General features: G+C 70.7%; 55 protein-coding genes and 1 tRNA gene (1 of these 56 only partly in view). 29 read left to right on the top strand and 27 right to left on the bottom strand.

Annotated elements, in window-relative coordinates; all coding sequences use genetic code 11:
- The 4 genes from IQ210_RS26535 to IQ210_RS26520 all read left to right on the top strand — a co-directional run.
- Positions 1-1350, top strand: the 3' portion of a protein-coding gene (locus tag IQ210_RS26535; protein WP_194081645.1) for a Wzz/FepE/Etk N-terminal domain-containing protein. The gene continues 126 nt to the left of window position 1, outside the view; only the last 1350 of its 1476 coding nucleotides appear in the window; the start codon falls outside the window, past its left edge; it ends in the stop codon at positions 1348-1350.
- A gap of 213 nt (positions 1351-1563) precedes the next feature.
- Positions 1564-2865 carry an O-antigen ligase family protein gene (locus tag IQ210_RS26530; RefSeq protein ID WP_194081644.1) on the top strand — a complete coding sequence of 434 codons (1302 nt, stop codon included), beginning with the start codon at positions 1564-1566 and terminating at the stop codon, positions 2863-2865.
- 473 nt (positions 2866-3338) lie between these two features.
- The gene (locus IQ210_RS48270) at positions 3339-4007 is read left to right on the top strand and encodes a glycosyltransferase (RefSeq protein WP_194081643.1); all 669 of its coding nucleotides are present in this window, start codon (positions 3339-3341) and stop codon (positions 4005-4007) included.
- Positions 4004-4990: a glycosyltransferase family 2 protein gene (locus IQ210_RS26520; RefSeq protein ID WP_194081642.1), complete on the top strand. Its 987-nt coding sequence runs from the start codon at positions 4004-4006 to the stop codon at positions 4988-4990. Before IQ210_RS48270 ends, IQ210_RS26520 begins: the two co-directional genes overlap by 4 nt.
- On the opposite strand, the gene IQ210_RS26515 is transcribed toward IQ210_RS26520, so the two are convergent.
- Positions 4987-5799, bottom strand: coding sequence for a 2OG-Fe(II) oxygenase (locus IQ210_RS26515; protein WP_194081641.1), 813 nt, complete (start codon positions 5797-5799; stop codon positions 4987-4989). The genes IQ210_RS26520 and IQ210_RS26515 overlap by 4 nt on opposite strands.
- Before the next feature lie 134 nt (positions 5800-5933).
- Here IQ210_RS26515 and IQ210_RS26510 point away from each other — a divergent pair, with 134 nt between their 5' ends.
- Genes IQ210_RS26510 through IQ210_RS26500 form a run of 3 tightly spaced genes read left to right on the top strand, consistent with a single transcriptional unit; the run spans position 5934 to position 8295 of the window.
- Positions 5934-6608 (top strand): sugar transferase, encoded by a 675-nt coding sequence (locus IQ210_RS26510; RefSeq protein WP_194081640.1) that lies wholly within the window; start codon positions 5934-5936, stop codon positions 6606-6608.
- Entirely contained in the window at positions 6608-7570 is a 963-nt protein-coding gene (locus IQ210_RS26505; RefSeq protein WP_194081639.1) for an NAD-dependent epimerase/dehydratase family protein, read from the top strand. The genes IQ210_RS26510 and IQ210_RS26505 overlap by 1 nt, the downstream gene beginning before the upstream one ends.
- Positions 7571-7575: 5 nt before the next feature.
- Positions 7576-8295: a class I SAM-dependent methyltransferase gene (locus tag IQ210_RS26500; protein ID WP_194081638.1), complete on the top strand. Its 720-nt coding sequence runs from the start codon at positions 7576-7578 to the stop codon at positions 8293-8295.
- Positions 8296-8324: 29 nt separating this feature from the next.
- On the opposite strand, the gene IQ210_RS26495 is transcribed toward IQ210_RS26500, so the two are convergent.
- On the bottom strand, positions 8325-9095 hold the full coding sequence (locus tag IQ210_RS26495; protein ID WP_194081637.1) for a class I SAM-dependent methyltransferase: 771 nt from the start codon (positions 9093-9095) through the stop codon (positions 8325-8327).
- A gap of 266 nt (positions 9096-9361) precedes the next feature.
- Here IQ210_RS26495 and IQ210_RS26490 point away from each other — a divergent pair, with 266 nt between their 5' ends.
- The 5 genes from IQ210_RS26490 to IQ210_RS26470 all read left to right on the top strand — a co-directional run bounded on the left by IQ210_RS26490 (position 9362) and on the right by IQ210_RS26470 (position 16141).
- A complete protein-coding gene (locus tag IQ210_RS26490; protein WP_194081636.1) occupies positions 9362-10618 on the top strand; it encodes a glycosyltransferase in 1257 nt (418 codons plus the stop codon).
- A gap of 37 nt (positions 10619-10655) precedes the next feature.
- Complete coding sequence (locus IQ210_RS26485; protein WP_194081635.1) at positions 10656-11993, top strand: UDP-glucose dehydrogenase family protein; 1338 nt, start codon at positions 10656-10658, stop codon at positions 11991-11993.
- A gap of 183 nt (positions 11994-12176) precedes the next feature.
- A complete protein-coding gene (locus IQ210_RS26480; protein ID WP_194081634.1) occupies positions 12177-13268 on the top strand; it encodes a glucose-1-phosphate thymidylyltransferase in 1092 nt (363 codons plus the stop codon).
- 11 nt (positions 13269-13279) lie between these two features.
- Positions 13280-14275 carry a dTDP-glucose 4,6-dehydratase gene (rfbB, locus tag IQ210_RS26475; protein WP_194081633.1) on the top strand — a complete coding sequence of 332 codons (996 nt, stop codon included), beginning with the start codon at positions 13280-13282 and terminating at the stop codon, positions 14273-14275.
- An 18-nt stretch (positions 14276-14293) separates the two neighbouring features.
- Positions 14294-16141: a glycoside hydrolase family 15 protein gene (locus IQ210_RS26470; RefSeq protein ID WP_194081632.1), complete on the top strand. Its 1848-nt coding sequence runs from the start codon at positions 14294-14296 to the stop codon at positions 16139-16141.
- On the opposite strand, the gene galE is transcribed toward IQ210_RS26470, so the two are convergent.
- The 6 genes from galE to IQ210_RS26440 form a co-directional block, all read right to left on the bottom strand.
- Positions 16089-17159: a UDP-glucose 4-epimerase GalE gene (gene galE, locus IQ210_RS26465; RefSeq protein WP_194081631.1), complete on the bottom strand. Its 1071-nt coding sequence runs from the start codon at positions 17157-17159 to the stop codon at positions 16089-16091. The genes IQ210_RS26470 and galE overlap by 53 nt on opposite strands.
- Before the next feature lie 105 nt (positions 17160-17264).
- Positions 17265-17792, bottom strand: coding sequence for an NUDIX hydrolase family protein (locus tag IQ210_RS26460; protein ID WP_194081881.1), 528 nt, complete (start codon positions 17790-17792; stop codon positions 17265-17267).
- Positions 17793-17816: 24 nt separating this feature from the next.
- Positions 17817-18923, bottom strand: a complete 1107-nt coding sequence (locus IQ210_RS26455) for an amidohydrolase family protein (protein ID WP_194081630.1) — start codon at positions 18921-18923, stop codon at positions 17817-17819.
- A gap of 1 nt (position 18924) precedes the next feature.
- Complete coding sequence (locus IQ210_RS26450) at positions 18925-20328, bottom strand: glutamine synthetase family protein (protein WP_194081629.1); 1404 nt, start codon at positions 20326-20328, stop codon at positions 18925-18927.
- A 39-nt stretch (positions 20329-20367) separates the two neighbouring features.
- The gene (locus IQ210_RS26445; protein WP_256781465.1) at positions 20368-21174 is read right to left on the bottom strand and encodes an SAM-dependent methyltransferase; all 807 of its coding nucleotides are present in this window, start codon (positions 21172-21174) and stop codon (positions 20368-20370) included.
- A gap of 142 nt (positions 21175-21316) precedes the next feature.
- Positions 21317-21625 carry an FmdB family zinc ribbon protein gene (locus IQ210_RS26440; RefSeq protein WP_322656777.1) on the bottom strand — a complete coding sequence of 103 codons (309 nt, stop codon included), beginning with the start codon at positions 21623-21625 and terminating at the stop codon, positions 21317-21319.
- Between the two features lie 255 nt (positions 21626-21880).
- Here IQ210_RS26440 and IQ210_RS26435 point away from each other — a divergent pair, with 255 nt between their 5' ends.
- Positions 21881-22336 carry a potassium channel family protein gene (locus IQ210_RS26435; RefSeq protein ID WP_194081626.1) on the top strand — a complete coding sequence of 152 codons (456 nt, stop codon included), beginning with the start codon at positions 21881-21883 and terminating at the stop codon, positions 22334-22336.
- 108 nt (positions 22337-22444) lie between these two features.
- Positions 22445-23845 carry a cytochrome P450 gene (locus IQ210_RS26430; RefSeq protein ID WP_194081625.1) on the top strand — a complete coding sequence of 467 codons (1401 nt, stop codon included), beginning with the start codon at positions 22445-22447 and terminating at the stop codon, positions 23843-23845.
- A 7-nt stretch (positions 23846-23852) separates the two neighbouring features.
- On the opposite strand, the gene IQ210_RS26425 is transcribed toward IQ210_RS26430, so the two are convergent.
- From IQ210_RS26425 to IQ210_RS26410, 4 genes are all read right to left on the bottom strand, one after another.
- Positions 23853-24569, bottom strand: a complete 717-nt coding sequence (locus IQ210_RS26425) for a response regulator (RefSeq protein WP_407699727.1) — start codon at positions 24567-24569, stop codon at positions 23853-23855.
- A 76-nt stretch (positions 24570-24645) separates the two neighbouring features.
- Positions 24646-26664 carry an FtsX-like permease family protein gene (locus IQ210_RS26420; RefSeq protein ID WP_194081624.1) on the bottom strand — a complete coding sequence of 673 codons (2019 nt, stop codon included), beginning with the start codon at positions 26662-26664 and terminating at the stop codon, positions 24646-24648.
- 11 nt (positions 26665-26675) lie between these two features.
- Entirely contained in the window at positions 26676-27362 is a 687-nt protein-coding gene (locus IQ210_RS26415) for an ABC transporter ATP-binding protein (RefSeq protein ID WP_194081623.1), read from the bottom strand.
- Positions 27363-27367: 5 nt separating this feature from the next.
- On the bottom strand, positions 27368-27739 hold the full coding sequence (locus IQ210_RS26410; RefSeq protein WP_194081622.1) for a DUF4333 domain-containing protein: 372 nt from the start codon (positions 27737-27739) through the stop codon (positions 27368-27370).
- Positions 27740-27919: 180 nt separating this feature from the next.
- Here IQ210_RS26410 and IQ210_RS26405 point away from each other — a divergent pair, with 180 nt between their 5' ends.
- The 8 genes from IQ210_RS26405 to IQ210_RS26370 all read left to right on the top strand — a co-directional run bounded on the left by IQ210_RS26405 (position 27920) and on the right by IQ210_RS26370 (position 36131).
- Complete coding sequence (locus IQ210_RS26405) at positions 27920-28555, top strand: helix-turn-helix domain-containing protein (RefSeq protein ID WP_322656773.1); 636 nt, start codon at positions 27920-27922, stop codon at positions 28553-28555.
- A gap of 45 nt (positions 28556-28600) precedes the next feature.
- On the top strand, positions 28601-29938 hold the full coding sequence (locus IQ210_RS26400) for a M24 family metallopeptidase (RefSeq protein WP_194081620.1): 1338 nt from the start codon (positions 28601-28603) through the stop codon (positions 29936-29938).
- Complete coding sequence (locus IQ210_RS26395; RefSeq protein WP_194081619.1) at positions 29925-30923, top strand: thiamine pyrophosphate-dependent dehydrogenase E1 component subunit alpha; 999 nt, start codon at positions 29925-29927, stop codon at positions 30921-30923. Before IQ210_RS26400 ends, IQ210_RS26395 begins: the two co-directional genes overlap by 14 nt.
- Positions 30911-31891: an alpha-ketoacid dehydrogenase subunit beta gene (locus IQ210_RS26390; protein ID WP_194081618.1), complete on the top strand. Its 981-nt coding sequence runs from the start codon at positions 30911-30913 to the stop codon at positions 31889-31891. Before IQ210_RS26395 ends, IQ210_RS26390 begins: the two co-directional genes overlap by 13 nt.
- A 22-nt stretch (positions 31892-31913) precedes the next feature.
- Entirely contained in the window at positions 31914-33257 is a 1344-nt protein-coding gene (locus IQ210_RS26385; protein WP_194081617.1) for an amidohydrolase family protein, read from the top strand.
- Positions 33254-34123: a cupin domain-containing protein gene (locus IQ210_RS26380; RefSeq protein ID WP_194081616.1), complete on the top strand. Its 870-nt coding sequence runs from the start codon at positions 33254-33256 to the stop codon at positions 34121-34123. The genes IQ210_RS26385 and IQ210_RS26380 overlap by 4 nt, the downstream gene beginning before the upstream one ends.
- Entirely contained in the window at positions 34120-34809 is a 690-nt protein-coding gene (locus IQ210_RS26375) for an SDR family oxidoreductase (RefSeq protein WP_194081615.1), read from the top strand. The genes IQ210_RS26380 and IQ210_RS26375 overlap by 4 nt, the downstream gene beginning before the upstream one ends.
- A 77-nt stretch (positions 34810-34886) precedes the next feature.
- Positions 34887-36131, top strand: coding sequence for an amidohydrolase (locus tag IQ210_RS26370; protein ID WP_194081614.1), 1245 nt, complete (start codon positions 34887-34889; stop codon positions 36129-36131).
- Between the two features lie 35 nt (positions 36132-36166).
- Here IQ210_RS26370 and IQ210_RS26365 read toward each other — a convergent pair whose 3' ends face one another.
- The 5 genes from IQ210_RS26365 to IQ210_RS26345 all read right to left on the bottom strand — a co-directional run bounded on the left by IQ210_RS26365 (position 36167) and on the right by IQ210_RS26345 (position 39034).
- Positions 36167-36979, bottom strand: coding sequence for an SAM-dependent methyltransferase (locus tag IQ210_RS26365; protein ID WP_194081613.1), 813 nt, complete (start codon positions 36977-36979; stop codon positions 36167-36169).
- Between the two features lie 117 nt (positions 36980-37096).
- Entirely contained in the window at positions 37097-37429 is a 333-nt protein-coding gene (locus tag IQ210_RS26360; protein ID WP_194081612.1) for a DUF3140 domain-containing protein, read from the bottom strand.
- 28 nt (positions 37430-37457) lie between these two features.
- Positions 37458-37937: a Dps family protein gene (locus IQ210_RS26355; protein WP_194081611.1), complete on the bottom strand. Its 480-nt coding sequence runs from the start codon at positions 37935-37937 to the stop codon at positions 37458-37460.
- On the bottom strand, positions 37934-38191 hold the full coding sequence (locus IQ210_RS26350) for a WhiB family transcriptional regulator (protein ID WP_194081879.1): 258 nt from the start codon (positions 38189-38191) through the stop codon (positions 37934-37936). Before IQ210_RS26350 ends, IQ210_RS26355 begins: the two co-directional genes overlap by 4 nt.
- A 45-nt stretch (positions 38192-38236) precedes the next feature.
- Positions 38237-39034 (bottom strand): alpha/beta hydrolase, encoded by a 798-nt coding sequence (locus IQ210_RS26345; RefSeq protein ID WP_194081610.1) that lies wholly within the window; start codon positions 39032-39034, stop codon positions 38237-38239.
- 137 nt (positions 39035-39171) lie between these two features.
- On the opposite strand from IQ210_RS26345, the gene IQ210_RS26340 reads away from it, so the two are divergent.
- On the top strand, positions 39172-39945 hold the full coding sequence (locus IQ210_RS26340) for a sulfite exporter TauE/SafE family protein (RefSeq protein ID WP_194081609.1): 774 nt from the start codon (positions 39172-39174) through the stop codon (positions 39943-39945).
- A 3-nt stretch (positions 39946-39948) separates the two neighbouring features.
- On the opposite strand, the gene IQ210_RS26335 is transcribed toward IQ210_RS26340, so the two are convergent.
- Positions 39949-40737, bottom strand: a complete 789-nt coding sequence (locus IQ210_RS26335; RefSeq protein ID WP_194081608.1) for a TIGR01458 family HAD-type hydrolase — start codon at positions 40735-40737, stop codon at positions 39949-39951.
- A gap of 50 nt (positions 40738-40787) precedes the next feature.
- Between IQ210_RS26335 and IQ210_RS26330 the strand changes: the two genes are divergently transcribed.
- The gene (locus IQ210_RS26330) at positions 40788-41534 is read left to right on the top strand and encodes a cobalt-precorrin-6A reductase (protein WP_194081607.1); all 747 of its coding nucleotides are present in this window, start codon (positions 40788-40790) and stop codon (positions 41532-41534) included.
- Here IQ210_RS26330 and IQ210_RS26325 read toward each other — a convergent pair.
- From IQ210_RS26325 to IQ210_RS26310, 4 genes are all read right to left on the bottom strand, one after another.
- The gene (locus IQ210_RS26325) at positions 41521-41937 is read right to left on the bottom strand and encodes a hypothetical protein (RefSeq protein ID WP_194081606.1); all 417 of its coding nucleotides are present in this window, start codon (positions 41935-41937) and stop codon (positions 41521-41523) included. The two genes, IQ210_RS26330 and IQ210_RS26325, sit on opposite strands and share 14 nt — an antisense overlap.
- Before the next feature lie 43 nt (positions 41938-41980).
- Entirely contained in the window at positions 41981-44053 is a 2073-nt protein-coding gene (locus IQ210_RS26320; protein ID WP_194081605.1) for an MDR family MFS transporter, read from the bottom strand.
- 283 nt (positions 44054-44336) lie between these two features.
- On the bottom strand, positions 44337-45110 hold the full coding sequence (gene cobF, locus IQ210_RS26315; protein ID WP_194081604.1) for a precorrin-6A synthase (deacetylating): 774 nt from the start codon (positions 45108-45110) through the stop codon (positions 44337-44339).
- Positions 45111-45159: 49 nt separating this feature from the next.
- Complete coding sequence (locus tag IQ210_RS26310) at positions 45160-45675, bottom strand: DUF309 domain-containing protein (protein ID WP_194081603.1); 516 nt, start codon at positions 45673-45675, stop codon at positions 45160-45162.
- Between the two features lie 118 nt (positions 45676-45793).
- On the opposite strand from IQ210_RS26310, the gene IQ210_RS26305 reads away from it, so the two are divergent.
- A tRNA-Pro gene (locus IQ210_RS26305) sits at positions 45794-45867 on the top strand.
- A gap of 114 nt (positions 45868-45981) precedes the next feature.
- Here IQ210_RS26305 and IQ210_RS26300 read toward each other — a convergent pair.
- Positions 45982-47586: a DEAD/DEAH box helicase gene (locus IQ210_RS26300; protein ID WP_194081602.1), complete on the bottom strand. Its 1605-nt coding sequence runs from the start codon at positions 47584-47586 to the stop codon at positions 45982-45984.
- A gap of 88 nt (positions 47587-47674) precedes the next feature.
- Positions 47675-47878, bottom strand: a complete 204-nt coding sequence (locus tag IQ210_RS26295) for a cold-shock protein (protein ID WP_059194910.1) — start codon at positions 47876-47878, stop codon at positions 47675-47677.
- Positions 47879-48093: 215 nt separating this feature from the next.
- On the opposite strand from IQ210_RS26295, the gene IQ210_RS26290 reads away from it, so the two are divergent.
- Both IQ210_RS26290 and IQ210_RS26285 read left to right on the top strand, forming a co-directional pair.
- Positions 48094-48759: an NUDIX domain-containing protein gene (locus tag IQ210_RS26290; RefSeq protein ID WP_194081601.1), complete on the top strand. Its 666-nt coding sequence runs from the start codon at positions 48094-48096 to the stop codon at positions 48757-48759.
- A 93-nt stretch (positions 48760-48852) separates the two neighbouring features.
- Positions 48853-49836 carry an aldo/keto reductase gene (locus IQ210_RS26285; RefSeq protein WP_194081600.1) on the top strand — a complete coding sequence of 328 codons (984 nt, stop codon included), beginning with the start codon at positions 48853-48855 and terminating at the stop codon, positions 49834-49836.
- Positions 49837-49840: 4 nt separating this feature from the next.
- Here IQ210_RS26285 and IQ210_RS26280 read toward each other — a convergent pair whose 3' ends face one another.
- From IQ210_RS26280 to IQ210_RS26270, 3 genes are all read right to left on the bottom strand, one after another.
- Entirely contained in the window at positions 49841-50626 is a 786-nt protein-coding gene (locus IQ210_RS26280) for a GntR family transcriptional regulator (RefSeq protein ID WP_194081599.1), read from the bottom strand.
- A gap of 35 nt (positions 50627-50661) precedes the next feature.
- On the bottom strand, positions 50662-52539 hold the full coding sequence (gene iolD / locus IQ210_RS26275; RefSeq protein WP_194081598.1) for a 3D-(3,5/4)-trihydroxycyclohexane-1,2-dione acylhydrolase (decyclizing): 1878 nt from the start codon (positions 52537-52539) through the stop codon (positions 50662-50664).
- 69 nt (positions 52540-52608) lie between these two features.
- Complete coding sequence (locus IQ210_RS26270; protein WP_194081597.1) at positions 52609-53403, bottom strand: PfkB family carbohydrate kinase; 795 nt, start codon at positions 53401-53403, stop codon at positions 52609-52611.
- Positions 53404-53692: 289 nt separating this feature from the next.
- Here IQ210_RS26270 and IQ210_RS26265 point away from each other — a divergent pair, with 289 nt between their 5' ends.
- The gene (locus tag IQ210_RS26265; protein WP_194081596.1) at positions 53693-54712 is read left to right on the top strand and encodes a sugar ABC transporter substrate-binding protein; all 1020 of its coding nucleotides are present in this window, start codon (positions 53693-53695) and stop codon (positions 54710-54712) included.
- On the top strand, positions 54712-55569 hold an 858-nt coding region (locus IQ210_RS26260; RefSeq protein ID WP_194081878.1), incomplete at its 3' end, for an ABC transporter permease. The genes IQ210_RS26265 and IQ210_RS26260, both read left to right, overlap by 1 nt.

The raw sequence follows: 55569 nt of genomic DNA, 5'->3' as shown, positions 1-55569 counted from the left end.
GTCGAGATGCTCGTGACGTTCGTGGCCCCCCAGCAGGACTCGAGTGAGGCGTACGAAAGCGCGCTTCTTGCCCAGGAGCGGGCCAAGTCCTACACGACCCTGCTGACCAGCCAGTCCGTGCTCGGCCAGCTCGGCGACGAATTGGGCCTCCCCTACTCGGCCAAGGAACTGAACTCGCACGTCAGCGCGAGCAATCCGGCCGGTACCGCGATCATCGACCTCACCGTCAAGGATCATTCGGGCAGCCGTGCGCTGCAGATCGCCAACGGTGTGGCACCTGTGTTCGCAAGAGTCGTCACCTCTGCTGAAAACCCCGCGCAGTCGGACTCGCAGGATGTCGGCACTCCAAGCATCGGCGTGCGGACCCTGGACCGTGCGGAGCTCCTGCCCGGCCCCGTCTCCCCCCACAAGATGTTCGATGTCATGCTCGGTCTGGTCGTGGGCCTCGTGCTGGGTATCGGCTGGGCCGTGATCCGCGAACTGTCGGCCGGGCACATCCGCGACGTCGAAGACCTGGCACGCGCTACCGACGCCGACCTCCTGAGCGTCCTTCCGCGCGGCGAGCGGCCTCACCGCAAAGGACGCCGGCACCAGGACCAGCCGTCGGGGGCAGGTGCCGATGCGTACCGGTGGCTGGCGCTGGTTCTGGAGGCGGCAGGAGGGGGGCGGGTGCCGCACAGCTTCGTGCTGGCGACGGCGACTCGCGGGGAGGAAACGGCCAAGGTCGCGGTCGGGCTCGCGGAGGCTTTGGCCGAGAGCGGTACCAGAGTGATCGTCGTCGATGCCGGCGAATCTGGGACGGACGTGGCGCGGCTGCTCGGCCTCTCTACGCTTTGGGGCCTGCGCGATGTGCTGGAGCATCGGGCCACCGTGGAAAAGGCGCTGGTGTCGGAGCGCGGCGACCTGCCCGTGACTATTCTCAGCGGCGGCTCGGAGCAATCCGGACCGTCGCATCTGCGGAAGGCCGAGGTGGACTGGCTGTGCGGCGAGCTCGACCTGCGGGCCGACGTCGTCATCTTCGCCGGGCCCGCGGTACTGGAGGGGAGCACCGGCATGATGCTGTGCCGGGCCGTGGGGCGAGCGGTCCTGCTCGTCGAATCGAGGAGCACCCGTAGCGTTCAGGTCACCCAGTCCGTCCAGCGTCTGCGCTCGGTCAGTGTCACGGTCGTCGGAACCGTGCTCACCGGGGTCAAGTGGCACCCTAACCGCCCCTACCTACCGGCTGTGGCACCAATGACACGGCTGGATGGAAACGATTCCCACCGCCCGGCCGGAGCCACGTCCCGCACGAAGGCATGGACCTCGGCGAAGCGTGCGCCCTCCCCACTCGGGCCGAGGGAGGAGCCATGACGAGGGAATGTGCCCCGGCAATCGGGGAGTGGCAAAAGTTCGCCAACGGCGCCCGGGCCCGGCAGATATGCCGATTCCTTCCGGCGCACGGGCACGACGTGCGAGTGGGCGACACTACCGCGCTCAGCCTCACCTGGACTCGGGACGAGCTGAGGCGGGGAACAGATGCGGTGGAGTGCCTCCCCTCGGCGGAGATCAGCGAGGACGGATGCCATGGCTGAGATCCCGTACGGCTCTCTGCGGGCGGCGACACAGCCTCGGATTCTGCTCGGACTGGTCCTGATCGCCGCCGCGATGCCGGTGCGTTTCGCCGTGTCCGCACCTGGTTTCGACTCGCTCTCCCTCCTGGACATCATGCTGGGCATCGTGGCGGTGAGCCTCGTCCTCGGCTGCGTCACCAAGCCGTTGGATGTGGGCTACCCACAGCTGTTCGCGCTGCTGTGCATCCCTATGGCCATCTGCGGCTCATCGATGCTGTGGACACAGGATCGTGGGGCGACTTTCCGCGCCACGATCGTCTATGCCGAAGGCGTCATCGCCTACCTGTTCATCGTGCGGGAGCTGGCCGGGGCATCTCCGGATCGGGTCATCACATACATCAGGCGCTACAGCTACCTGCTCATCATCCCGGCCGCCCTGCTCTTGCTGCGGGTGCCCGGCTTCGCCCCCGAGGAGGTGTCGGCGCCAGTCGGCTCGGACCGATATCTGTCGTATTACACCAGACTGTCGCATCCGGTCCTCGGCCCCTCTAACAACCTCGCCAGCGTCCTCGCGGTCTTTGTGCCGATCCTGTTGTACTGGGGGCACACTCGTCACGACCGCAGATGCACGGTGGCCGGGTACGTTGCTCTCATCGCCGTCGTGTGCACGCTGTCGCGTGGGGTGATCGCCGCGTTGCTGACGGCTGCAGTGCTCGCGGGATTGGGGAATCTCGTCAGGAACCGGCGGATCGGAACCCAGGTGGTCGGCAAGGCCATAGCTGCAGTGGCCACAGTCTTGGCAGCCATTGTGACGCTGTATCAACTCAATCCGGACACACGAGAGTTCTTCGCCTCCCGGTTCAGCCTGACCAATGTCGTCATCCGCACGGAATTCGCCGTCGAGGCGGTGGACAAGATCGCCGATCGTCCGGTGCTCGGCTACGGCGCCGGGGCTGCGCCGGGCGGCATCCAGGATCTGGCACGTGTCCACAACACCTATCTCCAACAGGCGCTGAACTTCGGTCTTCTGCTGGGCGTGATCGTCTCACTGACTCTGGTCGGGATGGCGCTGTTCTTCTTCTCCCGCTGGCGTACAAGTCCGGCGGCCCGGGTCATCGGTTTCACCTTGATCGCACAACTCGTCGTCTTCGCGGTCGAGTCGAGCTTCGAGGGCAGCGTTCTTCGGGTTCTGTTCTATCTGTCGGTCGGGCTGCTCACCGGCATGGTCCGGGCCTGCGAAGTGCCGCAGGCGTCGACGCTGCAAACGTACGGAGATCTCGGACCGACCGTTGCCTGCGTCGAACATCCTGCTTAAGATGTACATATACATCGTAAACGCGATGCGATGCATCGAATGGCGCATCGGTGAAGATTCTTGCGCGGTGAGCTTGCGTGAATCATGGCCCGGAATTGTGTGCCGTCACTCCGTACGGGCGGAGCGGCGGGAGTTCGCGTGTCCGCGTGTTTGAGTGGTTGGATCGCCTCGGCGCAGAGGTCACCGTGGGCAGCTACCTGTCGTTGTCCGACGCTGCCCCCTCCCGCCTTGCCCGTCGTCCACTGTCCGTCGCCCGCGCGGAACTTGGACTGGGTGCGCTGGCGCGGGCTCACCCGCGGCGGCTGTTGCTCCACCGCGAGGCCTCCCCCCTCAGCCGCGGATGGTGGGAGCGGCGGCTGCTTGCTAGCGCCGAGTTCGCCGCGTATGACTTCGACGATGCTCTGCAGTGGGACCACGGAGAAGGTTCCCTCGTACGTTGGCTGGCTCCGAAGGCGGGCAAGGCGCGGGTGGCCGTGAGCCAGGCCGACCGGGTCATCGCCGGCAACCTGGTTCTGGCCGACTGGGCCTCGCATTTTCAGCGGGACGTGGTCGTCATCCCGAGCTGCGTGGCCGTCGAGGACTACATGCCCAAGGTGTCGTACGAGTTGCGCGACCCACCGCGGCTCGGCTGGATCGGTTCACCGCACAACGAGGCGTATCTGCTGGAGATCGCCGATGCGATTACAGAGGTGCATCGCAGAACCGGCGCGCGGTTGACCCTCGTCGGGACGACCGCGCGGACCCTCGGTGACCTGGAGTCCCTCATCGACCGCGTCCCGTGGAGCCCGGACAGTCAGGGCGTTGCCCTGGCCGCGATGGACATCGGCCTGATGCCTCTGCCTGCCACGCCGTACAGCCTCGGGAAGTGCGGCTACAAGCTCTTGCAGTACGCCGCCGCGGGGCTGCCGGCCGTGGCCAGCCCGCTGGGGGTCAACGCCGATCTGCTCGACCAGTTCGGCATGCCCCGTGCGCGAACTCAGGACGACTGGATCAGCGCCATCCTCGCCCTGATCGGAGGCTCCGCTGCCGCGCGGGAGCAACTCGGGCGGACCGCCCGGGAGATCACCGCTCGACGGTACGCGTTCGACGTGTGGCTGCCCCGGTGGGTGGCGGCCGTGGAACTCGAAGCGGTGTCGCTGTGATCGCCGCCGAGGGGACGCCTCCCACCGCCGATGTGGTGATCGTGAACTGGAATACGGGCGCGTGCTTGGGGGAGTGCCTGCGTTCGATAGTCGCAAGCGACCGATCGCAGTTCCGGGTGGCGCGGATCGTGGTCGTCGACAACGCCTCCACCGATGGCTCAGCCGACGGTCTGACCACGGCGGACATCCCCCACGAGGTCGTGCGCAACGGGCGCAACCGCGGGTTCGCCACAGCCTGCAACCAGGGAGCCGCCCGCGGTGGTAGCGACTTCGTGCTCTTCCTCAACCCGGACACACGGCTGCATCCCGATGCCTTGCGGGTCGTGGGCCGGATGCTGCGGGCGCCCGTCGCGGACGGCTTCGGGATCTTCGGCGCGCTCATGGTGGACCAGTACGACCGTCCTCAGGTGTCCTGCTCCAGGTTCCCCAGCCTGCGTACATATGTCGGCAAGATGACGGGACTCGACCAGCTCGTACCCGCACTCTTCCCGCCGCACCATCTCAGGCCCGATGATCTGACCCGCTCGGGCCCGGTGGATCAGGTCATCGGGGCGTTCTTTCTGGTGCGCCGGTCCCTGTTCGCCGATCTGGGCGGCTTCGACGAGGGCTATTTCCTGTATCTCGAAGAGGTCGACTTCTCCCTGCGGGCACGCCGGGCCGGTTGGCCCTCGTATCACGTGAACCAGGCCAGGGTCTGTCACATCGGCCAGGTGAGCTCCGCTCAACTCGGCCCGTGGCGACACTACTTGCTGTTGTGCAGCCGCAGCCGCTACGCATTCCGGCAGTGGAAGCCGCATCAGGCGTGGCTGCTCATGGTGCTGAGCCTGTCGGTGGAACCGTTCGCGCGGCTGGCGGTCGTGGCTCTGCGGCGGCGATGGGGGGACGTGGCACCCACTGTGGCCGCCTACTGGCGGTTCCTGGGATGGTTCCGCGAGGGTCACGGGATGGGGCCGCCCCCCGGACCGGCGCTGCGGCGACGCTAATGCGACACCATGCGCCGCTTCGCATGCCGCGCGGCGTCGAGCAAGACCGGTGGTGTCACACGCTCGACTGCCCTGCGGGCGCGAGCCCGGCGTTCGCCCGGCCGCGCCTGATAGAGGGTGCTGTGCCCGGAACTCTGTTCCTGTGTCGGGCGGCCGTTCGTGTAATAGTAGAGCGCCATCGAACGGCGGGTCCGGTCGGGTGGACAGGCCAGTGGCTCCGGATGGCCGTGGTAGGCGAAATCCGTGGTAGCGAAGACCATGAATCGGTTGAACACGGGAAAAATGCGCTTCTCCGCACGTGTCATCTCCCGATTCCAGAGTTCCAACGCGCCCCCGTAGGACTCCTCCCAGTCCTTGTTCAGATAGACGAGAACGTTCAGTCGGCGGTCAAGACGCAGCTTTTCGTGCCGGTTGAAGTCCGCATGCACTTTGAGGAAGCCGCCCCGCTCGATCTGATGCAGCCCTCCCCCCTCGAAATATGGATCTCCCACCAGGCCGTCGATGCCGGTCAGATCCTCGAGAAAGCCGAGGAACGTCGCGGAGTTGAACTGCGTGAGCACGTGGCGTGTGAACTCACCGAAGAAGGCGTCCCCCTCGCTCGCCAGCTTCTTCGAAGTCGCTTTGTCGAACCTTTTCCAGGGCGTCGAGCCCGGCTCGGGGAACTCCGCGACGACCTTGTCGAGCACACTGTTGGGCAGGAAGTCGTTCAGGACGACATGAGGGAACGGCCGTGCGTTGCGGAACGCGTCACGGTGTTGGTCGGCGAGGGCCGACAGGGGTTCGGACGAGAAGTAGAACGGCTCGAACATCCTTCGAACCTACGTCGCTCTCCGGCGGCTTGCCACCTGAACGTGAGGGGCGGGCAGACGCAGCGCTTGACCTCGCGGCGCATGCGGCGGTAAATTGCGTTTACGATGTAAATATACGGTACCAAGGGCATCCTATGAGCACCGTTGGCCATCCTCCCGAACAGGCTCTGCGCACCGCGAGCGCGGCATCGCCCGGTCTCGCGCGGCGGATCCTGGACGTCGCCGTCGCCACTGCCCTGCTGATTGCCCTCGCCCCGCTTCTGGTGCTGCTCGCTGTACTCGTCGGTACTACGAGCGGCAGGCCGGTGCTCTTCCGGCAGCGGAGGGTCGGGGCGGGCGGGACCGAGTTCACCCTCTACAAGTTCCGCAGCATGCGGAATGGCTGCGCGGGCCCCGGCGTCACTGCCAACACCGACGCACGGGTGACCGGAACCGGTCGGCTGCTGCGCTGGCTCAGCCTGGACGAACTGCCGCAGCTGTGGAACGTGCTGCGCGGCGACATGACCTTGGTCGGGCCGCGCCCCGAGGTCCCGCACCTTGCCGAGCGCTATCCGCTCGAACTCCGTTGGATTTTCCGGCACCGTCCGGGGCTCACTGGTCCGTGCCAGTTGAAGTCGCGTGCGTACGCCTCCGCTCTTGAGGGCCGCCCCGATCCCGAGCAGTTCTACCTGACCGTGCTCGTGCCGCAACGTGTCGCCCTGGACGCGGAGTTCCTTGCCCACGCCACCGTCGGTGACGTTCTGCGGTTCACCGTTCGCACCATCGTGTATGTGATATCTGCCCTTCGGGTCCGGGGAGGCCGATCCTGATGCATGCCGTGGTGACCGGAGCAGCCGGATTCATCGGCTCCCACCTGTGCGAATACTTGTTGTCCTGCGGGGACGAGGTCGTCGGAGTCGACGCGTTGACCGATTATTACGAACCTTGGCGCAAACAGCTCAACCTGGCCGGGCTGCTCTGCAATGACCGGTTCGCATTCCGCCGTGCCGATCTCCTGGACCTCCGTCTGGAGCCCCTGTTCGCGGACGCGGACGCCGTGTACCACCTGGCGGGCCAGCCCGGCGTCCGCGGTTCCTGGGGAGTCGAGTTCGCGGTGTACCTCGAACGGAACGTCCTGGTGACCCAGCGCGTGCTCGAGACGGCCAGGGACACGAGACTGCCCCGGCTTGTCTTCGCTTCCAGCTCGTCGGTGTACGGAGACGCGGAGGCATACCCGACCCCAGAGACGGTGCGGCCGAGTCCCGTCTCGCCATACGGCGTCACCAAACTCTCCGCCGAGCAACTTTGCGAGGCGTACCGCACCGCGTTCGGTGTCCCGGCCACCTCTCTACGGCTGTTCAGTGTGTACGGCCCCCGGCAGCGGCCCGACATGGCGTTCGCCCGGTTGGTGGCGGCCGCCTGCACACACCGACCGTTCCCCCTCTACGGAGACGGTGGCCAGAGCCGTGACTTCACCTACGTCGGGGACGTGGTGAGGGCCATGCGCGAGGCAGCCACCTCCTCCTGGATCGGTGTGGCCAACCTCGGCGGTGGCTGCGAGGTGACGATGCGCCAGGTCGTCGCGCTGCTCGGCAAGCTGACTGACCCCGTGAACGTGGTACCCGGCCCCGCTCGCCCCGGCGACGCCCGTCGCACCGCCGCCGACATCAGCGTGGCCCGGGACGCATTCGGTTACCGCCCGCGTACTGATCTGCGCACTGGTCTGGCGGCGATGGTGCGAGCTGAACTCGCCGGGCACCGCCGACGGTCCCCGGGCCCGGCAGCAGTGTGATCACCATGGCTACGACACTGGTTTGGGAGAGCGTCGGCTGGGACGCAGCGAACTGGTCCAGAGCCCTTGCCTTCTGGGAGCAGCGCACGGAGTTGAGGGCGACCGGGCTCAAAGCACTGGAGGTGGGCGCCGGCGGAGCACATGGGAACCTCTCCCTGTGGCTGGCCGCAAAAGGCTTCGCAGTGGTCTGCTCAGGCACCGAGGCCCCCTCCGACGCACTCCGTCGCTGCCATGCCGCCCACGGCGTCGAGGACCGCATCGCGTACGAGGCGATCGACGTACTCGATATTCCGTACACGGCGAGCTTCGATGTGATCGTGTTCAAGTCGCTGCTCGGCGTTTTCGGCATGCGGGGCGGGGACGCCGTGGGCTTGCAGCGAGCCGCGGTCGGGAACATCTGGCGGGCACTGCGCAACGGTGGGGAACTCTGGTTCGCCGAAGGGGCAAGGGGGAGTCGGCTGCACGCACACCTGCGCAGCCGCTTCGGGTGGGGCCGTCATGGATGGCGCTACGTCGGCCTCGACGAGATCGGCGCCCTGCTGTCTCCGTTCGACGGCACAGACATCAGGGCGTTCGGGGTCCTCGGACTGCTCGGACGCTCGGAGGTGCAGCGCCGGGCCCTCGGAACGATGGACCGCCTGGTCCTCGAGCGTCTCGTGGCCGAGCATTCGCGCTACATTGTCGCCGGTGTCGCCCGCAAGGGCGGCGCAGAGCTGGACGAGTAGTTGTGAATGGGGCTGGACCCGCTGTGTGTCTAGGCCTGTGCTCCGCGGTAGTAGGCGACGATCTCCTGGGCTGTCATTGCTCGTTCGCGCTTTCGCCCCAGGAAGTACAGGGCCGAAGCGTCGTCCAGAGCGAAGTTCTCGGGGACCAGATGGTCCAGCGCGCGTAGCCAGCACAGAAGGCCGCGGGTCGCACGGCCAGCGAGGGCGGAGTGCGTCAGGCCGCGGACCAAGTGCTCCACACTCCAGAGCAGTTGAGTGCCCGGGCCCGTCACCAGGCCTGCGGACAGCTCTTCGAAGCGCCGGAACAGATAACGGTGGCCGCTTGCGGTGTACCGCATGAAGTCGTGTGCGCCAGCGTGCACTTGCTGGAGGAACGGGGTCTCCGCATAGACGAGTCCCTCGTCCTTGAGTACCCGGTGGATCTCAGCGACGACCCGAAGGGGATCGATCACATGCTCCAGTACAGCCTGAACCAGAACCGCGTCTACGCTCGCCGTGGACAACGGGATGCTGTGGGCGTCCGCGATGAATTGGGTCACTGGACTGGGAACGATGTCGAAGGCGATCACCTCCACGTCTGGCGCGCGGTAGACGGCCTCCACCCCGTTGCCGACCGTGGCCCCTCCGACCACCAGCAGCGTCCGCGCGGAGCCGCTCAGGCCCTTCAACAGCAGTTCAACGTTGTGGGCGGCGACCCGGTTGGGCGGCTTCCACACACGGCGCACCGGAGCGGGGAGGTGACGGACGAGGCCCGGGAGGTGGGGCGGGCCTGTGGCCGGTCCAAATTCCTGCTGGCTCACGACGCTACGTTCGAAGTCGATCAGGACTGGCCAGCGACCGACCATGGGAAAGACATTTTGGGAGCAGGAAGGTGTCCTGCAGACTGCACTGTCGCCGTCCGTCACCAGGGGCGACCGACAACGCGGACACACGAGCAGTTTCCGGATCCGTTCCGGGTCGGCCAGAGCCATGCGAATCCTCCGCCGGATTGACCACGATTGCCCGAAGGGCGAAGATGTATGTATACGTCGTAAATATACATCTTTGTCATCGGTGGTGAACGGCGATGCGAAACGGGACTCTGGTCCCCGGCGCGGCTCGGCAGGACGGCGTGACCGTCCGGTGGCCCGCGCCGCCTCCTCAGGTGGCGCCGGCGGTTCAGCTGCCGGAACCGCCGGTGCTGCCTCGCATCAAGGTCCTGCATGTCATCACCCGGTTCCGCGCCGGGGCGGGGGGCAACACCCTGCTCTCGGCGGCGGGCATGGACCAGGGGTGCTACGAGGTGTGGATCGCCGGCGTGCCGGGCGGCGAACTCTGGGACCGGGCCCGCGCGGCCGGACTCCGCACGGTCGAACTGCGTGGTTTCCGGCATACCCTGGCCCCCGCCGACCTCTTGGTCCTGTGGCGGCTGACGCGGCTGATCCGTCGCGAGCGGTTCACTGTCGTGCACACCCACTCCGCCAAGGGCGGCTTCCTCGGCCGGGTCGCGGCACGGCTGTGCCGGACGCCGGTCGTCGTGCACACCTTCCACGGCATCAGCTTCCACCCGTACATGTCTCGCTCCCGGGGTGCGCTGTACCGCTTTCTGGAGCGGTTCACGCGACGCTTCACCCACCGATTCCTCGCCGTCGCCCCCCGGGTGGCCGAGCAGGCCGTCAAGGACCGGCTCGCCCCGCCCGGCCGCGTCCAAGTGGTGCCGTCCGCTGTCGACCTGTCCCAAATCCCCCATCGGTTCGACCCGATGGCCCGCCGCATGCTCGGGATACCCCGCACCACTGCCCTGATCGGCACCGTCGGCCGCCTCGACACCCAGAAGGCGCCGCTGGACTTCGTCCGGATGGCGGCCGCCCTGCGCGTCGAGCACCCGGACACCGCATTCGTCATAATCGGCGACGGGCCTCTGGAAGACGACGTCCGGTTGCTCGCCACGGAACTCGGCGTCGACCTGACCATCACCGGGTACCGAGAGGACGCCTCCTGGCTCGTTGCCGGCCTCGACGTCTTCGCCATCACCTCGCTGTACGAGGGGCTCGGCCGGGCCCTTACCGAGGCGCTGGCCGCCGCCCGCCCGGTTGTCGCGACCGCTGTGAACGGTGTACCCGATCTGGTGGAGCACGGAGCCACGGGGCTGCTTGTGGAGCCCGCCGCCCCGGACGCAGCCGCGCGCGCGATCGGCTGGCTGCTTGATCACCCTGACCAGGCCGCCGCCATGGGGCGACAGGGCTGCCGACGCGTGCGCACCACCTTCGTCCCGCAGGTGATGTGCGCGGCCGTCGACGCCTGCTACCGCGACCTGCTGGGCCTTCCCCTGCCCGCCCCCTGACCAGCTCGCAGCCACCACGCTCCCCACGGAGACCGACATGCGCCTCACAGTCACCGGTACCGGATACGTAGGAGCAGTCCAGGCTGCTTGCCTGGCGGACATCGGCCACGAAGTGCTCGGCGTGGACGTCGACACGGAGCGGATCGCCACGCTCGCCGCCGGCAGACCTCCGTTCTTCGAGCCTGGACTGTCCGAACTGGTCAAGCGGGCCGTGGACGCGGGCAGACTGAGGTTCACCGGCTCACTGGCCGAGGCCGCGAATTTCGCCGACACCCACTTCCTCTGCGTCGGCACTCCTCAGCAGCGCGGCTCCCACGCCGCCGACCTGACCTACGTCGACGCCGCTGTGGATGAGCTGGCACGGTATCTGCCCACCGATGGGCGAGTTCTGCTCGTGGGTAAGTCCACTGTCCCCGTGGGCACCGCCGACCGCCTGGCCCGGCGGCTGCACATCGAGGTCGCCTGGAACCCTGAGTTCCTGCGCGAGGGCCGTGCGGTCGAGGACATGTTGTGTCCCGAGCGGATCGTCGTCGGGGCGCGGTCGGCCTGGGCCGAGGTGCGTGTGCGGGAGATCTACGCACCGCTGTTGCAGGACGGCACCTCGTTCATCGTCACCGATCCGCCCACCGCCGAGCTGGTCAAGCTTGCCTCGAATGCCTTCCTCGCGACCAAGATCTCCTTCATTAACGCCATGTCGGAGATCTGTGAGGCCGTAGGCGCCGATGTACTCACGCTCGCCGAGGCGATGGGCTGTGACTCGCGAATCGGCCTCCGATTCCTGGCCCCGGGCCTCGGCTTCGGCGGGAGCTGTCTAGCCAAGGACATCCGGGCTCTCGGTGCCTTTGCCGAGGAACTCGGCCAAGGGCCGGCAGTGGCCTTCCTCAGGCAAGTGGACGAAATCAACATCCGGCAGCGGAGGCGCACTGTCGACATGGCAGAGGGCCTCGTCGGCGGCTCCCTGGCCGACCGGAATGTCGCAGTTCTGGGCGCCGCCTACAAGCCCGGCAGCGACGACGTGCGGGACTCGCCGGCGCTCGCGGTCGCGGACGCCGCACGGCGCAGAGGAGCTCATGTGCGGGTGCATGACCCAGAGGCGATCGACAACGCCAGAGTCGCCCACTCGTCCCTCCAGTTCACCCTGGACGTGGCGAAGACGTGCGAGCAGGCGGACATCGTCCTCCATTTGACCGAGTGGCCTCAGTACCGCGAGTTGGACCCCGCCGTTCTCGCGACGGTGGTGCGGGTTCCGACGATCGTTGATGCGCGTAACACCCTGGACCCGGTTCCCTGGTTGTCGGCGGGGTGGACGCTCCGCGCGCTGGGCCGCCCGGGTTTCGGCGCGCAGGCAGGAGGCATCCCATGCGTCTCGTGGTGAGCAGCGGCATCGGCTTCCCGGATCTGCATCCATGCGAGGCGCTGCTCCGCGGAGGACATGTCCGTGCCGGGCCCGGGAAGGGCTCGGCTGGTCCCCGAAGGTGCCGTTGGAGGAAGGGCTGCGGCACACCGTGGAGTGGTTCGTGGCCGAACGGCACAGCGCACAACCCGTGGGGCGGCCGTCATGAAAGCACCTGAAGTGCCGAAGACACTCAAAGCACTCGTCCTCTGCGGCGGAGCCGGCACCCGCCTCCGCCCCATCACCCACACCTCCGCCAAGCAACTCGTCCCCGTCGCCAACAAACCCGTGCTGTTCTACGGCCTGGAGGCCATCGCCGCCGCCGGAGTCACCGAGGCCGGCATCATCGTCGGCGACACCGCGCCAGAGATCCGCCGCGCGGTCGGCGACGGCTCCCGCTTCGGCCTCAGGGCGACCTACCTGCGCCAGAACGCGCCCCTCGGGCTCGCCCACGCCGTCCAGATCGCCCGGGACTTCCTCGGCGACGACGACTTCGTCATGTACCTCGGCGACAACTTCATCGTCGGCGGCGTCACCGGCGTCGTCGACGACTTCCGCCGGGAGCGGCCAGACGCCCGCATCCTGCTGACCCGGGTCGCCGACCCCACCGCCTTCGGCGTCGCCGAACTCGACGCGACGGGGCGTGTGGTGGGGCTGGAGGAGAAGCCCGCGGTGCCGAAGAGCGACCTCGCGCTCGTCGGCGTCTATCTCTTCACGCCCGTCGTGCACGAGGCAGTACGGGCCGTCGTGCCCTCCCGGCGCGGCGAGCTGGAGATCACCGACGCGCTGCAGTGGCTTCTCGACCAGGGGCGGGACGTGCGCGCCACGACCATCTCCGGCTACTGGAAGGACACCGGCAACGTCACCGACATGCTGGAGGTCAACCGGACCGTCCTGGAGACGCTCGAACCGCGGATCGAGGGAAGCGTCGACCCGGCCAGCGAGATCATCGGCCGGGTCCGGATCGACGACGGCGCCAAGGTGTTCGGCAGCCGTGTCGTCGGACCGGCCGTCGTAGGAGCCGGAACGGTGATCGCCGGCTCCTACGTCGGGCCGTTCACCTCCGTCGCCGAGGACTGCCGCATCGAGGACAGCGAGATCGAGTACTCGATCGTGCTGCGCGGCGCGTCCGTCGTCGGCATGCGCCGGATCGAGGTCTCCCTCATCGGCCACCACGTCGAGGTGACTCCCTCGCCCCGCACCCACGCCGTGCACCGGCTCGTGCTCGGCGACCACAGCAAGGTCCAGATCCCGTAACCGAGTTCGTCATGATCACGACCCGCATCCTGGTCACCGGCGGAGCCGGCTTCATCGGCTCCCACTACGTCCGCACCCTGCTCGGCCCGGACGGACCACCCGACATCGCTGTCACCGTCCTCGACAACCTCACCTACGCCGGAAACCCCGCCAACCTGTACGAAGTCCGGGACGACCGCCGCTTCGACTTCGTCCGCGGCGACATCTGCGACGCCGACCTCGTCGACCCGCTCGTCCCCACGCACGACCAGATCGTGCACTTCGCCGCCGAGTCCCACGTCGACCGATCCCTCCTCGGCCCCGCCGCGTTCGTCCGCACCAACGTCGTCGGTACCCAGACGCTGCTCGACGCGGCCCTGCGGCACGGCCTGCGGACCTTCGTGCACATCTCCACCGACGAGGTCTACGGCTCGATCCGCGCCGGCTCCTGGCCGGAGACCGACCCGCTGCGCCCCAACTCGCCCTACGCCGCGACCAAGGCCGCCTCCGACCTGCTCGCCCTGGCCCAGCACCGCACCCACGGCCTCGACGTCCGGGTCACCCGCTGCTCCAACAACTACGGCCCGTACCAGTTCCCGGAGAAGGCCGTCCCGCTGTTCATCACCCGACTGCTGGACGGCCGACCGGTGCCGCTGTACGGCGACGGCCTGCACGTCCGGGACTGGATCCACGTCGACGACCACGTCCGCGGCATCGAACTCGTCCGCACCGCGGGCCGTCCCGGCGAGGTCTACAACATCGGCGGTGGCAACGAACTCTCCAACCACGACCTGACGGCCCTGCTGCTGCGCGAGTGCGGCGCCGACTGGGGCATGGTCACCCACGTCGAGGACCGCAAGGGCCACGATCGCCGCTACAGCGTCGACTTCAGCAAAATCCGCGACGAACTCGGCTTCGCACCATGCACGGACCTCGCGACCGGCATCGCCCGGACCGTCCACTGGTACCGCACCCACCGCTCCTGGTGGGAACCCCTCCTGCGGCGGGCCGAGTCGGAGGCCGCATGATCACGAGCGGACCCGACCATGAACGCACCCATCGAGGACTACGCCCTCCTCAGCGACCTGGAGACCGCCGCCATGATCGGCAGGGACGGTTCCGTCGACTGGCTGTGCCTTCCCCGCTTCGACTCACCCGCCTGTCTGGCCGCCCTGCTGGGGACGCGGGACAACGGCCACTGGCGGGTGGCCCCCGTCGGCGGCGGCGCCTGCGTGCACCGGGCGTACCGGCAGGACACCCTGGTCCTCGACTCGCGCTGGGAGACCCCCACCGGAGCCGTCCGGGTCACGGACTTCATGCCGCCCCGGGTCCAACTGCCCTGTCTGGTACGGGTGGTGGAGGGTCTTTCGGGCACCGTACGCCTGCGCAGCGAGCTGCGGCTGCGCTTCCACCAGGGCCGGGTCACGCCCTGGATCCGGGCCGTCGACCAGTGCGCGGTGGCGGTCGCCGGCCCGGACGCCGTCTGGCTGCACACCGACGGCCGGGTGCGGGAGTCCGCGCGCGACGACCGTACGGTCCACGAGTTCACCGTCCAGGCCGGCCGACGGCTGGCGTTCACCCTGGTCTGGGCCCCCTCGCACCTGCCGGAACCACCGGCGCCGCTGTTCGTGCCCGCCGAGACGGTCCTGAAGGAGACCTGCGACTTCTGGCGCCGCTGGAGCGCCCGGTGCCGCTACGAGGGCCCGTACCGCGAGGCGGTGCTGCGCTCCCTCATCACCCTCAAGGCCCTCACCTACGCCCCTACCGGCGCCATCGTCGCCGCGCCCACCACCTCGTTGCCCGGCCGCCTCGGCGGCGGGCGCAACTGGGACCACCGCTACTGCTGGCTGCGCGACTCCACCCTGACCCTGTCCTGTCTGCTGCGCAGCGGCTACCGGGAGGAGGCGACGGCCTGGCTGGACTGGCTGGTCCGGGCCATCGCCGGGGACCCCGCCGGGCTCCAGACCGTGTACGGCGTCGGCGGTCAGCGTCTGCTGCCCGAGACCGAGGCACCCTGGCTCCCGGGCTACGAGGGCTCCCGCCCCGTCCGCTTCGGCAACGCGGCCGTGGACCAGTTCCAACTGGACGTGTACGGCGAGGTCCTGGACACCCTGTACCTCTCCCTGTGCGCCGGCATCCCGCTGCCGGCCCACCTCTGGGACCTGGTGGAGGAGCTCATGGCCCACCTCCAGCGGCACTGGCGCGAACCCGATCAAGGCCTGTGGCAGGTCCGGGGACCGGCACGGCAGTTCACGCACTCCAAGGTCATGGTGTGGGTGGCCGCCGACCGCGCCCTGCGCATGGGTGCGCTCCTGAGCAGGAACGGAACGTCCGACCAGTGGCGGTCCCTGCGCGACGACGTGCGCCGGCAGATCCTCAGGGAGGGCTGGGACCCGCGCCGAGGAGCTTTCGTCCAGTCCTACGGCTCCCCGGCCCTGGACGCCTCGGCGCTGCTGATCCCCCGCCTGGGCTTCCTGCCCGCCGGGGACGAGCGGGTCCGCGCCACCGTCCGCGCGATGCGGCGCCTCGACCACGGCGGCTTCGTGCGGCGGTATGCCCCGGACGGCCCCGACGCGCACGCGGTCGACGGAGTGCGCGGCGCCGAGGGGGCATTCGTCGCCTGCACCCTCTGGTACGCGGACGCGCTCGCCGCCACCGGCCAACTGCCCCGTGCCCGGGAGGCGTTCGAGCGTGTCCTCGCCGTCCGCAACGACGTGGGCCTGCTGTCCGAGCAGTGGGACCCGGACGCGGGCCGTCAACTGGGCAACACGCCCCAGGCGTTCAGCCACATCGCCCTCGTCGAGACGGCCTTCACGCTCACCTCGCCACCCCGCGGAGCGCTTACCGCTTCCCGTTCAGGTGCCGCGCCGACCCCGCGTACCCCTGCGGGTTGAGCTGCTGGAACCGCCACGAGTCGCGGCACATGTCCGCCAGGTCCCGGGTGGGCCGCCAGCCCCAGGCGCGCTCCACCGCGGACGCGTCGGCGACCAGCTCGGCCACGTCGCCGGGACGCCGGGCCACGATCTCGTACGGCACCTCCCGGCCGGCCGCGTGCCCGTACGCGGCGACCACGTCCAGCACCGAACTGCCCCTGCCCACACCGAGGTTGAAGACTTGCATGCCGGGTCCGTCGGCCAGGTGGTCCAACGCCACCCGGTGCGCCTCGACGGTGTCCATGACGTGGAGGTAGTCGCGGACCGCGGTGCCGTCGTGCGTGGGGTAGTCGCCGCCGAAGACCCGTAGCAACTTCCGTCGTCCGGCGGCCACTTGGGCGACGTACGGCATCAGGTTGCCGGGCTCGCCGCGCGGGTCCTCGCCGAGCAGCCCGCTGGGGTGGGCGCCGGCCGGGTTGAAGTAGCGCAGGCTCAGCACCGTGTACTCGGGGCAGCGCCGGCAGACGTCGGTGAGGATCTGCTCGCACAGCCACTTCGAGGCGGCGTAGGGGTTGGTGGGGCGGGCGGGCGTGGACTCGTCGAGGGGGCCGGGGCCGGCCTCGCCGTAGAGCGAGCAGGAGGAGGAGAACACCAGGTGGTGCACGCCGTGCTCGTGCATGGTGCGCAACAGCGAGGTGGTGCCGCCGACATTGGTGTCGTAGTACTCGACAGGCCTCCGCACCGAGGCGCCGACCGCCTTGTGCGCGGCGAAGTGCAGCACGGCGTCGACGGCGTGCCGGTCGAAGACGGCCGACAGGGAGCGCCGGTCCCGTACGTCGAGTTCGTAGACGGCGCCGACGAACCGGCCGGCGATCCGCTCCACGCGGGTGAGGACCTCAGGCGTGCTGTTGGAGTAGTCGTCGACCACGATCAGCTCGTAGCCGTGGTCGAGCAGCTCGACGCAGGCATGGGAACCGATGAATCCGGCTCCGCCCGTCACGAGGACGGTGGACGGGGGGCCGGGGCCGCTGCGCGTCATGGCACGACGCTCCCGAGTACGCGGAAGAACGTCGTATGTTTACGACGTATACCTATGACTCTCCCCCCATTCGCCAGGGGCGTCAAGGCAGGGCGCCGCCGAAGGTCAGATCACGCACCCCACATACGCCAGCGCCTGCTTCAACAGCACCCCGTGCCCGCCCGGCATCTCGCTCTGCACCGCCTCCGACACCGCTTCCTGGGGGCTGAACCACACCAGGTCGAGGGCGTCCTGCCGGGGGCGGCAGTCGCCGGTGACCGGGACGACGTAGGCCAGCGACACCGCGTGCTGACGGGGGTCGTGGTACGGCGTGATGCCCTGCGTGGGGAAGTACTCGGCGACCGTGAAGGGCTGCGGGGCGGTCGGGATGCGGGGCAGCGCCACCGGGCCGAGGTCCTTCTCCAGGTTCCGCATCAGGGCGTCGCGGACCCGCTCGTGGTGCAGCACGCGTCCGGAGACCAGCGTCCGGCTGACCGTCCCGTCGGGGCCGATGCGCAGCAGCAGGCCGACGCTGGTGACTTCGCCGCTGTCGTCGACGCGCACCGGTACGGCCTCGACGTACAGGATCGGCATCCGGGCGCGCGCCTGCTCGAGGTCGTCGGTCGTCAGCCAGCCGGGCGTGGTTTCGGTCATGTCAGACATTGCTTGATCATACTTTCAGGAGGGGCCGGAAAGGCGGTAGACCCGACGCGCATTGTGTGCTCCCGCCCACTCCGCGAGCCGGCGTGCGTCGGGCGGGCTCAGCTCGTCGGTGTCCACCCGGTCCTGGAGGAGCTCGCCCAGGCCCCGGCGGAAGGACAGCGCGCCGAGCGCGTAGAACTCCGCCAGACCGTACGCGTCGGAGCTGTACAGCAGTTTGCGGAACGGTGTGATCTCCAGGGCCTCCTCCAGGACGGCCCGGGCCCGCGCCGGGCCGACGTGGTGCAGGGTGAGGCCGACGTCCAGGTACACCTGCTCGAAGACCGCGGCCAGATAGCCGGCCTGCCGCTGGTACGGCCAGCAGTGCAGCAGCAGGACCGGGATCGTGCCGGCGGTCAGGTGCAGCCAGTCCGTGAGGTGGGTGGGGTCGACCTTGTGCAGGCGGATGTCGTTGTCGCCGAAGCCCGTGTGGAGCTGGAGGGGGAGGCCCAGGTCGACGGCGGTCCACAGGACGTGCCGGACCAGGACCGGGTCCGTCAGCCGCCCGCTCGTCGCCAGTCGATCCCGAGCCGCCCGCTCCACCTCCGCTGCCGACGGACGGGCCGGGTTCAGATCGAATCCCGTGCGGTACGCCGCCACCGACTTCACCGCCACCGCACGCTGGCGCTGGACGGCCTGGAGGGCGGCCGCGCGGAAGGCCTCGGCGTAGTCGTCGGGCTCCACGCCCTTCGCCACCAGGGCTTCCTCCACGCTCTCCAGCCTTACGACCTCGTACACGTCGTCCGCGGCCAGCTCGGTCGGGCCGAGGCCCGTGTCCAGGCAGTACGTGCCGGTCCCCGCCCCGGCGAGGAAGCGCCGGTTCACCTCCCGCGCGCCCAGCTCCGCCCGGCGGGCCAGGTACGCCTCCGGCGGGGCGTGCCGGTCCAGGTCCAGCAGGGGTGCGCAGTGGCGGCGTACCGATACGCCCACCGGGGTGTCGAAGGGCGAGATGCCGCTGCCCGGCCATCGACCGCCCTCGGTGAGGAGGGTCTCGAATCCGTCCCGGTCGAGGTCCTCGGTGACCACGCCGTGGCAGTGGTGGTCGACCAGGCTGAGCTCCGCGAGCGCCTCGTGGACCGCGGTCACGTCAGTACTTCCAGCGGTACGCCGCCGCGATCCCGGTATCGTCCAGCCCGGCCACCGCCGCGATCTCGCCTTCCCGTACGGCGATCACCGCATCGGCGAGGACCGGGCCGAGGGCGCCCCGCAGACACTCGTCCTTGCGGAACTCGGCGACCGCCTCGGCGAGCGAGGTCGGCAGCCGACGTACCCCCTGGGCCGCCGCCTGTTCGGCGTCCAGCCGGGCCGGGTCGCCGGTGATCTCCTCGGGGAGTACGGCGGCCGAGGCGATGCCGTCGAGGCCCGCCGCGATGACGGAGCCGAGGGCCAGATACGGGTTCGCTGCCAGGTCGACCGGCTTGACCTCCAGGTTGGCGGCTTGCTCGCGCAGGCCCAGCGTGCCGGTGACGACACGGACCGCGGCCTCTCTGGTCTCGCGGCCCCACGCGGTGAACACCCCGGCCCACTGGGAGGGTTTGAGGCGGAGATAGCTGGCCGGGCTCGGGGCGGTGACGGCCGTGAGCGCGGGGAGGTGGGTCAGGACGCCGGCCGCGAACGCCTCCGCGTCGGCCGTCATGCCGTACCGACCCCCGCCGCCCGTATGCAGGTTGACGCCCTCGCGCCAGGCGGAGAGATGCAGGTGGCCGCCGTTGCCGACGCCCTCGGCGAAGACGGCCGGGGCGAACGAGACGACCAGGCCGTGCCGTTGGGCGACCGCGCGGATCGTCTGGCGTACCAGCACGCTCCGGTCGGCCGCCGCCACCGGGTCCAGGGCGCCGACCGAGACCTCGAACTGCCCTGCCGCGTACTCGGGATGGAGCTGGTCGACGTCCACGCCCTGCGTCGCGAGGGCCGCCAGCAGGTCGGCCGTGTACTCGCTCAACTCGACCTGGCGGACCGCCCCGTAGGCCGGGCCCGACAGTGCGGGTGTGAAGTCGCCCTGGGCCGCCGGGCCTTGGCCCACCGCCCACTCGACCTCGACGGCCGCCTTGAAGGTCAGACCGTGCCGCTGCTCGGCGTCCGCGACGATCCGGCGCAGCAGCGTGCGCGTGCAGCCGGGGTGCCGGTCGCCCTCCTGGGTGATCCGGTCGACCGGCGCCCACGCCCAGCCGGGCTGCCCGGCGAGGACCGTCAGTTGGTCGAGGTCGGGGTACAGGCGCAGGTCGCCGTCGGGGGAGCCCAGGACGTCGGTCGTCACGATGGAGTCGTCGGCGAGGAAGGTGTCGAACACCGGGGACATACCGACGCCCCAGGCCGCCGCCGAGGCGAGCTTCGCCGTGGGGACCGTCTTCACCCGGCCGATGCCAGCGGTGTCGACGTACGACAGCACCACCCCGTGAACGCCTCTCCCGGACAGTTCGCCGCTCAGCGCGGTGGCGCGGTCGACGTCACCGGGACGTCCGCCGGGTACGGGGTCGGCAAGGGTGGTCATACGTCCTCCACGACGGGGTCTGCCGGTACGGGTCCCGCGTCAGGGTTTCACGGCCACCGCGCCGAACTGCGGCACCACGACAGGCGAGTTCGCGTCGGCCCGCCACTGCGAGCACGACACCAGGCCCGGGTCGAGGAAGTCGAGGCCCTCGAAGAACGCGGCGATGTCCGTACCGCTGCGGGCGGTGATCGGCGGGGTGGCGTTCTCGTTCCAGAACTCCATGGCCGGGATCTGGCCCGCGCCGCCGAGCTCGTCGTCGAAGGTGGGGTGGGTCAGCACGAGGTAGCTGCCGGACGGTACTGCGGCCAGCACCTGGCGGACGATGTCGCGGGCCTTGTCGTAGTCGAGGACGAAGTTGAGGATGCCCAGCATCATCACGGCGACGGGACGGGTGAAGTCCAGGGTGCCTCCGGCCCGTTCGAGGATCGCGGCCGGGTCGTGCACGTCGGCGTCGATGTAGTCGGTGACGCCCTCGTGGGTGCTGGTCAGCAGGGTGCGGGCGTGGGCGAGGACGATGGGGTCGTTGTCGACGTAGACGATCCGCGCGTCGGGCGCGATGCGCTGGGCGATCTCGTGGGTGTTGTCGACGGTGGGCAGACCGGTGCCGATGTCCAGGAACTGCCGTACACCGCGGTCGGTGGCCAGATGGGTCACCGCGCGGCCGAGGAACTCGCGGTCGGCGCGGGCGATGTCCCGGATGATCGGGAACATCGTGGCGACGTGCTCGCCGACCTGCTGGTCGACCTCGTAGTTGTCCTTGCCGCCGATCCAGTAGTTCCACACGCGTGCGTTGTGCGCGACGCCGGTGTTGAGCCTCGACGACCCGCTGGTGGGGGTGTCACTCACGTCGTCCGTCCTCTCGTCGCTCCTAGGCTCCTGCGCTCCCGCGATCGAGGCACCGCCGACCGCAGGGGCCATTGTGCCGCCCGATGATCACGATGTCCCGGGATTCGGCGGAGGGGAGGGGGAGCGCGCGCCCGCCGGCAGTTCAGTCCGGCCGTTCGGGCGAGCGGTGGGGGAGATGGGGGCGGTGGTGCGGCCCGTGTCCGCCGCGTTCGTGTTCCGCCTTCCGGGCCCGTTCGGCGAGGCCCGCCTCCAGGACGCGCACCTTCCGGCCGCCGCACTTCGGGCAGACCGCTTCGGCGAGCGGCGATCTGACGGCCCGGCCCGCTTCGTCGACGTACTCCTGGGTGGTCAGGCCCGAGGGGTCCAGCGGGTCGGTGAAGAACATGACCTGGAACGTGGCCTCCCAGCCGTGCCCGCAGTCCCCGCAGGCGAACGCGAAGGTCTCCGGCACGGATCGGGGCTGGGCCGGCATGGGGCGCCGGTGCTTTCCAAGGGTGGGCGGGTTCCTCACGGCTCACATCGGTCATGGCCGCGCTGGGGCGGGGCCCCCACGGCTCACATCGGTCATGGCCGCGGTGGGCGCGGGTTCCTCACAGCCCACATCCGCCACGCCCGCGCGGCAACTCGAACGCCCCGCCCGGCATGCCCGCCCCGGAGGCCGCGCCGACACTGGGCCCATGGCCCGTCCGCGTCCCAAGGAGTCGTCATGCTGCCCGGATTTCTCACCAGGGCGGTCGCGTTGCTGCTCGGCCGGGAGGGGCGGTCCCTGCATCTGAAGGCGGCGGGCGCGGCGACGGCCGTGCTGGTCGTGGTGATGCTCGCCGGGTCATGGGCCGTCGTCGGGGCCGAACAGGGGGCGCGGGGCGCGAATCTGACGTCGTACCCGAAGGCCCTGTGGTGGTCGATCGAGACCGCGACGACCGTCGGGTACGGCGACTTCTTCCCGGTGACCCCGTGGGGCCGGGTCGTCGGCGCGGTCGTGATGGTCGTCGGGATCACCACGTACGGCATGGTCACCGCCGCGCTGGCCACCTGGTTCGTCGGACGGGAGCAGAAGCGTCGGCACCATCTGGCGTACGGGGCCCACGAGTTGGGCGAGGAGGCGGTACGCGCCCTGCACGAACGCTTCGACCGGCTGGAACGGTTGATGAACGGGAAGTGAACGCCCGGAGGCTACCGGCGAGTACCCCCGGGGCGCGGTGCGCCCGACCCCTCGGGTAGGGTCCCGTGCGGTTCGGTACGGGCGGGTGTCGAAGGGGGCGGCAGCACCATGGGAATCCATGTGGTCGACGAGGCGGAGCCGGTGCCGGACGGCACCCGACTGGAAGAGCTCGCCCCCGAGCCGCTGCTGACCCGGGACTACGAGACCCGCCCCGCGCTCGTCTACGAGCGGCTGCGCGAGCGGCACGGACCGGTCGCCCCGGTCGATCTGCTGGGCGTGCCCGCCTGGCTCGTCCTCGGCTACCGCGAGTCGCTCCAGGTGCTCCAGGACGACGCCGGCTGGCCCAAGGGCCTGGAGAACTGGCGGGCCCGGACGGAGGGCCGGGTGCCCGCCGACTGGCCGCTCGGCCCCTCCCTGGAGGTCAACCACGTCCTCATCCAGGGCGGTGACGGCTACCGCTCGCTGCGCACCGCCTGGGACGTCGCCCTGCGGCCCTTCCAGGATCCGCGCAACCCGCAGGCCAAGCGGCTCAAGGCGGCCGTCACGGGGTACGCCGACGAGCTGATCAGCCTGCTCGGGCAGGGCGGCCGTAACGGCCTCGCCGACCTGTCGGCGCAGTTCTCCCGGCCGCTGCCGCTGATGGCGGCCAGCCACCTCCTCGGCTTCCCCGGCTCCCAGGGCGACGACGCCCTCATGGACATGTGGCGGGTCCTGGACGCCGGACCGGACGCGGAACCCGCCCTGGCCCGGCTGCTGGTGACGCTCGGCGAACTCGCCGCCGCCAAGATCGAGAAGCCCGGCGACGACTTCCCCTCCCACCTGCTCGCCGCCCACCCGGACCTCACCGTCGACGAACTGGCCCGGGAGCTGTTCATGCTGCTCGGCATGACCTCCGATCACGTCGGCATCCTCGTCTCCAACACCGTTGTCGAGGTGATCTCCGGGGAGAGCGACGGCGGCGTGCGCCACACCCTGTCCGCCGGGATGGTCCGGGAGACTATGAACCGGGTCGTCATGCGCAAGCCTCCGCTGGTCAACTTCGTGCCGAGATTCGCGGCCGCGGACACCCCGCTCGGCAACTACACCGTCCGGGCCGGCGACCCCGTGTGGGTCTCCGCCGCCGCGGCCCATGCCGACCCCCTCTTCGCCGGGCAGATGACCCCGGGCTCCTCCAGCATCAGCAGCCGGGCCCATCTGTCGTGGGGCGCGGGGCCGCGGCAGTGCCCGGCGCGGGAGCTGGCCTCGACGATCGCCTCGGTGGGCGTGAGCCGGCTCTTCGAACGGTTCGGGCACCTGGAGCTCGCCCTCCCGGTCGACCAACTGCCGTGGCGCTCCTCGCCGTTCATGCGGGGGCTGCGGTCACTGCCGGTGCGGTACGAGTTGACCGGGCCCCTGGTCGAGGTCGCGCCGGAGCCCGAGGAAGCCGTACCGGACGCCCCGGACCAGTCCGTCAAGCGCCGTTCCTCGCTGTGGCGTTACCTCACCGGGCTCATCCGCTCCGGAGACTGACGCACCGTCACCCGCCCGCCTGAGCATGGCCGTTCTGCCAGGCCCACGCGGCGATCTCCACGCGGTTGCGGGCCGCCAGCTTCAACTGGACGCTGGACAGGTGCGTCTTGACCGTGGAGAGCGAGACGTACAGTTCGGCGGCGATCTCGGCGTTGGTGCGGCCGAGGGCTACCAGGCGGACCACGTCGAGTTCGCGGTCGGTGAGGGACTCGGTGACCGGCGTGGGACGGGCCGGGGCGACCGTCTCCGGTGTCCGGGTGAGGTGCTTGAGGAGCCGGACCGTGACCGAGGGGGAGACCAGCGAGTCGCCCGCCGCGGCGGCGCGGACCGCCTCCGCCAGGAGGGCCGGCCCGGAGTCCTTCAGCAGGAACCCGCAGGCGCCGCCGCGCAGCGCCCCGTACACGTATTCGTCGAGGTCGAAGGTGGTGACCACGACGACCCGCATCGGGTCGGCGACCTCCGGCCCGGCCAGCAGCCGCGTGGCCGCCAGGCCGTCCAGCTTCGGCATCCGGATGTCCAGCAGGCACACGTCGGGCCGCACCTCGCGGGCCAGCGCCACTGCCTGCTCCCCGTCGGCGGCCTCGGCCACCACCGTGATGTCGGGCTGCGCGTCCAGGAAGAAGCGGAACCCGGTGCGGACCATGTCCTGGTCGTCGGCGATGAGGACCCGGATGGGGGCGGTTCCGGGCGGGGTGGGGCTCGTCATGGCTCGATCATCGCTCATGGACCGCTCCGCACTGCCGGCTCACGCCTCATTCCGGCAGGGTCGTTCCTGCTCGGTCCGGGAGGGTCGTTCCTGCTCAGTCCGGTGCCTGTGCCGGGTCCGCGGTGACCTTGCGCAGCAGCGGGCGGCTGCCGCTGATCGCCGCGAACATCGCCAGGGCTCCGACCAGCACGCACACGGCCAGTTCGAGCGCGCCGGAGACGTTGAGCGAGGCTCCGAAGGCGTGGTTGAACTTGTACGAGCCGTAGACACCGGTCGCGACGGTCCCGCCGGCCAGCACGACCAGAGGCAGCACCGTCTCGCGCACCCGCGCCCGGTCCAGCACCCTCAGCGGGGTGCCCGCCAGCCGCAGCAGGCCGTAGACCCGGCGCCGGTCCAGGACGTTCGCCGCCGCCGTCAGCCCGGCGGAGGCGGTCGCCACGACGAAGCTCAGCGCGAGGGTCGCGGTGCTGACGTCGGCAATGCGGTCGACGATGCTGCGGTCGCCCGCGGTCGCGTAGTCCTGGGTGTAGGGCGGGTGGCCGGAGCCGACGGAGGCGAGCGCGGTGACGGCGGTGTCGAGCCGTGCCTGCCCGCCGGAGATCTGGGCGACGATGCCGCGACTGCCGCCCAGCAGACTGTCGTAGTCGTCCTCCGGTACGACGCTGATCTCGGCGTTGACGTTCGCGCGGTCCAGCAGTGTGCGGGCCTCGGCCGCCGCGTGCCGGGCGTCGGCGGCGTTCGCGGTGATCACGGCGACCTGGTCGCGGTACTGGGAGCCGTCCGTGCCCAGCATGCTCACGGAGAAGAACCCGGCCGCGAACCCGGCCAGCACCAGACCGCTGACCGTGCGCCAGGCGCCTCGCGGGTCGTCGCTGAGCCGGCGTGCGGCCAGCAGGGTCGCCGGACGGCGGGCGCAGCGGGCCGCGATCCGCCCCAGCCGGTCCACGACCCACGGCCCGACCAGCCAGAACGCGCCGTAGAACATCAGCAGCAGCACGACGTAGTCGCGGCCCTTCAACTGTCCGCCGCCCGTGGACCGCCAGATGTAGGCGAGCGCCGCGAGGAACAGCACCAGCCGGATCATCCTGGTCCGGCGCGGGTTCGCCTGCTGGGCGACGCCGAGCGGCGAGCTGACCACCTGGCGCAGCGTCGACACCGCGCTGACGGTGATGAGCGCGGTGACCGCGAGGACGACCCCGGCGAACCATTCGGCTCCCACCCATAGTTGTCCCGGGTACCAGCCGCCGATGCCGTACGGCACCTCGGCGAGCGCCGGCAGCGCCGCCACGTACGCGAGGGCGCCGGTCAGGGCACCGGTCGCGCCGACCGCCGCCGCCTCCAGCGCGGTCATCCCGAGGATCTGCCGGGGTGTCGCCCCCGCCAGCCGCAGCGCCGCGAGCCGCTGCTCGCGCCGGGCCGCGCCGAGCCGCCCGGCGGCGGAGGACAGCACGACCACCGGCATCGCCAGCAGCACCACACCGAGCAGCGCCGCCGCCTGGTCGCCGTACGTGAACAGGCTCTGCTTCGTGCCGGAGAACCCGGCGACCACGGCCCGCGCGGCCTGGTCCTGGTCGAAGTAGCTCGCGCCGGTCGCCGCCGTCTCCGACATCGCCGGGTCGGACGCCGCCCGGCCCACCACGGCCACCAGCTCGTCGGGGGAGGCGAGACCCGCCTCGCCGATCGTGCCGTAGGACGCGTGGGGCGCCGGCTTCGGGAAACGGCCGGCCAGTTGGCCCGCGGGCAGCTTGTGCAGCAGCTCGGCCAGGGCGGGGGAGACGTACACCTCGCCCTTCTTCGGGAACGTGCCGAGGCCGGGCGGGGCCGGGGTCGCGGCGCGGTCGGGGAGCTGGGCGAGGGAGACGACGGTGAGGGGTTCGCCGCGGACGTAGGTGGTGGCGAGGGCCTGCACGGCGGTGCCGTTCCGGGCGGGTTCGGGGGTGCGCCAGGCGGTGCGGTCGGCGCGGACGCCGGCGCCGACGGTCGCGGCGATCATCACCAGCATCACGAACGCGCCCACGGCGGCGGCACCGGCCGCCAGCAGATGGCTCTGCACGCCGCGGCGGCCGGACGCCCTGGTGAGATGCCAGGTCAGGGGCAGGACAGGGGAACGCACGTCAGGGCTCCTCAGGCGACCGTGAACTGGGTGTAGTTGCTGATCCGGCCGTCCCGGACCTGGAGGACCCGGTCGCAGTGGGCGGCCACGTCGGCGTCATGGGTGACCATGACGAGCGCGGCGCCCTGCTCGCGGGTGACGGAGGTCAGCAGGCGGACGACCTCGGTGCTGGTGGTCTGGTCGAGGGCGCCGGTCGGCTCGTCGGCGAAGACGACGTCCGGTTCGACGGCGAGGGCACGGGCGATGGCCACGCGCTGCGCCTGCCCGCCGGACAGCTGGCCGGGGCGGCGGTGTTCGAGGCCGTCCAGGTCGAGCGGCGCGAACCAGCGCCGGGCCCGTTCCACCGCCTGCCGGCGCGGGACGCCCTCCAGCATCAGCGGCAGCGCCACGTTCTCCTCGGCGGGCAGCTCCGGCAGCAGCTGGCCGAACTGGAACACGAACCCGAACCGCTTGCGGCGCAGGGCGCTGAGCCGCTCCTCGCTCAGCTTGTCGATGGCTTCGCCGCGCAGCAGCACCGTGCCGCTGTCGGGGCGCACGATCCCGGCGAGGCTGTGCAGCAGGGTCGACTTGCCGGACCCGGACGGGCCCATGATCGCCAGCGAGTCGCGTGCGCCGACGGAGACGTCCACGCCGTCGAGGGCGACGGTGGAGCCGTACTTCTTCACGAGGCCGAGACCGGCCAGAACGGGGTTCGTCATGGCGGTCAGCGCTCGAACTTCCAGGTGACGGAGGAGGCGGTGGCCTTGACCACCGTGACGGGGATGTCGACGGTCGAGCCGTCGCCCTTCTTGCCGGTGCAGGTGATGGACGCCCCGGCGACGGCCTTCAGCCCCGTGGGGCAGGTGACGCCGGAGACCTTGTCCCCGACCCAGGGCAGCGGGTGGTACCTGCTCTGCGTGCGGCCCGCGACGATGGTGCTCTTCAGCGCCTTGTGGCCGTCCACGGTGGCGGTGCTGTACGTGTCGAGGGTGCTCGTCGACTCGGTGCCGGAGAGCAGATAGGTGCCGAGACCGCCGAGGGCGAGGGTGGCGGCCGCGCCGCCGACGACTCCGACGAGGAACTTGCTGCGCTGCATCGAGAACTCCTGCTGAGGGACCGGCTGGGGAAGTGGCTTCACCCTCGCCCGCGGGCACCCGCGCCCGCCTCGGCCATATGGCCATGACCGGCGCGGCCGGCTCTCGTCCGTTCGGCCGATCCCTGGTGCGGGGCACCGCGACCGCTGTTCAATGACACTGCACATCACCGTTCACGAGAGGTGCCGCCCGTGTCCCCAGCCGACGTGCCGCCTGTCGGCGCCCGCATTCGCCAGGCTCGCCAGGAGCGCGGCGTGAGTCTGCGCGCCCTGGCCCGCGAGGTCGGCGTCTCCGCGAGCCTGGTCTCCCAGATCGAGACCGGCAAGAGCCAGCCGTCGGTGAGCACGCTGTACGCGATCACGACCGCGCTGGGCATCTCCGTCGAGTCGCTCTTCGAGCAGCGGGAGACGGTCGCCGCGACCGGCAGTGCCATGGTGGCGCACGCCCTCGCCGCCTTCGCGGCCGATCCCGCGCGGCGCATCGGACCGCTGATCACGCCCGGTGAGCGCGAGGTGCTGGAGCTGGACTCCGGTGTCGTGTGGGAGCGGCTCGGCCATGTCCCGGGCACGGACGTGGACTTTCTGCTGGTCACCTACCGGCCCGGTGGCTCCTCCTCCACCTCGGGCGGCCTGATGCGCCACGCGGGCACCGAGTACGGCTATCTGATCTCCGGCGAGCTCGCTCTCACTCTCGGTTTCGACACGTACACACTGCGTCCCGGCGGTGCGGTCTGCTTCGAGTCGACGACCCCGCACCGCTACTGCAACGATGGAGAGGAACCAGCCGTCGGGGTGTGGTTCGTGTTCAGTGACACTTGACACTCGCCGCGTGCGGTCGTTGACTCCGCAGTGGGGGTGGTCGCCATGGCGATCCGCACTTTCGGACCCAATGCCGTCGACTGGGAACAGCGCATCGACCTCGACCGGCTGCGCGGGCAGCGGCTGGCCCGGCTCCACGAGACCCTGAACCGTTCCTCGCTCGGCGCGGTGCTCAGCTTCGACTTCGCCAACATCCGCTACATGACCGCCACGCACATCGGCACCTGGGCGATGGACAAGCTGATCCGCTTCGCCCTGCTGGTGCGCGGCGGCGACCCGGTCGTCTGGGACTTCGGCTCCGCCGCCCGCCACCACCAGCTCTACAACCCGTGGCTGGACTACAGCGACGGCAAGGAGGGCCCGCCCACCGGCGCCCGCGCCGGCATCTCCACCCTGCGCGGCGCCTTCCATCCCGACGCGGGGATCGCCGAGGACGTGGCCCGCAAGATAGCCGCGGAACTGCGTGAACACGGCCTGGCGGGCGAGCCGTTGGGCATCGACGTCGCCGAGATGCCGGTCCTGGCCGCCCTGCGCGCCGAGGGCATCGACGTCGTCGACGGTCAGCAGGTCTTCCTGGAGGCCCGCCGCACCAAGACCCACGACGAGATCTCCCTGCTCACCCAGGCCTGCGCGATGGTCGACGCGGCCTACGAGGAGCTGTACGGCTACCTGCGCCCCGGTGTGCGCGAGAACGAGTGCGTCGGACTGGTCAGCAAGGTCCTGTACGACCTCGGTAGTGAGTACGTCGAAGGCGTCAACGCCATCTCCGGTGAACGCTGTTCACCGCACCCGCACGTCTACAGCGACCGGCTCATCCGCCCCGGCGACCCCGCCTTCTTCGACATCCTGCACAGCCACCTCGGCTACCGCACCTGCTACTACCGCACCTTCGCCGTGGGCAGCGCCTCCCGCGCCCAACGCGACGCCTACGTCCGCTGCCGCGAGTACATGGACCAGGCCATCGCCCTCGTCCGTCCCGGCGCCACTACCGCCGACATCGTCCAAGTGTGGCCGCGCGCCGAGGAGTTCGGCTTCGCCGACGAGACCGCCGCGTTCGCCCTCCAGTACGGCCACGGGGTGGGCCTGTCCATCTGGGAGAAGCCCATCTTCAGTCGCCTGGTCTCCCTCGACCACCCCGAAGTCCTCGAAGAGGGCATGGTGTTCGCCCTGGAGACCTACTGGCCCGCCGCCGACGGCTGGTCCGCGGCCCGCATCGAGGAGGAGCTGGTCGTCACCGCGGACGGCTGCGAGGTCATCACCAAGTTCCCGGCCGAGGAACTCCTCGTCGCCGGCCGCAAGTACTGGACGGTGGGCGGCGAGCTGAACACCCGCCGGGAGTCGCAGTCCCACCTCAACACGGGGACCGCCGATGGACACCGCTGAACTGTCGACGGACACCGCTGAACTCCTGGCGCTGTACGAGCAGATGGCCCTCATCCGCCGCACCGAGAAGGCCGCCCACGACCTGTTCCTCCAGGGCCTGGTCAAGGGCACCACCCACCTCGCCGCCGGCCACGAGGCCATCGCGGTCGGCGCGAGCGCCGCCCTGCGCGCCGACGACTACGTCTTCGCCACCTACCGCGGCCACCACCACGCCATGGCCCGCGGTGCCGGCCCGGAGGAATGCCTCGCCGAACTCATGAGCAGGGCCACGGGGTTGTGCGGGGCCAAGGGCGGCTCCATGCACCTCACGAAGGCCGCCACCGGCATGCTCGGCTCGTACGCCATCGTCGGCGCCCACCTCCCGATGGCGGCCGGTGCCGCGTGGTCGGCCCGGCTGCGCGGCACCGGTCAGATCGCGGTCGCCTTCTTCGGGGACGGCGCCACCAACATCGGCGCGTTCCACGAGTCGTTGAACCTGGCCGCCGTGTGGAAGCTGCCCGTGCTGTTCGTCTGCGAGAACAACCTCTATATGGAGTACACGCCGATCGCCGACGTCACCGCGGTGGCCCGCCCGGCGGCCGACCGGGCGCCCGCGTACGGCATCCCCGGCGAGAGTGTCGACGGCAACGACGTCGTGGCGGTGCGCGAGACCGTGGCCCGGCTCGCGGAACGGGCCCGGGCAGGAGACGGGCCCGCTCTGCTGGAGGCGGCCACCTACCGGCACTTCGGGCACAGCAGGTCCGACCCGGCCGCCTACCGCCCGGCCGAGGAGGTCGAACGCTGGCTCAAGCACGACCCGTTGGACCTCGCGCGCGGCCGCCTGACCGAGCTGGGGGTCCCCGCGGAGACGGTGACCGCGGCCGACGAGCGCGCACGGGAGGCCGTACGACGGGCTGTTGACGCGGCGAAGAACGCTCCCGCGCCCGATCCGGGCGACGCGCTGACGGACGTATGGGCGGACGGAGGTGCCGCATGGCGGACGTGATCACCTACCGGGAGGCCGTCGCCGAGGGCATCGCGCGGGAGATGCGGCGGGACGCGGCCGTGGTCTGCCTGGGGGAGGACATCGGTGCAGCGGGCGGGGTGTTCAAGACCACCGTCGGGCTGCTCGACGAGTTCGGGCCGCAGCGGGTGTGGGACACGCCGATCTCCGAACAGGCCATCGTGGGCGCGGCGATGGGCGCCGCGATGACCGGGATGCGGCCCGTCGCCGAGATCATGTTCTCGGACTTTTTGGCCTGTTGTTGGGACTACCTCGCCAACGAGATACCCAAAGTGCGTTACATGACGGGTGGTCAGGTCACCGTGCCCCTCGTCGTTCGCACCGCCAACGGCGGCGGGCTCGGCTTCGGCGCCCAGCACTCCCAGGCCACCGAGAACTGGGCGCTGACCGTCCCGGGACTGAAGATCGCCGCACCCGCCACCCCCGCCGACGTCGTCGGCATGATGGCGGCGGCGATCCGCAGCGACGACCCGGTGGTGTTCTTCGAGCACAAGGGCCTGCTGGCGGCCAAGGGTCCGCCCGCGCCGCCGGACCATGTGGTCGAGCTGGGCCGCGCCGCCGTCGTGCGCGAGGGCGCCGACGTGACCCTCGTGGCCCTCGCCGCGATGGTCCCGCTGGCGCTGCGGGCCGCCGCGATGCTCGCCGAGGAGGGCGTCGAGGCCGAGGTCGTCGACCTGCGCTGCCTGGTGCCGCTGGACATGCGGACCGTCCTCGCCTCGCTGGCCCGGACCTCGCGGCTCGTCACCGTCGAGGAGAACCCGTACCAGGGCGGCTGGGGCGGCACGCTCGTCTCGGTCGTCGCCGACGAGGGCTTCGGCCTGCTGGACGCGCCCGTGCGAAGGGTGGCGGGGGAGTGCGTGCCGCTGCCGTTCGCCGACGCGCTGGAGGAGCGGGTCATCCCCACCGTCGACAAGGTCGTGGCGGCCGTCCGCGACCTCACCGCGTACTGAACACCCCGAAGGAGGAAGGGCGATGACCGTTCGGACACTCCTGCGCGCCGGTCAGGTGATCTCGATGGACCCCGACATCGGGGACCTTCCCCAGGGGGACGTCCTCATCGAGGACGGCAGGATCGAGGCCGTGGCACCCCGGATCGACGCCGACGCCGAAGTCCTCGACATGACCGGCCGGATCGTGATCCCCGGCTTCGTCGACACCCACCGCCACACCTGGGAGGCGTCCATCCGCGGGGTCGCCCCCGACGCCACCCTCGACGACTACTTCGTGGACATCCTCGACACCTTCGCCCCGCTCTACACCCCGGAGGACGTGTACGCGGCGAACCTGGCCGGCGCCCTGGAGTGCCTCAACGCCGGCATCACCACGCTCGTCGACTGGTCCCACATCAACAACACCCCCGCCCACCCCGACGCCGCGATCCAGGCCCTCACCGAGTCCGGCATCCGGGCGCAGTACGCGTACGGCAGCGCCAACACCTCCCTGGCCGACTACTGGTTCGAGAGCAAGATCGCGATTCCGGGCGACGACGTACGCCGCATCCGTACCAAGTACTTCGCCTCCGACACCGGCCTGCTCACCATGGCCCTTGCGACCCGTGGCCCCGGCTTCTGCGTCAACGACGTCGTCACCGCCGAATGGGCCCTCGCCCGGGACCTGGACATCCCGATCACCGTGCATGTCGCCATGGGCCGCATGGCGGGCCGCTTCGGCATGGTCAGGCAACTCCACGACCTCGGTCTCCTCGGCCCGGACACCACCTACATCCACTGCTGCTACCTCCACGAGGACGAGTGGCGGATGGTCGCCGACAGCGGCGGTACGGTGTCCATCGCGCCGCAGGTGGAGACGCAGATGGGGCACGGCTGGCCGCCCGTGACGGCGGCGCTCGAGCACGGCCTTCGGCCGTCCCTGAGCATCGACGTCGTCACCACCGTCCCCGGCGACATGTTCACCCAGATCCGCGCGGCCTTCGGCGCCGAGCGCGCCCGGCTGAACGCGGACTGCTGGCAGGCCAACATGCCTGTCCCGGACACCATGTTGACGGCACGTCAGATGCTGGAGATCGCCACCCGCAACGGCGCCCATGTGGCGGGCCTGGAGGACCGCACCGGCTCCCTGACCCCCGGCAAGCGCGCCGACGTCGTCGCCATCGACGCCACCGCGCTCAACATCGCCCCCGTGCACGACGCCGCTGCCGCCGTCACCCTGTCCGCCGACGTCTCCAACGTGGACACCGTCATCGTCGACGGCGTGATCCGCAAGCGGGACGGCAGGTTGACGGCCGACGTGGCCCGCGCCCGGCGCCTCGTGGAGGAGTCCCGCGACCGGCTCCTGGCGGCGAAGGCGGCCCGGTGACCGCGCACCTGGTGCGTCGCGCCGCCGACGTCCCGGTACCGGACCACGACGAACACGGCTACCGGCGCAGGGAGTTGGTCGGTGAGGCGAACGGAAGCGTGCACACCGGCTTCGGTGTCTGCGAGCTGCGCCCGGACGGCCGGGTCGGTGCCCATGTGCACTCGTACGAGGAGAGCTTCCACGTCCTCGACGGCACCGTGGTCCTCGACGTGCCCGAGGGGTCGTACCTCCTCGAGGAGGGCGACTACGGCCTGCTGCCGACCGGTGTCCCGCACGCCTGGCGGGGCGCGGGGGACACCGGCGCGCGCTGGGCGGACATGCTCGCGCCCGTCCCGCGCGCCCGCTACGGGTACGACACCCAGTCCGTGCCCGACCTGCCCGCCCGGGCCCCCGTCCGGATCGACGTCCGTGACCCCCGCACCCGCTCCTTCGGCCACTTCGAGCCCGCGCAGATGGACCCCGGCAAGCAGTCCCAGGAACTGCTGGCGGTGTCGGCGAGCATGCGGACCGCGCTGCTCGTCTACAGCGGGATCACGGTCAAGATGATGGTCGACGCCGACCTCGGCGCGGTCGCCTCGACGATGTTCATGGTGCAGTACGCCGTCGACGGCGTCGCCGGCACCCACGACCACCCCTTCGAGGAGACGTACTTGATCCTCGAAGGGGTCGTGGAGGCGACCTTCGACGACGCCCGGTACCACCTCGGGCCCGGCGATCTCGCCTGGGCGGGCGCCGGTTGTGTGCACGGCTTCACCAACGCCGGTGCGGGACCGGTGTGTTGGCTGGAGACACAGGCGCCGCAGCCGCCGTCCCGGCACTCCTACCGCTTCACCCGGGACTGGGACTATCTGAGGGGCGTGCGATGAACCGTGTCGTGGTGATCGGCGGAACCTCCGGAATCGGCCGGGAGTTCGCCCGGATGCGCGCCGGACGCGGCGACGACGTGCTGATCACCGGGCGCGACGCCCACCGCACCGACACCGCCGCCAAAGAGATCGGCGCCCGCGGCCTCGCGCTCGACCTCTCCCGCCCGCGCGAGATCGGTGCCGCGCTGGCCGGTGCCGGACGCGTCGACCATCTGGTGCTGGCCGGGATCTCCCGCGACGACAACCGGGTGGCCGCCTACGACGTCGACGCCGCCGTCCACCTCGTCACGCTCAAGCTCGTCGGCTACACCGAGGCCGTGCACGCCCTGCGGCCCGGCCTGCACGAGGACAGCGCGATCGTGCTGTTCGGCGGGCAGGCCAAGGAGCGGCCCTATCCGGGCGCGACGACCGTGGCGACCGTCAACGCCGGGGTGACCGGCCTCGTGCACACGCTCGCCGTCGAGCTCGCGCCCGTCCGGGTCAACGCCGTCCACCCGGGGGTGGTCGGGGACAGCCCCTACTGGCGGGACAAGCCGGCGGAGGTGCTGGCGGGGCTGCGGGCACGCACCCCGACCGGGCGGCTCGCGGCGATGGCCGACGTCGTGGAGGCCGTGGACTTCCTGCTGCGCAACCGGTCCGTGAACGCGGTGGGGCTGGCCGTGGACGGGGGGTGGCTGCTGGGGTGAGGCGGCGGAGCCGTGGAGTCGCCCTGGCGGGGAACCCATGGACGGAGGGCCGCTTTCGAGGAGAGAGAGGGAGCGTGATGACCGATCCCGCCGCAGTCGCCCGGCTCACCGAGGAGCTGACCGCCGGGCTGAAGACCGGCGACCTGGAGGACTTCTACCGCGATCTGCACCGCCACCCCGAGCTGTCCTTCGAGGAACACCGCACCGCCGCCCGGCTCGCGGCGCGGCTGCGCGCGGCCGGGTTCACGGTGACCGAGGGCGTCGGCCGCACCGGTGTCGTCGGTGTGCTGGCCAACGGGGACGGGCCCGTGGTGTGGCTGCGCGGCGACATGGACGCGCTGCCGGTGCGGGAGGCGACCGGGCTGCCGTACGCCTCGACGGTCGACGGCGTGATGCACGCCTGCGGGCACGACTGCCATGTCACCTGGCTCGCGGGGGCCGCCGAGGCGCTCGCCGCTGGGCGTGCCGCCTGGTCGGGGACGCTGGTGGCGGTCGGGCAGCCCGCCGAGGAGGCCGGTGGGGGAGCGGGCGTGATGGCCGCGGACGGGGTGCACGAGCGGTTCCCGTACCCGGACGTGGTCTTCGGCCAGCATGTCGTCCCCGGGCGCACCGGCTGCTACTCGCACACCCCCGGCCTGATCATGTCCGCGTCCGACGGCGTCGAGGTCGTCGTGCCCGGCGTGGGCGGCCACGGCTCGCGCCCCGAGTCCACCGTCGACCCCGTCGTCACCGCCGCGCACATCGTGACCCGGCTCCAGACGGTGGTCTCCCGGGAGGTCGCCGCGAAGGACTCGGCGGTGCTGACGGTGGGGCAGTTCCACGCCGGTACGAAGAGCAACATCATCCCCGCCGAGGCGCGGCTCGCGCTGAACCTGCGCAGCCAGGACGACCGGGTGCGCGAGCGCATCCTGGCCGCGGTGCGGCGGATCGTCGAGGGCGAGTGCCTGGCGGCGGGCTGCCCGGTGCCGCCGGACATCACCGTGATCCCCGGCTACCCGAACACCGTCAACGACGCCGCTCTCGACCGGGAGATCGCGGCCGTGCACCGCGAACTCTTCGGCGCCGACGCGGTGTTCGACTTCGGCCCGGAGATGGGCAGCGAGGACTTCTCCCTGCTCGCGCCGCCGGGTGTGCCGTACGACTACTGGTACGTGACCTCGACCCCGCGCGAGGTGTGGGAGACGGTCCCGGGGGAGACGGACGCGGAGCGGTTCGGCAACGTGCCCGACAACCACAGCCCGTTCTTCGCCCCCGACCTGTCCGTGCTGGCACCGGGTGTGCGGACGCTGGTGTCGGCCGCCCTCAGCCGCCTCGCGGCGTGACGCTGAGCCGTCTTACGGCGTGACGCTGTGCCGCCTCACGGCTTGATGCCCACGCCTCCGTACAGCGACACCGGCCCGGGGCCGATGTCCGACTCGTCCTCCGCGAGCTCGGGGCGCCAGTCCCGCACGGACACGATCCCGGGCTCGACGAGGTGAAGTCCCTTGAAGAAGCGGCCCACTTCGGCCTGGTCGCGGGCGACGAGGGTGACGCCCGACGCCTTGTAGGCGGCGATGCCCTCGTGCACCTGGTCCGGTTCGAAGTCGGCCGTCATGCAGGACAGCACCAGACAACTGCCCGGCGCCAGCGCGTCGACGAGGGTGTCGACGATGTCGTAGGCGCCGTCCTCGTCCGCGATGAAGTGCATCAGCGCGATCAGTGAGAGGGCGACCGGACGTCCGAAGTCGAGGATCTTGCCCGCCCGTTCGAGGATCTGCTGCGGGTCGCGGGCGTCGGCCTGGACGTACTCCGTCACGCCCTCCTCGGTGCCGCGCAGCAGCGCGCCGGCGTGGGCGAGGACGATGGGGTCGTTGTCGACGTAGACGACCCGGGCGTCCGGGGCGACCCGCTGGGCGATCTGGTGCAGATTGGGCTCGGTGGGGATGCCGGTGCCGATGTCGAGGAACTGGCGGATGCCCGCGGAGTCCACGAGCCGGCGCGTGGCCCGGTGCATGAACCAGCGGTTGGCCCGCGCGGCCCGCGGCGCGTCGCCGTTCAACGAGGCGATCCGGCGGCCGAGTTCCTCGTCGACCGGGTAGTTGTCCTTGCCGCCGAGGTACCAGTCGTAGACCCGGGCCGGGTGCGGCTTGGTCGTGTCGATCCGCGGGGCGGCCGGCTCGGTCCCGGTCACGTGTGACTCCTCTGCTCGCTCGGCAGGACTGCGAGCAGTGTTGCACGATCATCTGTGCGGGACGCAGTCGGTCTTCGGCCACCTCTTTCGCGTCAACCCGGCCGCCGGGCAAGGAGGTTACGGCTTGAGCGGATCGTGTCCCAGCGTCATCAGCTGGTGCCGCCGCCGGGTCTCCTCGGGCTCCGGTTCGTTCTCGACGTCCGCCTGCGCGGTGACGGTGTCCACCACCTCGTACATCACCTCGATGTCGTCGTCGGTGAGGTCCGTGCGCCGCTTCTGCAGGATCGCCAGGACATGCTGTCCGGTGGGGGTGCCGGCGTGCTCCGGCACGGGTTCCGTCTCCTCGTCGGCGTCGCTGACGCGCAGCCAGGCGGCCAGCTCCTGCGAGGTCATGTTGACGACACGGTGGAAGTCCTCCCACAGCGCGTCGAGTTCGAGGGCGTCCGTCATGGCGGCCTCCTTCTTCGTGCGTACGCGGTCAGTCCCGGGGCCAGTTCTCGGCCTCGAACATCCAGCGCTGCTTCTCCAGTTCGGCGGTGATGCCGATCAGCAGGTCCTGGGTGACCGGGTCGGGCTTGTCGGTGGCGTCGATACGGTCGCGCAGCCGGCCGATGGCGGACTCGAGCGTCTCGACCATCAGCCGCACCACCTCGTCGTCGCGCAGCCAGCCCTCCTTCGCGCCGGGCAGCGCGTAGGCGGCGGCGATCGTCTCGGGCCGGCCGTCGGGCGGCAGACCGAGCGCGGCGGCGCGCTCCGCCACCGTGTCGGAGTACGTGCGGGCCGTCGCGACCACCTCGTCCAGCTGGAGGTGGATGGACCGGAAGCGCGGGCCCACGATGTTCCAGTGCGCCTGCTTGCCGACGAGTGAGATCCCGAGCAGATCCACGAGGGTGCTCTGCAACGCCTCTCCGGCCACCTCGCGGGCGGCGTCGGGAAGGGTGCTCCTCACCACAGTCATACGGTGCTCCTCCTTCGGGCAGGGTCCGTGCCGGTACGGAGCAGCGCGTCGCGTTCCTGTTCGCAGGTGCCGCCCCAGACGCCCGAGGTCTGTCCGCTGCGGAGCGCCCAGTCGAGACACTCGGGAGTCACCGGGCAGCGGGCACAGACGCGTTTGGCCGCCGCGATCTCGCGCAGCGCCGGCCCTTCCGTGCCCACGGGAAAGAACAGCTCGGGGTCCTCTCCCACGCAGGCCGCGTGCCGCAACCACTCCATGCGGGCGCGGGTGCCCAGGGCGAACCGGTGCAAACGCGGCGGTGATCAGCCGTGGAACACGCCCTCCAGGAAGCGTGTGAGGTCCGCGAAGACCTCCGCCCGGTTCGTCTCGTTGAACACCTCGTGCCGCGCGCCCGGGTAGATCCGCTCGGTCAGCCTGCCCCCGCTGAGCTGCTCCACCCCGCCCCGGCTGCCCGACAGCGGCACCAGCCGGTCCTCGTCGCCGTGCAGCCACAGCATCGGGAGCCCGCCGACGTCCCCGCCCTTGGCCACCGTCTCCAGCGTCCGTACGAACGACTCCACCGTCGGCCGCTTCATCGGCCCGTGCCACACCAGCGGATCCGCCGCGTACGCCGTCCCGACCGCCGGGTCACGGGAGAGCGAGGCCGTGCTGATGGGCGTGTCCGGGATCTCGTCGAGGGCGAGCAGCTGCCGGGGCAGATACCAGTCCCCGATGACCGGCCCGGACAGGACGAGCGCGGTGAGCTCGGCGCCGTACCGCTGGGCGAAGCGGGCGGCGATCAGACCGCCCATGGAGTGACCGACCAGGACCAGCGGCACACCTGGATGAGCGGCGCGGGCGAGGTCGGCCACGGCGTGCACCTCGGTGACCACGTCCTCGAAGTCCTCGACCAGCACCCGCTCGCCCGCCGATTTCCCGTGACCCCGGTGATCGGGCCCGAAGACGGCCGCGCCGTGCGCGACGAGGACGCCGGCGAGCTCCTCGTACCGGCCGATGTGCTCCCCGTACCCGTGCACCACCAGGGCGAGGTAGCGGGGCGCCGGGTGCGGCCACTCCCGTACGACGATCCCGGGAAGCGTGTGCTCGCGGGCCTCGGTCATGTCTCCTCCAGCTGCGTCGGTGAAGGTCCCGGGAGATCTTCCCAGGCGGGTGCCGGGGACCACTACCGCAAAGTAGGCCCAACCAGCGAGACGCTCCTTACGGCGACCGGATAGGTGCGCATAGCATCGGTCTCCGCATGAACACGATGACGCTCTGGGACATCTCCGGCTGGGGGTTCGCCGCACTCGCCTTCGCGGCGCTGCTCGTCGGCTTCTCCAAGACCGCCGTGAGCGGGGCCAACACGGTCAGTCTCGCCGTCTTCGCCGCGGTCCTGCCCGCCCGCGCCTCCACCGGCGTGCTGCTGCCGATCCTCATCGCCGGGGACGTGCTCGCCGTCCTCACCTACCGCCGGCACGCCCACTGGCCCACGCTGTGGCGGCTGTTCCCGGCGGTCGCGGCGGGCGTGGTGTTCGGGACGCTGTTCCTGATGTGGGCGGACGACGCGATCGTACGGACCTCGATCGGCGCGATCCTGCTGCTGATGGCGGCCGTGACGATCTGGCGCCGCCGCACCGCCGACGCCGAGGACGACCCGGACGCGGTCACCACCAGGGCGGGCCGCGTCAAGGCCCGCTCCTACGGGGTCCTCGGCGGCTTCACCACCATGGTCGCGAACGCGGGCGGCCCGGTGATGTCGATGTACCTGCTGTCGGCGGGCTTCCGGAAGCTCGGCTTCCTGGGCACGTCCGCCTTCTTCTTCCTCATCGTCAACACGTCCAAGGTGCCCTTCAGCGTGGGCCTCGGGCTGATCGACGGGAACTCCCTGCTCCTCGACGCCGCGCTCGTGGCGTTCGTCGTGCCCGGCGCGTTCATCGGCAAATGGGCTGTGAACAGGATCAACCAGCGACTCTTCGAACAACTCGTGATCGCGGCGACGATCGTCGGCGGCCTGCAACTGCTCCTGCGCTGAGGGCTACTCCTGTGCCGACCACGCCCGCAGCAACCCCGGCACATCCGCGAACGAGTCGATCACATGGTCCGGCGTCCCGCTCGCGTCCCGCAGCGTCTCCGGCAGGAACTTCCCCGTCCGCACCAGCACCCCGGTGACCCCCGCGGCCTGCGCCGCCAGCACGTCCGACTCGACGTCGTCCCCGACCATCACCGCCTCGTCCGCACCGACCCCCAGCCGGGCGAGCGCGGACGCGAAGAACGCCCGCGACGGCTTCCCCGTCACCACCGCCTCGGTACGGGCCGCCTGCTCCAGACCGGACAGGAACGCCCCCGCGTCCAACTGCAACCCGTCCTCGGTACGCCAGTACAGGTTCCGGTGCATCGCCACCAGCCGCGCCCCGCGCTGGAGATGACCGAACGCCCGGTTCAGCGCCGCGTACCCGAACTCCTCCCCGGCACCCCCCAGGACGACGACGTCCGGATCGTCGTCGACCAGGCTGACGCCCGCGAGATCCTCCCCGACGTCCCCGCTGTTCAGCAGCGCACACCGCGCCCCCGGAAAGTGCTCGGCGAGATACGCGGCCGTCACCGCCGGCGCCGTCAGGATGTCCTCCGCCGCCACCGGGAACCCGGCCTCCGCGAGCGTCCCGGCGATCGACGCCCGCGTCCGCGACGTCGTGTTGGTCACCAGCGCGACACCCAGCCCGGCCGCGCGGATCTCCCGCAGGGCCTCGACCGCGCCGGGCAGCGGCTCCCAGGAAACGGTGAGCACACCGTCGATGTCGATGAGCACAGCACGCACAGACGTCATGCCCGGACCATAGCGAGAGTGCGTGGGGCGATCACCGTAGGCTCTGCCTCATGTCCCCGCACGTCCTCATCCTCGGCGGCACCACCGAGGCCCGTGAACTCGCCGCCGCGCTCACCGCACTGCCCGGCGTCCGGGTCACCACCTCCCTCGCGGGCCGCGTGACCCGCCCGGGCACGGTCACCGGGGACATACGCATCGGCGGTTTCGGCGGCGCGGACGGGCTCGCCGCGTGGCTGCGGGACCAGCGCGTGGACGCCCTCGTCGACGCCACCCACCCCTTCGCCGAGGCGATCACCGCCAATGCCGCCCGCGCCGCCGCGGCGACCGGCGTTCCGGCGGTGGTCCTGCGCCGCCCGGGCTGGCGGCCGGGCCCTCAGGACCGCTGGTACCCGGTCGGCTCCCTGGCGGAGGCCGCCGGCCTGCTCCCCTTGCTCGGCCCCCGGGTGTTCCTCACCACGGGCCGCCTGGGCCTCGCTGCCTTCGCGCATCTGACGGAGCTTCACTTCGTCGTACGGTCCGTCGAGTTGCCCGAGCCCCCCATGCCCCCGCGCACCGAAGTCCTGCTCGCCCGCGGCCCGTTCACCGTCGACGACGAGACCACCCTCCTCACCACGCACTGCATCGACGTCGTGGTGACGAAGGACAGCGGGGGAGCGGCGACGGCCGCCAAACTCACGGCGGCCCGCCAACTGGCCCTTCCGGTCGTGGTCGTACGACGTCCGGCACTGCCCGCAGACGTGACGGCCGTGCCCGATGTGCCCGCGGTCCTGGAACGGCTCGGCCTCAGCCCGCGATGACCGAGGCCCGCATCCGGTCGATCGCGCGCAGCACCTCGGTACGGTTCTTGGCACTCTTGATCCAGGCGGGCAGCCGCCCGACAGCGGTCATCTTCCGGCCGTGCTCGTACCACGGGTCCCGCTCCCGCAGCTCCGCCGCCACGAACCGGCGGATCAGGTCGAGGTGTTCGAGGTTGTACGCCCAGATCTCGCCGTGCCTGGTTTCGGATTGCAGCCACAGCGGCGGTCGGCAGCAGCAGTTCGCGGTCCGGCACAGTCCACAGGACCGGCAGACCACCCGAGCCTCGGGACGGGTGTGCCGCTCGTAGTGGGCGACCCGGTCACAGCGCGGGCAGCGGACGAGCGCCGAGTCGGCGAAGTTGTAGTAGCTCAGGCCGGGATCGTGGAAGCGGACGGGAGACATGCCGGGAGTATGACGATCGCCCGGCCCGTCCGGCACCTGGTTTTCAGTGGCTCGCGGCCAACTCCGGCTGCCGCTGCGGCAGTCCGGTACTGAGGTCCTCCACCAGGAGCCGCTTGGAGATCGTGTCCACCGCGGCCCGCAGATCCGTGCCCGCCGGGCGGCCGATGTCCTGCTGCACCCGCTCCTCCAGCCAGCCGGCCCAGGCCTTGCTGATGACATGGGCCTCGCGGGCGCCCGCCTCGGTGTGCGAGAACAGGGAGCCCGCGCGGCTCAGATAGCCCTCCTCGACCATCCGGTCGAAGACCGGCAGCAGCACCTCGGGCGGCATGTGGCGGCGGGCGGCGATCAGCCCGAGGCTGGCATGCCCCACCAGCCGCGTGAACAGCTCCACCTGCATCACGGCCCACGCGCCGGCGATGTCCAGCCGGGTGTCGGAGTCCGCCATGATCCGGCGCGCGGTGTCCAGGTCCGTACCGCCGATGATCTTCCCGACGGCCGCCTCCAGCACCCGCTGCGAGTCCGCCCCGGACGGCTGCCCGAAGCCCTCGCCCATGTCGGTCGAGCCGGCCCGGGCACTGTCGCGCAACTGCACCTGCTTGAGGAACAGGGCCACGACGAAGCCGAGGGCCGCGACCGGCACCGTCCACAGGAAGACGGTCTGGATCGTGTCGGCGTAGGCGTCGATGATCGGGGCGGCCGCGGCCGAGGGGAGTCGGTGCACGCCCTCCGGGCTGGTGGCCGCCTTGGCGATGGCCGAAGGGGCGACACCGCTGCCCGCCCGCGCGGCCTCCGCGACGGCGTCCTTGAGGTTCGGGGCGAGGGAGTTGGCGTAGATCGTGCCGAAGACGGCGGTGCCGAACGAACTGCCCAGCGTGCGGAAGAAGGTGACGCCGGAGGTCGCGGTGCCGAGGTCGGCGTACTCGACGGTGTTCTGCACGGCGATCGTCAGCACCTGCATGCACAGGCCGATGCCGGTGCCCAGCACGAACATGTAGAGCGACTCCAGCCACGCCCCCGTGCCCGGCCCCATCAGCGACATCAGATACAGCCCGAGCCCCATCACCAGGGAACCGGCGATCGGGAAGAGCCGGTACTGCCCGGTCTTGCTGACCACGTTGCCGCTGACGACGGAAGCGATGAGCAGGCCGATGACCATGGGCAGGGTGCGGACGCCGGAGATGGTGGCCGAGTCGCCGTCGACGTACTGGAGATAGCTCGGCAGATACGTCATCGCGCCGAGCATGGCGAAGCCGACGATGAAGCTGAGGATCGAGCAGACCGTGAACACCGGGTTGGCGAACAGCCGCATCGGCAGCATCGGTTCCTTCGCCCGGGTCTCCGCCCAGCAGAACAGGCCGAGCGCGATGGCGCCGCCGACGAACAGACCGATGATGACGCCCGAGCCCCACGCGTACTCGTTGCCGCCCCAACTCGTCGCCAGGATCAGCGCGCTCGCGCCCACCGCGACCAGGGCGATGCCGAGGTAGTCGATGACCGGCCGGGACGCCGACTTCACGACGGGGATCGTGCGGGCCGCGGCGATCACGACGACGATCGCGATCGGGACGTTGACGTAGAACGCCCAGCGCCAGGTCAGATGGTCGGTGAACAGCCCGCCCAGCAGCGGCCCGATGACGGTGGCCACCCCGAACACGGCGCCGATCGCGCCCTGGTACTTGCCGCGCTCACGCAGTGGGATGACGTCGGCGATCAGCGCCATCGCCGTCACCATGAGCCCGCCCGCGCCGATGCCCTGCACGGCCCGCCAGGCGATCAGCAGCGTCATGTTCCCGGCGAGACCACACAGGAACGAGCCGGTGATGAAGACGATCGCCGAGACCTGGAAGACCACCTTCCGACCGAACAGGTCGCCGAACTTGCCCACCAGCACGGTCGAGACCGTCTCCGCGAGGAGATAGGCGGTGACCACCCACGACATGTGCGCGGCACCACCGAGGTCCGACACGATCGTCGGCAGCGCGGTGCCCACGATCGTCTGGTCCAGAGCCGCCAGCAGCATCCCCAGCATGATCGTCACGAAGACGACGTTCCGCTGACGCTTGTCCAGCACCGGCGGCTCTGCGGCGGGCGGCGCGGTTTCCTCGGTGATCGTCACGAGGTCACGATCACACCGGTGGCCCAGCCCCGCATGCGGGACGGGCCCGCTCGGGTGCCCTAGGGCCTGTCCGGCGGATCAGGTCGCAGGAGAGGTGCGGCGCCTCTTTGATGCTGGTGAGCGGGGTCTGGTGCGTCGGGATGCAAGGCGGAGGAGGGCGGCGACGCGGTGGGGGCACCTCCCGCTCGAGCGCAGTCGAGAGTGGGGGAGTCGGCAACCGACGACAACGCCGCAGGCCGGCGTGCCAGACCCCGCGTCTGCGGCATGATCCGCCGGACAGGCCCTAAGCCTGCCCGGGGTTGCGGCGCAGCAGATACGTGTCCATGATCCAGCCCTTGCGCTCCCGCGCCTCCGCCCGCAGCCGCTCGATCCGCGGCCCGGCCTCGGCGATCGGCCCGGAGGCGAGGATCTCGTCCGGGGTGCCGATGTAGGCGCCCCAGTAGATGTCGATGTCGTCGTCCGCGTACTGCCGGAAGGTCTGGTGCGCGTCCAGCATCACCACGACGTCGTCCACCCCCTCCGGGAAGCCCTCGGCGAGCCGCCGCCCGGTGGTGATCTGCACCGGCCGGGCGACCCGGTTCAGCCCAGTCCGATGCCGCGCCACGAGTGCGGAGACGCTGCTGATGCCGGGTATGACGTCGTACTCGAACGCCACCGCACCGCGCTCCAGGATCTCCTCCAGGATGCCCAGCGTGCTGTCGTACAGCGCCGGATCGCCCCACACCAGGAACGCGCCGGTCTCGTCCTCGCCCAGCTCGTCGGTGATCAGCCGCTCGTAGATGGCCGCCCGCGCGCTGCGCCAGTCCCCGACGGCGGGGGAGTAGGCCGCGCCGCCGGCCGTCCGGTCACGGTCGGGGTCACGCGCCTCGACGACGCGGTACGTCCCCTCGGGTATGTGCGTGTGCAGCATGTCCCGGCGCAGGTCCGTGAGATCACTCTTCACCTCGCCCTTGTCGAGGACGAAGAACACGTCCGTGTCCCGCAACGCCCTGACCGCCTGGAGGGTCAGCTGGTCGGGGTCGCCCGCGCCGATACCGATGACATGAATCTTTCGCACGCCCCGAGTCTGCCGTACGCCACTGACAGTGACGGCACCGAGGCCCAGGTCACGGTCGCAGCCGGGGGGCGCGGGCACGCGCGTCGACGGCGCGTCCGCCCTCTTCCACGTCCTGCGCCAGCTCCCGCGCCCACCCCGCGAGACCCGTGAGATCCATCGCGTACGGCTGTGGCACCGCCGCCTGTGATGCCCACGCCTCCACCGCCCCGGCCCCGCGCCGCAGCAACCGCGCCCCGCCCGTGACGTTGCCCCGCGCCGCGTGCGTGAGCCCCACCGCGAGCTGGGCCAGCCCCCGCCACAGCTCCCGTTCCTCCTCGGGCCCCGATTTCCAGGCGTCCTCGAACACCTCGTGCGCATGGAACGGCTTCCCCGCGTCCAGCAGCTCCTGTGCCTCCGCGACGGACTGCTCCGGCGTCCGCAGCACCCCCTCGGGCTGCCGCTCCACACCGTCCGCGCCGTACGGCAGAGGCCGCCCGAGCCCGTCCCGCGGCCGCGCGTTGCGCGCCCGCCCCTCGTCGTCGCGGTCCCGTGCCCCGGTCGGCCGTCCTGAGGATGTGCTGCCCATACGCCGATTGTCCCGCGCACACCGGGCGCTCCTCACCGGACCCTCTTCGAAGCGGTCCCCGGCGTGCGGTAAAGTACTCAACGCGTGATCACGCGGTTCCACCGCGCGCGAAACGCACCGGGACGTGGCGCAGCTTGGTAGCGCACTTGACTGGGGGTCAAGGGGTCGCAGGTTCAAATCCTGTCGTCCCGACTTCTCGACATCGTGGAAGTCGTAACGCGAAGGCCGTTTCAGAGGCATCTGAAACGGCCTTTCGGTTGTGCTGTGCCAGGGGGGCCGGTCCGTGACCGGCCCCCTCCGCGCGTTCTAGGCTGCGCCCCCCGTGGCCCGGCGCGTCGCCGTTCGGCGGCCGCCGGACGCGCGGCTCGCGGTGCCGCCGGCTGCGGACCGACGAGTGGCGGAGGCCCGGCCGCCCGTCGCGGGGGCACCGCTCTTGGCCTTGCCGGCGCCGGTCCGGCGGGCGGCGCCTTCGCTCCCCGCCCTGGTGGCACCGCCCGTCCCGGCCTGGGCCTGGCCATCGCCACCGCCGCCACGGCGCCGCCGGCCGGATCGGCCGCCGGGCTTGGCTCCGGCCTTCCGGTCCGGGCGGGACGCCGCCGGTGCTGTCGGCTGGGGGACCTCGATGGTGACGGCCACGCCGGAGGGCTCGCGGGCGCCGGTGATGGTCGTCAGCGCCGCGTCGCTCGACGTCACACGGGCCGTCCGGGGGCGGATGCCCGCGTCCGACATGAGCCGGGTGACCTCCCGCTTCTGGTCGGGCAGGACCAGCGTGACCACGCTGCCGGAACCGCCCGCGCGGGCCGTACGGCCGCCCCGGTGGAGGTAGTCCTTGTGGTCGGTCGGCGGATCGACGTTGACGACGAGGTCGAGGTCGTCGACGTGTATGCCCCGGGCCGCGACATTGGTCGCCACCAGCGCGGTGACCTGGCCGTTCTTGAACTGCTCCAGCGTGCGGTTGCGCTGCGGCTGGGAGCGGCCGCCGTGCAGGGCCGCCGCGCGGACCCCGACGGACAGCAGCCGCTTGGCGAGCCGGTCGGCGGACCTCTTGGTGTCGAGGAAGAGGATGACCCGGCCGTCACGGGCCGCGATGCGCGTGGTGACGGCCTTCTTGTCGGTCTCGTCCAGGACGTGCAGCACGTGGTGCTCCATGGTGGTCACCGCGCCCGCGGACGGGTCCACGGAGTGGACGACCGGGTCGGTGAGGAACCGCTGCACCAGGCGGTCGATGTTCCGGTCGAGGGTGGCCGAGAAGAGCATCCGCTGCCCGTCCGGCCGTACCTGCTGGATCAGCTTGGTGATCTGCGGCAGGAACCCCATGTCGGTCATCTGGTCGGCCTCGTCCAGCACCGTGATGCCGACCTGGCCGAGCACGCAGTCACCGCGCTCCACGAGGTCGTTGAGCCGGCCCGGCGTCGCCACCAGCACCTCGGCGCCGCGCCGGAGCGTGGCGGCCTGCTTGGTGATGGAGAGCCCGCCGACCACGGTGGCCATCCGCAGGTTGACGGCCGTCGCGTACGGCGTCAGCGCGTCCGTGACCTGCTGGGCGAGTTCCCGGGTGGGCACCAGCACCAGCGCCAGGGGCGCCTTGGGCTGGGCGCGCAGTCCGGACGTACGGGCCAGGAGCGCGAGGCCGAACGCGAGGGTCTTGCCGGAGCCGGTGCGGCCGCGGCCCAGCAGGTCACGGCCGGCGAGCGAGTTCGGCAGGGTGGCGCCCTGAATGGGGAACGGCGTGGTCACGCCCTGCGCGGTGAGGGTCTTGAGCAGCCCCGCGGGCATGTCCAGGTCGGCGAAGTCCTCGACTGCGGGAAGTGCGGGAGTGGTGCTTTCCGGCAGCCGGAATTCCTTCGACGGCGACGCGGACGGTGAGGGGGACGAGGCGCGCCGGTTCGACTTCTGGGGCCTGCGGGACATGCGGTGGTCTGCCTTCCTGGAAACAGCACAAACCGGGGTCCGCACCAAGACGGTGCGGACCCCGGTGAGCGGAATACGCGTCCGGCGATCAGGCGGGGACGATGTTCTCCGCCTGGGGGCCCTTCTGGCCCTGCGTGACGTCGAAGGAGACCCGCTGGCCCTCCTGCAGCTCACGGAAGCCCTGGGACTGGATGTTCGAGTAGTGGGCGAAGACGTCGGGGCCGCCGCCGTCCTGCTCGATGAAGCCGAAACCCTTTTCAGCGTTGAACCACTTGACGGTTCCCTGTGCCATGACTTTCTCCTTCAGTAGGCAGAGGCCCCATCCGGAGATGCCGGAAAAACAAATAATGCGCCTGATGGATAAACATTCCCGTCAGGCGCACATAGGTTCATGGGTACCACAACTGCAACTCTGAGATCGTAACACGTCGCGCCGCTCGGCGCCTCGGGGTGATAGAAGGCGAGCATGACCGACTCGCACATCCTTCTCCTGCCGGCCGGTGTCCGATGACGGCCGGCATCGACACCCCGGACAGTCGCGGCCGCACCGGGCTCGACCGCACCGGCCTGGACCTGACCGGCAACCCCCGGGTCAAGGTCCGCGACGTGAAGCTGCTCTCCAGCCACTGGTACGTCGAGCGGGCCACCACCTTCGACCTCCAGCTCGCCGACGGCAGTTGGAGCACCCAGCAGCGCGAGACGCACGACCGCGGCAACGGCGCCACCATGCTCCTCTACGACGCAGACCGTGAAACCGTCCTGCTCACCAGGCAGTTCCGATTCCCGGTCTACGTCAACGGCCATCCCGACGGCATGCTCGTCGAGACCCCGGGCGGGCTGCTCGACGACGAGGACGAGCACCCCGAGATCGCCGTGCGCCGCGAGGTGGTCGAGGAGACCGGGCACACCATCGGCGAGGTCCGGCACGTCTTCGACGTCTACATGAGCCCCGGTTCCGTCACCGAGCGCGTCAGCTTCTACGCCGCCGCGTACGGCCCGTCGACCCGCACCCACGAGGGCGGTGGCCTCGACGAGGAGGGCGAGGACATCGAGATCCTCGAACTGCCCTTCCGCAGGGCCCTGGAGATGATCCGCACCGGCGGGATCGCCGACGCCAAGACGATCATGCTGCTCCAATGGGCCGCGCTGGAAGGGCCGTTCGCGCGTTCGTGACGCCCGACGTGACCTCTTGACTTGAAGTGCGCTCCAGCAGGAAGACTCCCGTTCGCGCACCCCGACCGGGGCGCGTGAACGGGAGGGGACCCCATGAAGTACCGCACCATCGGCACCGATCCGAAGAACCGCCGCGAGGTCAGCGTCCTCGCCCTCGGCGCGATGCTGTTCGGCTCGCGCACGGACGAGGAGACGTCCTTCGCGCTCCTCGACCGCTATGTCGAGGCCGGCGGCAACTTCATCGACACGTCCGACAACTACGCCTTCTGGGTCGACGGCGGGCAGGGCGGTCAGAGCGAGGAACTCCTCGGCCGCTGGCGGCGCAGCCGCGGCATCGGCGAGGAGATCTTCATCGCCACCAAGCTCGGCGCCCGCCCCCTGGCCCCCGGCACCAGCTACGTCGACAACGCCGAGGGCCTCTCGGCGAAGGTCATCCGCGAGTCCGCCGAACGCAGCCGGGAACGGCTGGGCGTGGACAAGCTGGACCTGCTCTACGCGCACATCGAGGACTACGACGTACCCCTGCGGGAGACCGTCGAGGGCTTCGGCGAACTCGTCGCGGAAGGCACCGTCGGGCTGCTCGGCGTCAGCAACCACGCCGTGTGGCGGGTGGAGCGGGCCCGCGCGATCGCCGCCGCGGCCGGGCTGCCCGGCTACGAGGTGCTCCAGTACGCCCACAGCCATCTGCGGCCCCGTCTCGACGTGCCGGACGACTTCTGGCCGGACGGCAGCCTCGGCCACGCGGGCCCGGAACTCCTCTCCTATCTGCGCGAGGAGCCGGCCCTCACCCTGGTCGCCTACTCACCCTTGCTCAAGGGCGCCTACACCCACCCGGACCGCCTCCCCGCCGACTTCGACCACCCGGGCACCCCCGCTCGCCTGAAGGTTCTGCGGGAGGTGGCCCAGGAGACCGGCGCCACCGTCAACCAGGTCGTCCTGGCCTGGCAGATCGGCGGCGCCCTGCCGATCCTGCCGCTGGCCGGGGTGTCGTCCCTGGCCCAGTTGGAGGAGAACCTGGCCGCCGTCGACCTGGAACTGACCGAGGACCAGCGGGCCCGCCTCGACGGGGCCCACTGAACGCTCAGGGCCTGACGAGCAGTTGGAAGTCGAACGCGTACCGGGACGCGCGGTAGATGTGCGTCCCGTACTCGACCGGCCGGCCCGTGTCGTCGTACGCCGTGCGCTGCATCGTCAGCAGCGCGGCGCCCTCCCGCTCGTCGAGGCGGGCCGCCTCCTCGGACGTGGCACAGCGGGCGCCGATGGTCTGGCGGGCGCTGTGCAGGGTGATGCCCGCCGAGCGCATCAGCCGGTACAGGCCCGTCGACTCCAGCCGGGCGGTGTCGAGTTCGAGAAGGGTCGCGGGCAGGTAATTGCAGAGGATCGCGACCGGCTGGCCGTGCGTGGCGCGCAGTCGTTCCAGTACGACGACGTCGCCGCCCTCCGCGATGCCGAGCGCGGCGGCCACGTCGGCGGTGGCCGGGACGTGCTCGTTGCGCACCACCTGCGTGGTCGGCCCCTGCCCGGCCGCCTCCAGGTCGTCGTAGAGACTGCTCAGTTCCAGCCCGCGCTTGACCTGGCTGTGCACCACCTGCGTGCCCACCCCGCGCCGCCGGACCAGCAGCCCCTTGTCGACCAGGGTCTGGATGGCCTGGCGGACCGTCGGGCGGGACAGGCCGAGGCGTACGGAGAGGTCGATCTCATTGCCCAGGAGGTTCCCCGGGGCAAGGACCCCGTGCTCGATCGCCGCCTCCAGCTGCTGGGCGAGCTGGTAGTAGAGCGGCACCGGACTGCCCCGGTCCAGGGCGAAGTCCAGGGAGTCGAGTGCGGGGGCGGTAGCGGTGCGCGAGTGACCGCCGGTCTTCGCCATGGGGGTACCTCCCTGGGTGGAGCGGGCGCGGGGCGTCACAGGTGGGGGCGGCGGGCGGTGACCTCGCGGTCGTACTCCTCCCGGGCCCGTACGGCGGCCTCGCGGGACGCGGTCTCGGCCACGGGCACGTCCCACCAGGCCTCGGCCGGGGGTGCGGTCGCGGTGGCGGTGTCCGTCTCGACGTAGACGCAGGTCGGGCGGTCGGAGGCGCGGGCCGCGGCGAGCGCCTCGCGCAGCTCGCGGACCGTCTTGGCGCGCAGGACGTCCATGCCGAGGCTGCCCGCGTTGGCGGCCAGGTCGACGGGGAGCGGGGCGCCGGAGAAGGTGCCGTCGGCGGCGCGGTAGCGGTAGGCCGTGCCGAAGCGCTCGCCGCCGACCGACTCGGACAGGCCGCCGATGGAGGCGTAGCCGTGGTTCTGGATGAGGAGCAGGTTGATCGGCAGGCCCTCCTGGACGGCTGTGACGATCTCGGTCGGCATCATCAGATAGGTGCCGTCGCCGACCAGCGCCCACACGGGGGTGTCGGGGGTGGCGTGCTGGACGCCGATCGCCGCCGGGATCTCGTAGCCCATGCAGGAGTAGCCGTACTCCAGGTGGTACTGGCGCGGGCTGCGGGCCCGCCACAGCTTGTGCAGGTCGCCGGGGAGCGAGCCTGCCGCGTTGATGACGACGTCCTCGTCCCCGACCACCGCGTCCAGCGCGCCGAGCACCTGGGTCTGGGTCGGTACGGCGTTTTCGTCGGCGGCGGTGAAAGCGGCGTCAACAATCGCGTCCCAGCGGTCCCTTCCGGCGCGGTACTCGTCCTCGTAAGCCGAGTTCACACGGTGATCGGCCAACGCCTCGGTCAACGCCGCGAGTCCCGCCCGCGCGTCGCACACCAGGGTCCGGGCCGCCAGCTTGTGGGCGTCGAACGCGGTGATGTTGAGGTTGACGAACCGGACGTCCGGGTTCTGGAAGAGGGTGCCGGAGGCGGTGGTGAAGTCCGTGTAGCGGGTGCCGACGCCGATCACCAGGTCGGCGGTGCGTGCGAGGTCGTCACTGACGGCCGTTCCGGTGTGGCCGATGCCGCCGAGCTCGGCCGGGTGGTCGTGCCGCAGCGAGCCCTTGCCGGCCTGCGTCGAGGCGACCGGGATGCCGGTGGCGTCCACGAACTCCTTCAGCGCCTCCTCGGCCCTGCTGTGGTGCACCCCGCCGCCCGCGACGATCAGCGGACGCTCGGCGGCCCGGATCGCCGCCACGGCCGCCGTCAGCTCGTACGGGTCGGGCGCGGGACGTCGTACGTGCCACACGCGCTCGGCGAAGAACTCCTCCGGCCAGTCGTACGCCTCGGCCTGCACGTCCTGCGGCAGGGCGAGCGTGACCGCGCCCGTCTCGGCGGGGTCGGCGAGGACCCGCATGGCGTTGAGGGCGGACGGGATCAGGGCCTCGGGGCGGGTGATCCGGTCGAAGTAGCGGGAGACCGGGCGCAGGGTGTCGTTCACCGACACGTCCGCCTCGGTGGGGTGCTCCAGCTGCTGGAGCAGCGGGTCGGGGGCGTGCGAGGCGAAGTAGTCGCCGGGGAGGAGAAGGACGGGAAGGCGGTTGATGGTGGCGAGGGCGGCGCCGGTGACGAGGTTGGTGGCGCCGGGGCCGATGGACGTCGTCACCGCCTGCGCGGAGAGCCGGTCGAGCTGGCGGGTGTAGCCGACGGCGGCGTGCACCATGGCCTGCTCGTTGCGGCCCTGGTGGAACGGCATCGCCTCCTCGCCCGCCTCCAGGAGGGCCTGGCCGACGCCCGCCACGTTGCCGTGGCCGAAGATGCCCCACGTACCGGCGATGAGCCGATGGCGTACGCCGTCGCGCTCGGTGTACTGCACGGACAGAAAGCGCACCAGGGCCTGGGCGACGGTCAGGCGGCGGGTGGGGGTGCTCATCAGGATCTCTCCGGGGCTGTATGGAGGGGGAGGCAGGGGGCGGGACGGTTCATGAGGTGGCTGGGAAGCTCACGAGGGCGCTCCGCTCAGGAGGCCCTCTATCTCCTCGCGCGTCGGCACCGCGGCGGAGCAGGCGAGGCGGGAGGCGACGAGGGCGCCGGCCGCGTTGGCGTAGCGCATGACGCGGTCCAGCTCCCAGCCGGACAGCAGACCGTGGCAGAGGGAACCGCCGAAGGCGTCGCTCGCGCCGTGGCCGTTGACGACCTCGACGGTCAGCGGCGCCACTTCGGCGCTGCGGCCGTCCCGGTGCATCGCCAGCACGCCCTTGGGGCCCTGCTTCACCACGGCCAGTTCCACGCCGGCCGCCAGCAACGCCTCGACGCACGCGCGGGGTTCACGGACCCCGGTGGCGATCTCGCACTCGTCGAGGTTGCCGATCGCGACCGTCGCGTGGCGCAGGGCCTCCGTGTAATAGGGACGTGCGTCTTCGGGATCCCCCCACAACTTGGGCCGCCAGTCGAGGTCGAACACGGTCATGCCCGTCCTCTCGCGGGACTTGAGGGCGGCGAGGGTCACGGAGCGGCAGGGCTCCTCGCTCAGACCGGCGCCGGTGATCCAGAGGATCCGGGCCGAGCGGAGGGCGAAGTAGTCCACTTCGTCGGCGCGGAACGTCGGCGTCACCGTGATGGCGGCGGCCGAGCGACCCAGCCGGGCGGCCGCGACGGCCACGTTCGCCGCAGAACCCCCCAGGAACTTCCCGAAGGTCTGCACATCGCTCGACGGCACGCCCGACTGCTGTGGGTGAAGATCGACTCCTGTGCGGCCGATCGTGATCAAGTCGAAGGGCTGGGCGGATCCGGCCATGCGCGACGCTCCTCGGACTCGGCTGGACGTGCGGCCCTCGCGGGGGCCTGCGAGTCTCAGGTGTAGGACGCGGGAGGTGACCCTGTCAATACTTTGTACTTACATTCGGACCTGATTGTGAAATGATGTCTTAACAAAGTATTGACAGCGGGCACGCCCGGGGATTGGATTCCGTCCCAGTACAACCGCCGTATTTGCGGCACGCGACCCGGACATGCCAAGATCCCGGGCCTCGGATCACCGAGATCTCTCTTCCTTTCCCCCGCAAGCACAGTGAGGTGCAGGAAAGATGGACCGCTCTTCTCGCTCTCAGTCCCGCAGATTCGCCCCGGTGGTGGCGTTGGCGGCGGCCGCTGCCCTGACCCTCGCCGGCTGCTCCAGCAGTTCCGGGGGCAAGAAGTCGGAGGAGAGCGCGGACGGCGCCTCCGCCGGCAAGGCCAGCACCCCCCGCATGACGGTCGCCCTGGTCACGCACCAGTCGCCCGGCGACACCTTCTGGGACATCGTCCGCAAGGGCGCCGAGGCCGCCGCCGCCAAGGACAACGTCAAGCTGATCTACACGAACGACCCGAGCGCCGGTGGCCAGGCCACCCTGGTGCAGAACGCCATCGACCAGAAGGTCGACGGCATCGCGGTCACGCTGGCCAAGCCGGACGCCCTGAAGGACGTCATCGCCAAGGCGAAGGCCGCGAAGATACCCGTCGTCGGCCTCAACTCCGGTGTCAGCGAGTGGCAGAAGCTCGGCCTGCTGGAGTTCTTCGGCCAGGACGAGACCGTCGCCGGTGAGGCGCTCGGCAAGCGGCTGAACGACGAGGGCGCCAAGAGCGCCGTCTGTGTCATCCAGGAGCAGGGCAACATCGGCCTCACCCAGCGCTGCGACGGCGTGAAGAAGACCTTCGAGGGCAAGTTCCAGACGGTCAACGTCAACGGCGCCGACATGCCGTCCGTGAAGTCGACGATCACCGCCAAGCTCAGCCAGGACAAGTCCATCGACTACGTCGTCGCCCTCGGCGCGCCCATCGCGCTGACCGCCGCGCAGTCCGTGTCCGACGCCGGCAGCAAGGCCAAGGTCGCCACCTTCGACCTCAACAAGGACCTGACCGGCGCCATCAGCAAGGGCACCATCGCCTTCGCCGTCGACCAGCAGCCGTACCTCCAGGGCTACTTGGCGGTCGACTCGCTGTGGCTCTACAAGAACAACGGCAACTACATGGGCGGCGGCGAGCAGCCGGTGCTGACCGGTCCCGCGTTCGTGGACAAGTCCAACGTCGACGCGGTCGCGCAGTACGCCGCGAAGGGCACCCGGTGATCCGTATGACCCAGCACGCCGAGCCGGCGGTGACCACACCGCCGGCCCCCGGCCCGAAGGAGACCGACGGCCGGACCGCCCAACGTCCTTTGGCGCTGCGGCTGTTGGCCCGCCCCGAGGTGGGCGTCTTCCTCGGCGCCGTCGCCGTCTACGTGTTCTTCCTGATCGCCGCGCCGCCGGTGCGCGACGGCAGCTCGATGGCCAACATCCTCTACCAGTCGTCGACCATCGGGATCATGGCCCTGCCGGTCGCGCTGCTGATGATCGGCGGCGAGTTCGACCTCTCGTCCGGCGTCGCCGTCATCACCTCCGCGCTGACCGCGAGCATGCTCGCCTACGAGCTCACGCTGAACGTGTGGATGGGCGTCATCGCCGCCCTCGTCGTGTCGCTCGCCATCGGGTTCCTCAACGGCTGGCTGGTCGTCAAGACCGGACTGCCGAGCTTCCTCATCACCCTGGGCACCTTCCTGATCCTCCAGGGCGTGAACCTGGCGGTCACCAAGCTCGTCACCGGCAACGTCGCCACCGACGACATCAGCGACATGGACGGCTTCTCCGGCGCCAAGAAGATCTTCGCCTCGTCCTTCGAGGTCGGCGGCGTACAGATCAAGATCACGATCGTGTACTGGCTGGTCTTCGCGGCGCTGGCGACGTGGGTGCTGCTGCGCACCAAGTACGGCAACTGGATCTTCGCGGTCGGCGGCAACAAGGAGTCCGCGCGGGCTGTCGGTGTGCCGGTGACCTTCACGAAGATCTCGCTGTTCATGCTGGTCGGGTTCGGCGCCTGGTTCGTCGGGATGCACAACCTGTTCTCCTTCAACACCGTGCAGTCCGGCGAGGGCGTGGGCCAGGAGCTC

It is taken from the genome of Streptomyces justiciae, from assembly GCF_015163075.1.
GTDB classification, from domain to species: Bacteria; Actinomycetota; Actinomycetes; order Streptomycetales; family Streptomycetaceae; genus Streptomyces; species Streptomyces justiciae.
Note: the sequence above shows the minus strand (reverse complement) of the source record. Positions and strands in the feature narration are given on the sequence as shown.

What these genes read in the sequence shown, in the direction of transcription:
- IQ210_RS26415 (WP_194081623.1), bottom strand. Translation starts at nt 27,362, where the DNA reads ATGACGAACCCCGTTCTGGCCGGTCTCGGCCTCGTGAAGAAGTACGGC.
- IQ210_RS26480 (WP_194081634.1), top strand. Translation starts at nt 12,177, where the DNA reads ATGAAAGCACCTGAAGTGCCGAAGACACTCAAAGCACTCGTCCTCTGC.
- IQ210_RS26490 (WP_194081636.1), top strand. Translation starts at nt 9,362, where the DNA reads ATGCGAAACGGGACTCTGGTCCCCGGCGCGGCTCGGCAGGACGGCGTG.
- IQ210_RS26355 (WP_194081611.1), bottom strand. Translation starts at nt 37,937, where the DNA reads ATGACTGTGGTGAGGAGCACCCTTCCCGACGCCGCCCGCGAGGTGGCC.
- IQ210_RS26470 (WP_194081632.1), top strand. Translation starts at nt 14,294, where the DNA reads ATGAACGCACCCATCGAGGACTACGCCCTCCTCAGCGACCTGGAGACC.
- IQ210_RS26310 (WP_194081603.1), bottom strand. Translation starts at nt 45,675, where the DNA reads ATGGGCAGCACATCCTCAGGACGGCCGACCGGGGCACGGGACCGCGAC.
- IQ210_RS26375 (WP_194081615.1), top strand. Translation starts at nt 34,120, where the DNA reads ATGAACCGTGTCGTGGTGATCGGCGGAACCTCCGGAATCGGCCGGGAG.
- IQ210_RS26430 (WP_194081625.1), top strand. Translation starts at nt 22,445, where the DNA reads ATGGGAATCCATGTGGTCGACGAGGCGGAGCCGGTGCCGGACGGCACC.
- IQ210_RS26505 (WP_194081639.1), top strand. Translation starts at nt 6,608, where the DNA reads ATGCATGCCGTGGTGACCGGAGCAGCCGGATTCATCGGCTCCCACCTG.
- IQ210_RS26425 (WP_407699727.1), bottom strand. Translation starts at nt 24,569, where the DNA reads ATGAGCGATGATCGAGCCATGACGAGCCCCACCCCGCCCGGAACCGCC.
- IQ210_RS26390 (WP_194081618.1), top strand. Translation starts at nt 30,911, where the DNA reads ATGGCGGACGTGATCACCTACCGGGAGGCCGTCGCCGAGGGCATCGCG.
- IQ210_RS26370 (WP_194081614.1), top strand. Translation starts at nt 34,887, where the DNA reads ATGACCGATCCCGCCGCAGTCGCCCGGCTCACCGAGGAGCTGACCGCC.
- IQ210_RS26485 (WP_194081635.1), top strand. Translation starts at nt 10,656, where the DNA reads ATGCGCCTCACAGTCACCGGTACCGGATACGTAGGAGCAGTCCAGGCT.
- iolD (WP_194081598.1), bottom strand. Translation starts at nt 52,539, where the DNA reads ATGAGCACCCCCACCCGCCGCCTGACCGTCGCCCAGGCCCTGGTGCGC.
- IQ210_RS26385 (WP_194081617.1), top strand. Translation starts at nt 31,914, where the DNA reads ATGACCGTTCGGACACTCCTGCGCGCCGGTCAGGTGATCTCGATGGAC.
- IQ210_RS26460 (WP_194081881.1), bottom strand. Translation starts at nt 17,792, where the DNA reads ATGACCGAAACCACGCCCGGCTGGCTGACGACCGACGACCTCGAGCAG.
- IQ210_RS26345 (WP_194081610.1), bottom strand. Translation starts at nt 39,034, where the DNA reads ATGACCGAGGCCCGCGAGCACACGCTTCCCGGGATCGTCGTACGGGAG.
- IQ210_RS26400 (WP_194081620.1), top strand. Translation starts at nt 28,601, where the DNA reads ATGGCGATCCGCACTTTCGGACCCAATGCCGTCGACTGGGAACAGCGC.
- IQ210_RS26515 (WP_194081641.1), bottom strand. Translation starts at nt 5,799, where the DNA reads ATGTTCGAGCCGTTCTACTTCTCGTCCGAACCCCTGTCGGCCCTCGCC.
- galE (WP_194081631.1), bottom strand. Translation starts at nt 17,159, where the DNA reads ATGACGCGCAGCGGCCCCGGCCCCCCGTCCACCGTCCTCGTGACGGGC.
- IQ210_RS26325 (WP_194081606.1), bottom strand. Translation starts at nt 41,937, where the DNA reads ATGTCTCCCGTCCGCTTCCACGATCCCGGCCTGAGCTACTACAACTTC.
- IQ210_RS26350 (WP_194081879.1), bottom strand. Translation starts at nt 38,191, where the DNA reads ATGGAGTGGTTGCGGCACGCGGCCTGCGTGGGAGAGGACCCCGAGCTG.
- IQ210_RS26295 (WP_059194910.1), bottom strand. Translation starts at nt 47,878, where the DNA reads ATGGCACAGGGAACCGTCAAGTGGTTCAACGCTGAAAAGGGTTTCGGC.
- IQ210_RS26530 (WP_194081644.1), top strand. Translation starts at nt 1,564, where the DNA reads ATGGCTGAGATCCCGTACGGCTCTCTGCGGGCGGCGACACAGCCTCGG.
- IQ210_RS26360 (WP_194081612.1), bottom strand. Translation starts at nt 37,429, where the DNA reads ATGACGGACGCCCTCGAACTCGACGCGCTGTGGGAGGACTTCCACCGT.
- IQ210_RS26500 (WP_194081638.1), top strand. Translation starts at nt 7,576, where the DNA reads ATGGCTACGACACTGGTTTGGGAGAGCGTCGGCTGGGACGCAGCGAAC.
- rfbB (WP_194081633.1), top strand. Translation starts at nt 13,280, where the DNA reads ATGATCACGACCCGCATCCTGGTCACCGGCGGAGCCGGCTTCATCGGC.
- IQ210_RS26450 (WP_194081629.1), bottom strand. Translation starts at nt 20,328, where the DNA reads ATGACCACCCTTGCCGACCCCGTACCCGGCGGACGTCCCGGTGACGTC.
- IQ210_RS26300 (WP_194081602.1), bottom strand. Translation starts at nt 47,586, where the DNA reads ATGTCCCGCAGGCCCCAGAAGTCGAACCGGCGCGCCTCGTCCCCCTCA.
- IQ210_RS26280 (WP_194081599.1), bottom strand. Translation starts at nt 50,626, where the DNA reads ATGGCGAAGACCGGCGGTCACTCGCGCACCGCTACCGCCCCCGCACTC.
- IQ210_RS26335 (WP_194081608.1), bottom strand. Translation starts at nt 40,737, where the DNA reads ATGACGTCTGTGCGTGCTGTGCTCATCGACATCGACGGTGTGCTCACC.
- IQ210_RS26395 (WP_194081619.1), top strand. Translation starts at nt 29,925, where the DNA reads ATGGACACCGCTGAACTGTCGACGGACACCGCTGAACTCCTGGCGCTG.
- IQ210_RS26410 (WP_194081622.1), bottom strand. Translation starts at nt 27,739, where the DNA reads ATGCAGCGCAGCAAGTTCCTCGTCGGAGTCGTCGGCGGCGCGGCCGCC.
- IQ210_RS26265 (WP_194081596.1), top strand. Translation starts at nt 53,693, where the DNA reads ATGGACCGCTCTTCTCGCTCTCAGTCCCGCAGATTCGCCCCGGTGGTG.
- IQ210_RS26270 (WP_194081597.1), bottom strand. Translation starts at nt 53,403, where the DNA reads ATGGCCGGATCCGCCCAGCCCTTCGACTTGATCACGATCGGCCGCACA.
- IQ210_RS26510 (WP_194081640.1), top strand. Translation starts at nt 5,934, where the DNA reads ATGAGCACCGTTGGCCATCCTCCCGAACAGGCTCTGCGCACCGCGAGC.
- IQ210_RS26285 (WP_194081600.1), top strand. Translation starts at nt 48,853, where the DNA reads ATGAAGTACCGCACCATCGGCACCGATCCGAAGAACCGCCGCGAGGTC.
- IQ210_RS26435 (WP_194081626.1), top strand. Translation starts at nt 21,881, where the DNA reads ATGCTGCCCGGATTTCTCACCAGGGCGGTCGCGTTGCTGCTCGGCCGG.
- IQ210_RS26340 (WP_194081609.1), top strand. Translation starts at nt 39,172, where the DNA reads ATGAACACGATGACGCTCTGGGACATCTCCGGCTGGGGGTTCGCCGCA.
- IQ210_RS26330 (WP_194081607.1), top strand. Translation starts at nt 40,788, where the DNA reads ATGTCCCCGCACGTCCTCATCCTCGGCGGCACCACCGAGGCCCGTGAA.
- IQ210_RS26290 (WP_194081601.1), top strand. Translation starts at nt 48,094, where the DNA reads ATGACGGCCGGCATCGACACCCCGGACAGTCGCGGCCGCACCGGGCTC.